55 protein-coding genes, 2 tRNA genes and 2 pseudogenes (1 of these 59 running past the window's edge) are annotated in these 56,261 nt (G+C 66.0%); 31 read left to right on the top strand and 28 right to left on the bottom strand.

The features are described from left to right. The 4 genes from NU1_RS22250 to NU1_RS22235 form a co-directional block, all read left to right on the top strand. Positions 1–1,047: the 3' portion of a glycoside hydrolase family 13 protein gene (locus tag NU1_RS22250; RefSeq protein ID WP_084521712.1), read on the top strand. 591 nt of this gene lie to the left of the window's left edge; only the last 1,047 of its 1,638 coding nucleotides appear in the window; its start codon lies beyond the left edge, outside the window; its stop codon occupies positions 1,045–1,047. 77 nt (positions 1,048–1,124) lie between these two features. Continuing rightward, positions 1,125–1,403 (top strand): aa3-type cytochrome oxidase subunit CtaJ, encoded by a 279-nt coding sequence (gene ctaJ, locus NU1_RS22245; RefSeq protein WP_067523754.1) that lies wholly within the window; start codon positions 1,125–1,127, stop codon positions 1,401–1,403. Continuing rightward, the gene (locus NU1_RS22240) at positions 1,390–1,857 is read left to right on the top strand and encodes a DUF5130 domain-containing protein (RefSeq protein WP_067523753.1); all 468 of its coding nucleotides are present in this window, start codon (positions 1,390–1,392) and stop codon (positions 1,855–1,857) included. The genes ctaJ and NU1_RS22240 overlap by 14 nt, the downstream gene beginning before the upstream one ends. Positions 1,858–2,174: 317 nt before the next feature. After that, positions 2,175–2,735, top strand: coding sequence for a helix-turn-helix domain-containing protein (locus NU1_RS22235; protein WP_084521711.1), 561 nt, complete (start codon positions 2,175–2,177; stop codon positions 2,733–2,735). A 382-nt stretch (positions 2,736–3,117) separates the two neighbouring features. On the opposite strand, the gene NU1_RS22230 is transcribed toward NU1_RS22235, so the two are convergent. Then, positions 3,118–3,711 (bottom strand): ClpP family protease, encoded by a 594-nt coding sequence (locus NU1_RS22230; RefSeq protein WP_067523752.1) that lies wholly within the window; start codon positions 3,709–3,711, stop codon positions 3,118–3,120. Next, positions 3,708–4,310: a ClpP family protease gene (locus NU1_RS22225; protein ID WP_067523751.1), complete on the bottom strand. Its 603-nt coding sequence runs from the start codon at positions 4,308–4,310 to the stop codon at positions 3,708–3,710. Before NU1_RS22225 ends, NU1_RS22230 begins: the two co-directional genes overlap by 4 nt. A gap of 235 nt (positions 4,311–4,545) precedes the next feature. Here NU1_RS22225 and NU1_RS22220 point away from each other — a divergent pair, with 235 nt between their 5' ends. Continuing rightward, positions 4,546–5,091 carry a carboxymuconolactone decarboxylase family protein gene (locus tag NU1_RS22220; protein WP_067523750.1) on the top strand — a complete coding sequence of 182 codons (546 nt, stop codon included), beginning with the start codon at positions 4,546–4,548 and terminating at the stop codon, positions 5,089–5,091. Positions 5,092–5,334: 243 nt separating this feature from the next. On the opposite strand, the gene pepN is transcribed toward NU1_RS22220, so the two are convergent. Then, positions 5,335–7,923: an aminopeptidase N gene (pepN, locus tag NU1_RS22215; protein ID WP_067523794.1), complete on the bottom strand. Its 2,589-nt coding sequence runs from the start codon at positions 7,921–7,923 to the stop codon at positions 5,335–5,337. 125 nt (positions 7,924–8,048) lie between these two features. Between pepN and NU1_RS22210 the strand changes: the two are divergent. Further along, positions 8,049–8,879: pseudogene (locus NU1_RS22210) on the top strand (phosphoribosylaminoimidazolesuccinocarboxamide synthase); the annotation flags it as partial. Between the two features lie 439 nt (positions 8,880–9,318). On the opposite strand, the gene NU1_RS22205 reads toward NU1_RS22210, so the two are convergent. Further along, positions 9,319–10,002 carry an NAD(P)H oxidoreductase gene (locus tag NU1_RS22205; RefSeq protein ID WP_067523748.1) on the bottom strand — a complete coding sequence of 228 codons (684 nt, stop codon included), beginning with the start codon at positions 10,000–10,002 and terminating at the stop codon, positions 9,319–9,321. Between the two features lie 118 nt (positions 10,003–10,120). Here NU1_RS22205 and NU1_RS22200 point away from each other — a divergent pair, with 118 nt between their 5' ends. Then, positions 10,121–11,047 carry an AraC family transcriptional regulator gene (locus tag NU1_RS22200; RefSeq protein ID WP_212762045.1) on the top strand — a complete coding sequence of 309 codons (927 nt, stop codon included), beginning with the start codon at positions 10,121–10,123 and terminating at the stop codon, positions 11,045–11,047. Positions 11,048–11,059: 12 nt separating this feature from the next. On the opposite strand, the gene NU1_RS22195 is transcribed toward NU1_RS22200, so the two are convergent. Together NU1_RS22195 and NU1_RS22190 are read right to left on the bottom strand one after the other, a co-directional pair. Next, positions 11,060–11,461, bottom strand: coding sequence for a YciI family protein (locus NU1_RS22195; protein ID WP_170264324.1), 402 nt, complete (start codon positions 11,459–11,461; stop codon positions 11,060–11,062). 26 nt (positions 11,462–11,487) lie between these two features. Next, the gene (locus NU1_RS22190; protein WP_067523746.1) at positions 11,488–12,708 is read right to left on the bottom strand and encodes an NAD(P)/FAD-dependent oxidoreductase; all 1,221 of its coding nucleotides are present in this window, start codon (positions 12,706–12,708) and stop codon (positions 11,488–11,490) included. 170 nt (positions 12,709–12,878) lie between these two features. On the opposite strand from NU1_RS22190, the gene NU1_RS22185 reads away from it, so the two are divergent. Next, a complete protein-coding gene (locus NU1_RS22185) occupies positions 12,879–13,514 on the top strand; it encodes a mycothiol-dependent nitroreductase Rv2466c family protein (protein WP_157552806.1) in 636 nt (211 codons plus the stop codon). Between the two features lie 157 nt (positions 13,515–13,671). Here the strand turns inward: NU1_RS22185 and NU1_RS22180 are convergent, their stop codons facing one another. Beyond that, positions 13,672–14,733, bottom strand: coding sequence for a M48 family metallopeptidase (locus NU1_RS22180; protein WP_084521710.1), 1,062 nt, complete (start codon positions 14,731–14,733; stop codon positions 13,672–13,674). Between the two features lie 450 nt (positions 14,734–15,183). On the opposite strand from NU1_RS22180, the gene NU1_RS22175 reads away from it, so the two are divergent. From NU1_RS22175 to NU1_RS22155, 6 genes and pseudogenes are all read left to right on the top strand, one after another. After that, entirely contained in the window at positions 15,184–15,657 is a 474-nt protein-coding gene (locus tag NU1_RS22175) for a ribose-5-phosphate isomerase (RefSeq protein ID WP_067523745.1), read from the top strand. Between the two features lie 78 nt (positions 15,658–15,735). Further along, positions 15,736–16,548, top strand: a complete 813-nt coding sequence (locus NU1_RS22170) for an Fpg/Nei family DNA glycosylase (protein WP_067523744.1) — start codon at positions 15,736–15,738, stop codon at positions 16,546–16,548. A 417-nt stretch (positions 16,549–16,965) separates the two neighbouring features. Continuing rightward, a complete protein-coding gene (locus NU1_RS22165; RefSeq protein WP_157552803.1) occupies positions 16,966–17,181 on the top strand; it encodes a hypothetical protein in 216 nt (71 codons plus the stop codon). Next, positions 17,182–17,607 carry a PIN domain-containing protein gene (locus NU1_RS22160; RefSeq protein WP_067523742.1) on the top strand — a complete coding sequence of 142 codons (426 nt, stop codon included), beginning with the start codon at positions 17,182–17,184 and terminating at the stop codon, positions 17,605–17,607. Positions 17,608–17,649: 42 nt separating this feature from the next. Further along, positions 17,650–17,778 (top strand): annotated as a pseudogene (locus tag NU1_RS40545) (Fpg/Nei family DNA glycosylase); the annotation flags it as partial. Positions 17,779–17,850: 72 nt separating this feature from the next. After that, the gene (locus tag NU1_RS22155; RefSeq protein ID WP_067523741.1) at positions 17,851–18,450 is read left to right on the top strand and encodes a hypothetical protein; all 600 of its coding nucleotides are present in this window, start codon (positions 17,851–17,853) and stop codon (positions 18,448–18,450) included. Positions 18,451–18,479: 29 nt separating this feature from the next. Here NU1_RS22155 and NU1_RS22150 read toward each other — a convergent pair whose 3' ends face one another. Beyond that, positions 18,480–18,923, bottom strand: a complete 444-nt coding sequence (locus NU1_RS22150; protein ID WP_157552800.1) for a hypothetical protein — start codon at positions 18,921–18,923, stop codon at positions 18,480–18,482. A gap of 249 nt (positions 18,924–19,172) precedes the next feature. Then, entirely contained in the window at positions 19,173–20,171 is a 999-nt protein-coding gene (locus NU1_RS22145; protein ID WP_067523791.1) for a GGDEF domain-containing protein, read from the bottom strand. A gap of 735 nt (positions 20,172–20,906) precedes the next feature. Between NU1_RS22145 and NU1_RS22140 the strand changes: the two genes are divergently transcribed. Continuing rightward, a tRNA-Gly gene (locus tag NU1_RS22140) sits at positions 20,907–20,977 on the top strand. Positions 20,978–20,998: 21 nt separating this feature from the next. Continuing rightward, a tRNA-Pro gene (locus tag NU1_RS22135) sits at positions 20,999–21,075 on the top strand. 48 nt (positions 21,076–21,123) lie between these two features. On the opposite strand, the gene NU1_RS22130 is transcribed toward NU1_RS22135, so the two are convergent. Together NU1_RS22130 and NU1_RS22125 are read right to left on the bottom strand one after the other, a co-directional pair. Then, entirely contained in the window at positions 21,124–21,687 is a 564-nt protein-coding gene (locus NU1_RS22130) for a hypothetical protein (protein ID WP_157552797.1), read from the bottom strand. Between the two features lie 250 nt (positions 21,688–21,937). Continuing rightward, complete coding sequence (locus tag NU1_RS22125) at positions 21,938–22,336, bottom strand: hypothetical protein (protein ID WP_067523738.1); 399 nt, start codon at positions 22,334–22,336, stop codon at positions 21,938–21,940. A gap of 160 nt (positions 22,337–22,496) precedes the next feature. Here NU1_RS22125 and NU1_RS22115 point away from each other — a divergent pair, with 160 nt between their 5' ends. After that, a complete protein-coding gene (locus tag NU1_RS22115; protein ID WP_503826550.1) occupies positions 22,497–23,096 on the top strand; it encodes an NsdA family TPR-like regulatory protein in 600 nt (199 codons plus the stop codon). An 8-nt stretch (positions 23,097–23,104) separates the two neighbouring features. After that, positions 23,105–23,587 (top strand): hypothetical protein, encoded by a 483-nt coding sequence (locus NU1_RS22110; RefSeq protein WP_067523790.1) that lies wholly within the window; start codon positions 23,105–23,107, stop codon positions 23,585–23,587. A 232-nt stretch (positions 23,588–23,819) separates the two neighbouring features. Here NU1_RS22110 and NU1_RS41655 read toward each other — a convergent pair whose 3' ends face one another. The 5 genes from NU1_RS41655 to NU1_RS41650 form a co-directional block, all read right to left on the bottom strand. Beyond that, entirely contained in the window at positions 23,820–24,386 is a 567-nt protein-coding gene (locus NU1_RS41655; protein ID WP_157552792.1) for a DUF2510 domain-containing protein, read from the bottom strand. Between the two features lie 156 nt (positions 24,387–24,542). After that, the gene (locus NU1_RS22100; protein WP_067523735.1) at positions 24,543–24,986 is read right to left on the bottom strand and encodes a hypothetical protein; all 444 of its coding nucleotides are present in this window, start codon (positions 24,984–24,986) and stop codon (positions 24,543–24,545) included. A gap of 9 nt (positions 24,987–24,995) precedes the next feature. Then, positions 24,996–25,265, bottom strand: a complete 270-nt coding sequence (locus tag NU1_RS22095; protein WP_157552789.1) for a hypothetical protein — start codon at positions 25,263–25,265, stop codon at positions 24,996–24,998. 132 nt (positions 25,266–25,397) lie between these two features. After that, entirely contained in the window at positions 25,398–25,742 is a 345-nt protein-coding gene (locus tag NU1_RS22090; protein ID WP_067523733.1) for a hypothetical protein, read from the bottom strand. A 211-nt stretch (positions 25,743–25,953) separates the two neighbouring features. Further along, positions 25,954–26,112, bottom strand: coding sequence for a hypothetical protein (locus tag NU1_RS41650; RefSeq protein WP_157552786.1), 159 nt, complete (start codon positions 26,110–26,112; stop codon positions 25,954–25,956). Positions 26,113–26,287: 175 nt separating this feature from the next. Between NU1_RS41650 and NU1_RS22080 the strand changes: the two genes are divergently transcribed. Together NU1_RS22080 and NU1_RS22075 are read left to right on the top strand one after the other, a co-directional pair. Beyond that, entirely contained in the window at positions 26,288–27,655 is a 1,368-nt protein-coding gene (locus tag NU1_RS22080) for an NsdA family TPR-like regulatory protein (RefSeq protein ID WP_157552783.1), read from the top strand. Continuing rightward, entirely contained in the window at positions 27,637–28,341 is a 705-nt protein-coding gene (locus NU1_RS22075) for a RibD family protein (protein WP_067523730.1), read from the top strand. The genes NU1_RS22080 and NU1_RS22075 overlap by 19 nt, the downstream gene beginning before the upstream one ends. Before the next feature lie 221 nt (positions 28,342–28,562). On the opposite strand, the gene NU1_RS22070 is transcribed toward NU1_RS22075, so the two are convergent. Beyond that, on the bottom strand, positions 28,563–29,450 hold the full coding sequence (locus NU1_RS22070) for an alpha/beta fold hydrolase (protein ID WP_067523729.1): 888 nt from the start codon (positions 29,448–29,450) through the stop codon (positions 28,563–28,565). A 131-nt stretch (positions 29,451–29,581) separates the two neighbouring features. Beyond that, the gene (locus NU1_RS22065; protein ID WP_067523789.1) at positions 29,582–30,067 is read right to left on the bottom strand and encodes a carboxymuconolactone decarboxylase family protein; all 486 of its coding nucleotides are present in this window, start codon (positions 30,065–30,067) and stop codon (positions 29,582–29,584) included. A 173-nt stretch (positions 30,068–30,240) separates the two neighbouring features. Between NU1_RS22065 and NU1_RS22060 the strand changes: the two genes are divergently transcribed. Next, positions 30,241–31,131, top strand: a complete 891-nt coding sequence (locus tag NU1_RS22060) for an RNA polymerase sigma-70 factor (RefSeq protein WP_067523728.1) — start codon at positions 30,241–30,243, stop codon at positions 31,129–31,131. Positions 31,132–31,250: 119 nt separating this feature from the next. Here NU1_RS22060 and NU1_RS22055 read toward each other — a convergent pair whose 3' ends face one another. Then, a complete protein-coding gene (locus tag NU1_RS22055; RefSeq protein ID WP_067523727.1) occupies positions 31,251–32,024 on the bottom strand; it encodes a DUF8020 domain-containing protein in 774 nt (257 codons plus the stop codon). Between the two features lie 166 nt (positions 32,025–32,190). Between NU1_RS22055 and NU1_RS22050 the strand changes: the two genes are divergently transcribed. Then, complete coding sequence (locus tag NU1_RS22050) at positions 32,191–32,670, top strand: NUDIX hydrolase (protein ID WP_067523726.1); 480 nt, start codon at positions 32,191–32,193, stop codon at positions 32,668–32,670. Between the two features lie 124 nt (positions 32,671–32,794). Here NU1_RS22050 and NU1_RS22045 read toward each other — a convergent pair whose 3' ends face one another. Beyond that, entirely contained in the window at positions 32,795–33,493 is a 699-nt protein-coding gene (locus tag NU1_RS22045; RefSeq protein ID WP_067523725.1) for an NAD(P)-dependent oxidoreductase, read from the bottom strand. A 112-nt stretch (positions 33,494–33,605) separates the two neighbouring features. Here NU1_RS22045 and NU1_RS22040 point away from each other — a divergent pair, with 112 nt between their 5' ends. After that, positions 33,606–34,325: a TetR/AcrR family transcriptional regulator gene (locus NU1_RS22040; protein ID WP_067523724.1), complete on the top strand. Its 720-nt coding sequence runs from the start codon at positions 33,606–33,608 to the stop codon at positions 34,323–34,325. Positions 34,326–34,456: 131 nt separating this feature from the next. Here the strand turns inward: NU1_RS22040 and NU1_RS22035 are convergent, their stop codons facing one another. After that, on the bottom strand, positions 34,457–37,183 hold the full coding sequence (locus tag NU1_RS22035; RefSeq protein ID WP_067523723.1) for a polynucleotide kinase-phosphatase: 2,727 nt from the start codon (positions 37,181–37,183) through the stop codon (positions 34,457–34,459). Further along, positions 37,183–38,961, bottom strand: a complete 1,779-nt coding sequence (locus NU1_RS22030) for a 3' terminal RNA ribose 2'-O-methyltransferase Hen1 (protein WP_067523722.1) — start codon at positions 38,959–38,961, stop codon at positions 37,183–37,185. The genes NU1_RS22035 and NU1_RS22030 overlap by 1 nt, the downstream gene beginning before the upstream one ends. Before the next feature lie 161 nt (positions 38,962–39,122). Between NU1_RS22030 and NU1_RS22025 the strand changes: the two genes are divergently transcribed. From NU1_RS22025 to clpX, 5 genes are all read left to right on the top strand, one after another. Then, on the top strand, positions 39,123–39,695 hold the full coding sequence (locus NU1_RS22025; protein ID WP_067523721.1) for an FKBP-type peptidyl-prolyl cis-trans isomerase: 573 nt from the start codon (positions 39,123–39,125) through the stop codon (positions 39,693–39,695). Between the two features lie 230 nt (positions 39,696–39,925). Further along, a complete protein-coding gene (gene tig / locus NU1_RS22020; RefSeq protein ID WP_067523788.1) occupies positions 39,926–41,332 on the top strand; it encodes a trigger factor in 1,407 nt (468 codons plus the stop codon). Positions 41,333–41,531: 199 nt separating this feature from the next. Beyond that, positions 41,532–42,119 carry an ATP-dependent Clp protease proteolytic subunit gene (locus NU1_RS22015; RefSeq protein ID WP_067523720.1) on the top strand — a complete coding sequence of 196 codons (588 nt, stop codon included), beginning with the start codon at positions 41,532–41,534 and terminating at the stop codon, positions 42,117–42,119. Between the two features lie 37 nt (positions 42,120–42,156). Beyond that, complete coding sequence (locus NU1_RS22010) at positions 42,157–42,831, top strand: ATP-dependent Clp protease proteolytic subunit (RefSeq protein WP_067523719.1); 675 nt, start codon at positions 42,157–42,159, stop codon at positions 42,829–42,831. A 283-nt stretch (positions 42,832–43,114) separates the two neighbouring features. Further along, the gene (gene clpX / locus NU1_RS22005) at positions 43,115–44,395 is read left to right on the top strand and encodes an ATP-dependent Clp protease ATP-binding subunit ClpX (protein ID WP_067523718.1); all 1,281 of its coding nucleotides are present in this window, start codon (positions 43,115–43,117) and stop codon (positions 44,393–44,395) included. A 160-nt stretch (positions 44,396–44,555) separates the two neighbouring features. Here the strand turns inward: clpX and NU1_RS22000 are convergent, their stop codons facing one another. The 6 genes from NU1_RS22000 to NU1_RS21975 form a co-directional block, all read right to left on the bottom strand. Then, a complete protein-coding gene (locus NU1_RS22000) occupies positions 44,556–45,131 on the bottom strand; it encodes a carboxymuconolactone decarboxylase family protein (RefSeq protein ID WP_067523717.1) in 576 nt (191 codons plus the stop codon). Positions 45,132–45,227: 96 nt separating this feature from the next. Continuing rightward, positions 45,228–45,854 (bottom strand): dihydrofolate reductase family protein, encoded by a 627-nt coding sequence (locus NU1_RS21995; RefSeq protein ID WP_067523716.1) that lies wholly within the window; start codon positions 45,852–45,854, stop codon positions 45,228–45,230. A gap of 291 nt (positions 45,855–46,145) precedes the next feature. Further along, positions 46,146–46,712, bottom strand: coding sequence for a hypothetical protein (locus NU1_RS21990; protein ID WP_067523715.1), 567 nt, complete (start codon positions 46,710–46,712; stop codon positions 46,146–46,148). An 86-nt stretch (positions 46,713–46,798) separates the two neighbouring features. After that, a complete protein-coding gene (locus NU1_RS21985; RefSeq protein WP_067523714.1) occupies positions 46,799–47,173 on the bottom strand; it encodes a nuclear transport factor 2 family protein in 375 nt (124 codons plus the stop codon). Positions 47,174–47,234: 61 nt separating this feature from the next. Next, complete coding sequence (gene fdhD / locus NU1_RS21980) at positions 47,235–48,104, bottom strand: formate dehydrogenase accessory sulfurtransferase FdhD (RefSeq protein WP_067523713.1); 870 nt, start codon at positions 48,102–48,104, stop codon at positions 47,235–47,237. Continuing rightward, positions 48,101–50,422, bottom strand: coding sequence for an FdhF/YdeP family oxidoreductase (locus NU1_RS21975; protein ID WP_067523712.1), 2,322 nt, complete (start codon positions 50,420–50,422; stop codon positions 48,101–48,103). Before NU1_RS21975 ends, fdhD begins: the two co-directional genes overlap by 4 nt. 992 nt (positions 50,423–51,414) lie before the next feature. Between NU1_RS21975 and NU1_RS41645 the strand changes: the two genes are divergently transcribed. The 3 genes from NU1_RS41645 to NU1_RS41640 all read left to right on the top strand — a co-directional run. Further along, positions 51,415–51,915, top strand: a complete 501-nt coding sequence (locus NU1_RS41645; RefSeq protein WP_157552780.1) for a hypothetical protein — start codon at positions 51,415–51,417, stop codon at positions 51,913–51,915. Next, positions 51,912–54,251, top strand: coding sequence for a hypothetical protein (locus tag NU1_RS21965; protein WP_067523710.1), 2,340 nt, complete (start codon positions 51,912–51,914; stop codon positions 54,249–54,251). The genes NU1_RS41645 and NU1_RS21965 overlap by 4 nt, the downstream gene beginning before the upstream one ends. Continuing rightward, positions 54,248–56,261, top strand: a 2,014-nt coding sequence (locus NU1_RS41640; RefSeq protein ID WP_157552777.1) for a serine/threonine-protein kinase, incomplete at its 3' end; no start/stop codon positions are given. The genes NU1_RS21965 and NU1_RS41640, both read left to right, overlap by 4 nt.

The following is a 56,261-nucleotide window of genomic DNA, read 5'->3' as shown; positions in this document are numbered from 1 at the left end:
CCCGAGCAGCCGGATCTGAACTGGGAGAACCCGGAGGTCGCCGCGGACTTCGAGCAGACCATGCGGTTCTGGCTGGATCGCGGGGTCGACGGTTTTCGTATCGATGTCGCGCACGGCATGGCCAAACCCGAAGGCCTGCCTGATATGTCGAATGTCGACACCCGCATGCTGGTGCACGACGACAGCGATCCGCGCTTCAATAATCCGGCCGTCCACGAGATCCACCGTCGCTTGCGCAAGGTGATGGACGAGTATCCGCACGCGGTATCCATCGGCGAGGTATGGGTGAACGACAACATCCGCTTCGGCGAGTACGTCCGCCCGGACGAACTACATCTGGCCTTCAATTTCCGCCTGGCCGAGACGCCCTTCGCGGCGGACGAGATCCGAGCCGCAGTGGATAATTCCCTCGCCGCGGTGGTCGGGGTCGAGGCGACGCCCACCTGGACACTGTCCAATCACGATATCGAGCGCGAGGTGACGCGCTACGGCGGCGGCGGGCTCGGGCAGGCTCGGGCGCGGGCCATGATGATGTTCGAATTGGCCTTGCCGGGCGCGGTATTCGTCTACAACGGCGCGGAACTGGGTCTGCCGAATGTCGATGATCTACCCGAGGCGGTGCTGCGGGACCCGGCCTGGGAACGTTCCGGTCACACCGTTCGGGGACGCGATGGTTGCCGGGTACCGCTGCCGTGGGAGGACACCGCACCGCCCTTCGGGTTCAGTACCGGTCGGCCGTGGCTACCGTTGCCGCCGCGTTGGGCCGGGTTGACGGTGGAGAGTCAACTGGAGCGGCTCGACTCCATGCTGTCGCTGTATCGAATGGCGATCGAATTACGGGCCGGGCGCCCGGAATTCGCTGGTCCGGGGCTGGAATGGTACGGCAGTCCGCCGGGCTGTCTGGCTTTCCGGCGCGATGGCGGCCTGGTGTGTGTGCTCAATGGCACGGACGCACCGATCACCCTGCCCGCTGGGGAGGTGTTGCTGGCGAGCGCTCCGATTTCTGCCAGAAAACTTCCAGCAAATTCGACTGTATGGCTGGTGTAACCGGTTGCGCGACGACACGTCCGCGTACAGGCTCACCGGTCGGCGGTGACGCTTCGAGCATCGACTACCGTTGATCCGTGAGCATTCTCCAGACAGTGCTGATCTACGTCGGCATCCCGTTGGCGATCTATCTGGTGATCGCTGGTTTGTCGTTCCTCAGCAAGCCGCTTCCCGGCCAGAAGCCGAAGCACTTCGCGCTCGGTGACAAGTGGACCCAGCCGCCGGTGCTGTGGAGCGCGACCGACGAGGTGACCGGCAGTGGTCACCACGATATTGCTGAGGCGCATGGCAACCATGCGGCAATCGAATCCGCCGAGGCGGACCTGATCGGAGGCCGGGCAAGTGGCAAGTTCTAATTGGCCTGCGGTGAACGAGGCCGATCTACCGCACGGCTATGCGGTGACCGTGAGCGGACGCGTCTCCGGCGTGCATGAGGCCGGTGCCGTATTCCAGGAGGTGCCGTTCAGCGATCACGAGCGGCTGCTGATGGATAACGCCCTCACTGATGCGACGCGCAGCACCAAGGTGCGATTCAATATCTTCATCGGTGACCTCGGTGCCGATTCCGCCGCCGGTGCCGACGAGCTCTTCCCGAGCACGCCCGAGGCCGTGCGTTCGGTGCTCATCGCCGTCGACCCGAATACCAACTCCGTCGAGGTGCGCTCCGGGCGCGCTGTCGCCGACCGCGCCAACGACCGGGTCTGCCAGCTGGGCGCCACCGCCGCGCTGAGCTCGTTCCGGCAGGGCGACCTCATCGACGGCCTGGTCTCCGCCATCCGCGTGATGGCCGCCGCTATCGGCCGCGTGTAGTTTCCACCGGCGCCGCGTCCGCCGCGGCGCCGGGAGTACTCGGCGCCCCCTTTCGGGTCCGCAGCGCCTTCGAATTCACAGCCGGTGCGGGGACCGCAGGGCGCGACGTTTCTCGGGCTGCCGGTACTCGTCCGCGCCCGCCGCGTGCTCCGCCGGACCCGCCACCGCGCGGCGTCCGGTCCGCGCCCGCGACCGTGGCGTGCGCCGGTCCGGGATCGATCATGTCGACGCAGATGACGACGCCCAAATCCGGCGTCGCTGTTCGCCGAGAGCAGATGAGTGGGCACGGTAAGGCGGTCCGGTCGTACGCTCCGATTATGAGCGAGCATCCGAGCGCCGAGATTTCGCAAGCCGACCTACCCCGACTGCGCGCGATCCCCGGCGGCCGCGATGGCCGGTCGCGGCGATCCGAGCGACAGTCCGCACCGGACCTGGTGCCATCGGCTCCGCGCGAACTGCGGCCGGTGCTCCCGGGTGACCGGCAGCCACCAGTTGCGCGCGAACCGCGGCCGCTGACTCCGGGTGACCGGCAGCCACCGGCTTCGCGCGGACGCCGGCCACAGCTTGTGCGCGAACCCCTCTGGCGTGAGGCGCTCGGCCAACGCCTGCGCGAGCTGCGACAGGAACAGCGCGAGACCCTGGTCGAAACCGCTGGGCGAGCCGGGGTTTCCCCGCAGTACCTCTCCGAGGTCGAGCGTGGCCGCAAGGAGCCGTCCAGCGAGATGATCGCCGCGATGGCGGGAGCTCTCGGTACCTCGCTCGGCGGACTCATCCAGCAGGTCGCCGATGATCTGGTCCGCCACCGGCCCGCCGGTTTCACGCGCGCGGTCGCCCCGCAGGCGAGCAACCCGTACCCGGGCCTGCTCCTCGCGGCCTAGCCGCCACAGACCTGCGCGAGGCACTCGATAGCCAAGTCTTGCTTCTCGCGGCCCAGTGCGGTGTCCGCCAAAGGGGCGCGGCGTACTCACGTCCGCCATTGGCTGCGGCGTACTCACGTCCGTCATTGGCCTCGGGCGTACTCATCCGTCATTCCGGCGTGCTTTGGCCGGAATCCACCTGGAGCCGTCGCCGCGAAGTGGATGGATCCCGGCCAAAAGCGTGCCGGATGACGATGTGACCGTGCTCGTACCCTCGACGTAGTGGCGGGCCGCCGATACCGCCATTCCGGTGTGGTTTCGCCGGTGCCCGTTCCCCCGGCGTAGGTGCCGCGCGGTGTGGACCGTGGCCGAAACCACCCCGGAGTGCGGCGGGCCGGCTCGATCAGACGGGTCGCGCTTCCAGGACGCGGTCGACAATGCCGTAGTCGATGGCCGCCCGGGCAGTGAAGACGCGGTCGCGGTCGGTGTCGTGGCGGAGGGTTTCCACGGATTGGCCGGTGTGTTTGGACAGGATGGATTCGATTTCGGCGCGCATGCGGACCAGTTCGTCGGCCTGCAGGATGAGGTCGGGGATGGTGCCCCGGCCCTGGGCGGCGGGCTGGTGCAGGACCATGCGGGCGTGCGGGAGCACGGAGCGTCGGCCCGACGCGCCGCCTGCCAGTAGGACCGCGCCGACCGCGATGGCCTGGCCGACACAGGTGGTGGCGACGGGCGACTGCAGGTGCTGCATGGTGTCGTAGATGGCGAGCATGGCGGTCAGATCGCCGCCCTCGCAATTGATGTAGAGGTTGATCTCCTGGCCGGCGCTGTCGGCGTCCAGGTGCAGCAGCTGGGCGATGAGGGCATTGGCCACACCGGAATCGATGGGGGTGCCGAGGTAGACAATGCGCTCGGTGAGCAGATGCGAGTAGACATCCATGATGCGCTCACCGTGCGGATGCTGGGCGATGACATTCGGAATCGTGTAGCTGGTCATGAGATTCCCACCTTCTGTCGCTGCGGAACGACCTGCCAGAACGAGTCGACGATGCCGTCGATGAAGCCGTACTCACGCGCCTGTTCGGCGGTGAACCAGCGGTCGTGCAGGGAGTCGTCGAAGATCTGGTCGTACGGCTGCCCGGTGTCCTCGGAAATGAGCCCGAGCACGGTCTGTACGGTGTGCCGCAGATCGTCGGCCTGCACCTCGACCTCCACCGCACTGCCGCCGATTCCAGCCGAGCCCTGATGCATGAGAATCCGCGCGTGCGGCAGGGCGTACCGGCGGCCACGGCTGCCCGCCGACAGCAGGAACTGTCCTGCGCTGCAGGCCAATCCGAGTGCGAGCGTCGACACCTCGCACGGCACCAGGCGCATGACATCGCGAATGGCGAGCATGGCCGGAACCGAGCCGCCGGGGGAGTGGATCCACAGCGAGATCCCCGCCTCCGCGTCCTCGGCCGCGAGTTGCAGCATCTGTGTCATCAGCAGCGTCCCATTGTCGTCGTCGAGTGCCCCGTCGAGCACCAGAACCCTTCTACTGAAGAGTTGTTCGCGGGTGCGCCAGTTGAACATCGGCGTCTTGTCATCGTGTGCCATACGACCACGCTGCCTGAGCGGCACCCGGAAAATCTCGCCGCGCTGCTGTGAGCAGATCTGCTCACAGCAGCGCTGTGACGTCGGGTTTCTCCGACCGTTCGCGATCGCGAAAAAAAATTTCGCGGATCGGGAATGATCCAGAAGTCTCTAACCTTCTATAGATCGATGGCCGGTTAGAACGGATCGGCATTGGGCGCTCGCGCTCCAAACATTCACTACAAGAAGAGGTTTCATCATGTCCCGTCTGCCCCTGATCCAGCCCGACACCGCCACCGGCAAGGCCGCCGACCTGCTCGCCGGGGTACAGAAGGCCCTGGGTGTCACCCCGAACATGACCAAGGCCATGGTGAACAGCCCGGCCGTACTCGAGGCCTACCTCGGGTTCTCCGGCGCCCTGGCCGGCGGCGCGCTGTCGGCTCCCACCCGGGAGCGCATCGCACTGGTGGTGGCCGAGGAAAACGGTTGCGACTACTGCCTTTCCGCGCACTCCTACATCGGCGCCAATATCGCCAAGCTCGATGCCGACGAGATCGAGGCCAACCGCCACGGCCGGTCCTCGGACCCGAAGGCCGAGGCCGTACTGACCTTCGCCACCGCGGTGGTCCGCGCCCGGGGCGGTGTCGAGGAGTCCGATCTGAAGGCCGCCCGCGCGGCGGGTCTGACCGATGGCGAGATTGTCGAGACCATCGCCGGTGTCGCGCTGAATGTGTTCACCAATTACCTGAACAAGGCCGTCGATACCGATATCGACTGGCCGGTGGTGCGCCACCACCAGCACTGAGAGTTCCGAATCCGTCGGCCCGGGCCGACTCGAACAATCGGTGCGGTGCAACGCGCTCTGCCGGGGCAGGCCCTCGTCATTCCGGCGGGCTCTTGTCCGGAATCACTACTGCTCAGGGAAGTGTGGATCCCGGCCGGAAGCACGCCGGGGCAACGGGTTCGAATAGCCGAGAAGCGGCCTGGATGTGGAATCCAGGCCGCTTCAGCGGTTTTCAGGCGCGGGGGCGGTGCGCGCCGCTCGGTGCTACTGCGCGTCGAAGGCGCGGGCGCGCAGCGAGCGCTCGATACCCGCCTTGCCCTCGACCACCAGGCGGCGCAGGGCGGGCGGGTGGTCGCCGCTGAGGAACTTGTCGGCCGCGGCGACGGCCTCGTTGGAGATTTCCCAGTGCGGGTAGAGGCCGATCACTACGGTCTGGGCCACTTCGCTGGAGCGGCGGTCCCAGACTGGGCCGATTTCGGCGAAGTAGCGTTCCACATAGGAGGACAGCAGGGCGCCCTGACCGACGGGGGCGAAGCCGCCGACAATGGCGCGGGCGGTGATATTGGGGAGCGAATCGTCGCTCATCACCTTGTCCCAGGCCGATTCCTTGACGGGAGCCTGGGGGCGGGCGGTGGCGGCAGCGGCGGCCTGGCGACGGCCCGCGGCGGTGGGGTCGCGGTCCAATTCGGCGTCGATGACCGGGGATTCGAGGCCGTCGGCGTCGATTTCACCGGCGGCCGCCAAAGCCTGGATGAGTCGCCAGCGCAGGTCGGTATCGACCGTGAGGCCGGACAGGCCGACGGTGGCCGGGTCGCCGTCGAGGACCTCGCGCAGCACCTCGGTGTGGCGGGCCGAGAGCAGCGCGCCGGTGAGGGCATTGACAAAGGCCAGCTGGTAGTCCGAGCCCGGCTCGGCCTCGCGGGCGAGTTCCAGCAGGCGGTCGGCGAATACGGGCCAACCGGCTTCGGCCGCCCACGTCGGGTCGGCGTAGCTGCCGAGTGCGGTGTGCGCCTGCATGAGAAGTCGCTGCACCACCCCGATTTCGGCTTCGGTGCCGATACCGCGCTGCACCAGGGCCACGAAGTCGCGGGCCCTCATCTCGGCCTGCCGGGTCATTTCCCAGGCCGCCGACCAGCACAGGGTGCGGGGGAGCGATTCAGCGATATCGGCAATGCGATCGGTCACCGTGGCAAGGGATTCCGGATCCAGGCGCAGTGAGCAGTAGGTGAGGTCGTCGTCATTGACCAGCACCAGCTTGCCGCGCTCCACTCCGATCAGCTCCGCCACGTCGGTGCGCTCGGCCGGGTCGAGATCGAGTTCGATGCGCTTGGTGCGCACCAGCTTTCCATCCTGCTCGTCGTAGACGCCGACGGCGATGCGGTGCATACGCCGCTCACCCGCACCTGGCGTCGCGCCCTCCTGGACAACCGTGAACGAGGTGAATTTGCCGTCGGCGACCTCGAATTCCGGTCGCAGGATATTGAGGCCGGTGGTCTTGAGCCACTGCGCGCCCCAATCGGACAGGTCGCGACCGGAAGCCTTCTCCAGCGCACCCACCAGGTCATCGAAAGTGGCGTTGCCGTACGCGTGTTCGGCGAAGTAGTCGCGCAGACCCGCCAGGAACGGTTCCCGGCCCACGTACGCCACCAGCTGCTTGAGCACCGAAGCGCCCTTGGCGTAGGTGATTCCGTCGAAGTTCACCTCGACGGCATGCAGGTCCGGGATATCGGCGGCGATCGGGTGGGTGGACGGCAGCTGGTCCTGCCGGTACGCCCAGGACTTCTCCACATTCGCGAAAGTGGTCCAGGCACTGGTGTATTCGGTGGCATCGGCCTGGCACATGACCGAGGCGAAGGTGGCGAACGACTCGTTCAACCACAGATCGTCCCACCACCGCATGGTGACCAGATCGCCGAACCACATATGCGCCATCTCGTGCAGTACGGTCTCGCAGCGGCGCTCATAGGAGGCACGGGTCACCTTGGAGCGGAACACATAATCCTCGAGGAAGGTGACCGCGCCCGCGTTCTCCATGGCACCGGCATTGAATTCCGGCACGAACAGCTGGTCGTACTTGCCGAACGCGTACGGCACCCCGAAGTTCTCGTGGTAGAAGCCGAAACCCTGCTTGGTCTCGGTGAAAAGCCGTTCGGCGTCCATGAATTCGGCCAGCGAGGCGCGGCAGTAGATGCCCAGTGGAATCGAGCCGTGCCTATCGCTGTAGGTGTCGGTCCACTTGGCGTACGGACCGGCGATCAGCGCCACCAGGTAGGTGCTCATACGCGGGGTCGTCGCGAAGGTGTGCCGCAGCACCGTGCCGACCCGGTGGGTATCGGTGATCGCGCCATTGGAGATGACCTCCCAATCCTGCGGCGCGGTGACGACCATATCGTAGGTGGCCTTGAGGTCGGGCTGGTCGAAGCAGGCGAACATTCGCTTGGCATCGGCGGTTTCGAACTGCGAGTACAGGTAGACCTTGTCGTCGGTGGGATCGACGAAACGGTGCAGGCCCTCGCCGGTGTGCGAGTACTCGCAATCGGCCTCGACAATGAGCTCGTTGCGTTCGGCCAGGCCGGTCAGCGTCAGACCCTTGGATTCGTCGTAATCGCTCACATCCACGGCGGTGCCGTTGAGCACCGCCGACCGCACCCCGGCGGCGACGATATCGACAAACGTCTGCGCGCCCGGCGTGGCAGTGAAGGTCACCGTCGATCGCGAGAAGAACCTCTCGCTGACGGCCGCGTCGGAACCGGTGGGCTGCCCCGTCAGGTCGAGTTCGACGCGATAATTCTCCACCCGGATCGTCGCGGCGCGTTCGATCGCCTGTTCCCGGGTGAGATTCGGTGCGGACAAGGGGACTCCTTCGTCGTTCGCCAGGACTGTGCCGTTGCCCAGAATGCCACCTCGGTAGGGTGTTGGGCGGCCCACCTGGACATCCGACGGGTTCTTGGCGCACATTTCCCACCCAGTACGAGGAGGAGTTCGTGAAGCACATCCACGCCGGTAAGGTGCGCGATCTCTACGAGGACGGCGATTCGCTGATCCTGGTCGCGTCCGATCGGGTTTCGGTCTACGACGTGGTGTTGCCCACTGCCATCCCCGAAAAGGGCGCGATGCTCACGCAGCTGTCGAACTGGTGGTTCCAGCTTTTCGACAATGTGCCCAACCACATCTTGTCCACCACCGATGTCCCGGCGGAATTCGCCGGGCGCGGGGTACGGGTGAAGCCGCTGAAGATGGTGAAGGTCGAGTGCATCGCGCGCGGCTACCTGACCGGCTCCGGACTGGCCGAATACCGCCGCACCGGGACCGTCTCCGGCGTACCGCTGCCCGAGGGCCTGGTCGACGGCGACAAGCTGCCCGAACCCATCTTCACCCCCACCACCAAGGCCGATGTCGGGCACGACGAATCCATCACCTTCGACGATGTGGTGAATCAGGAGGGCAGGGAGATCGCCGAGAAACTGCGCGAGCTCACCCTCTCGGTGTACTCGCGCGGGGCCGAGCATGCCGCCGCCCGCGGCGTGATCATCGCCGACACCAAGATCGAATTCGGCTGGGACGGCGATATCCTCACCCTCGGCGACGAAGTCCTCACACCGGACTCCTCCCGCTTCTGGCCCGCCGCCGACTACGCCCCGGGCCGCCCCCAACCCTCCTTCGACAAGCAGTACGTCCGCGACTGGTCCACCTCCACCGGCTGGAACAAGGAATACCCCGGCCCGGAAATCCCCGCCGATATCGTCGAGGTGACTCGCGAGAAGTACGCCCAGGCCTACGAACTCATCACCGGCGAATCCTGGGGGTAACCCAACTCTCGGGGGCTCTCAGGGGCTTCGCCCCCGAACCCCAGGGACCTTGCCGCGGGCGCGACCAAGGGGCTTTGCCCTCGAACCCCCGAGAGGCCTTGCTGCGGGCGACCAAGGGCTTCGCCCTCGAACCGTCAGGGATCTTGCCGCAGGCGCGACCACTCGAAGCTCGCGACGCCTTTGAACCGGCATCGAGCGTCCGCAGCGTGTCGGTCTTGTGGCGCGCGGGGCTGTGGCGGAGAGGGGGCGTGGCGGTTTCGGTCTTGCGGCGCGCCGGGCCGTCGCCGAGGGGGCCGTGGCAGTTTCGACCCTGCCTCGCGCTGGGGCCTTCGCGGAGTAGCGGTGACCGGGAACTGGTGGCGGAGGTTACTCGGCCGATGCCGCCATCAGTTCCTGGTGATCGCTTGTCCATCTGGGATGTCCGCCCGGCGGGTGTGGTTCAGGCTGCCACCCGGTCGGCGGCGAGGAACTCTTCCACGAATTCGGCTGCGCGGCGGTCGAATTCGGCGTACTGGGCGGTGCGTTGAGCACCCGCTGCGGCCTCGTCGAGGTAGAAGTTGCCTGCGGGGTCGAGGCGCTGGCGCCGTTCTTCGGCGTTGGGAAGCAGACCGACCGAGGAGTGGGCGAAGCCGCTGTAGTATGCGAGACCGGTGTTGAGTTGGGCTTCGAGGGTGGCCTGCATATCGGGGAGGGCCGCGTCGTCGGCCGCGATGCCGCCGAGACCCAGCCAGAGGATGCGCTTTCCGGCGAGACGGGGCTTGCTGCGGCCGTAGGCGAAGCCGTAGTTCCACACGCGGTCGATCCAGCCCTTGAGGATGGCGGGGACGCTCATCCAGTAGACGGGGAACACCGTGACGACCACATCGGCGGCGAGGATGCGTCGCATGTGCTCCTGCGTCTCGGCGGAGTAGGGCTTGTCGCGGTTTCCCCATTCCGGTTGGTCTTCCACCGTCATGCGTGGATCGAAGCCCTCGGCCTGGAGATCGAGCAGGTCGATGCGGTATCCGGCCGCTTCCAGCTGCGCGGTGGCGCGGCGGGCGGTATGCGCGGTGAGCGAATCGGAGCGGTGATGGGCGATGACGACGAGGGCGGTCCGACCGGTGGTTTCACTACCGTTGTGCAAGGAATTCTCCTGACCAGTGCTGGTGGCTGTTGGCGATATGTCCAGTACACCGGTGAATGTGTAGACGATCCATGGGTGAAACGCTTCGATGGATAGGAGTTCGTCTACGATATCGGGTATGGATCCGGTGAGTTCGCTTCTGAATGGCATCCGCGCCGAGGGCTCGGCGGTCAGTCATGCCGTGTTGAAAGCGCCGTGGACTATTCGCTTCGCCGATCGCGCGCCACTGACCATGGTCACGGTGCTGCGCGGTGGTGGCACGCTGGTGCTGTCCGACGGCACCGAAATGGTTGTCGCGCGGGGTGATACCGCGATCGTGCGCGGCCCGGAACCCTTTCACCTGGCCGACCGCTCCGATTCGCTGGACCGTCCGCATATCGAATACGAAATCGCCTGTTTCGCAACCGATCCCGAGTGCGAGGCCGAGGAGATATCCGGAATCCATTGGGGCGCTGAGTCCACCGACGCCACCGCCCTCATTGTCGGCGCGTACCAAGCCTCGGGCCGTCGCCACGATCGCCTGCTGCGCGCCCTGCCCCCGGTACTCGTTATTCACGAGGACATCGACACCTGCGATTGGCTGGAGAAGGCGGCCGTCGACTGCGCCTCCCACCTCGCCGGTTCGCAGGCGCTCATGGACCGGCTCCTCGACTGGGCGCTGGTCTGCACCCTGCGCACCTGGTTCGCCAGCGCGGGTTCCAGTGCTCCGACCTGGTACCGCGGCCTCGCCGATCCCGTAGTCGCCCCCGCGCTGCAAGCCATCCACGGCAGCCCCTCCCGGAGCTGGACCGTGGCCTCCCTCGCCGCCGAAGCGGGAGTATCGCGAGCCCTGTTCGCCAAGCGCTTCGCCGAACTCATGGGCCGCCCACCCCTGGGCTACCTCACCGAATACCGTATGGACGAGGCCGAAGACCTCCTGGCCGACTCCGAACTCAGCGTCGCGCAGGTCGCCAAGGCCGTCGGCTATGCCGACCCCTTCGGCTTCAGCGCCGCCTTCAAACGCTATCGAGGCATGAGCCCCACCGCTTTTCGTGCCGCGGCATGAGTTCCGTCCGCATCACTGGTCGGCGGCGGGGGCGCTCATGATCGCGCGCACCTCGATGTACTCGCCGAGCGGTTTTCCGCCGGGGCCGGGTGCGGCCGAAGCCTGGGCGGCGATCTCCAGCGCTCGGTCCAGGCTCTCGACGTCGATAATGTAGAAACCCGCCAGGAACTCCTTGGTTGCGGGGAACGGGCCGTCGGTGACCATGGGGGCGGAGCGACCGTCGGAGCAGACGACGTGCGCCTGTTCGGGTCCTGCCAGGCCCCGGGCGTCGACCAATTCGCCCGCCGCGGTGAGTTCCTCGCCCAGGGCGCGCTGAAAATCGATGTGCGCCTGGATATCTTCCGCACTCCACTCGCCGATGGGGGTGTCGCCGTAGGCGGTGGGGCTGTAGGTCTTGATCAGCATGTACTTCATGATTCGAATCCCGGGTGCCCCTGCGGTCAGAGCGGAGCCGCGGGATCGGCCAGCTGGTCGGGATCGACCGCTGCTCCGCTCAGGATGAGCTGCTTGATCCGGTCGGTGACATCCCAGACATTGACATTCATGCCGGCCAGTACCCGATTGCCGCTGTCGAGCCAGAAGGCGACGAACTCCCGCTTGCCCAGATCGCCGCGCACCACCACCCGCGTGTCCTGGCGCGGCGACACAGCGCCCGTGTACTCCATGCCCAGGTCGTACTGATCGGTAAAGAAGTAGGGCAGCCGGTCGTAGACGGCCGGTTTACCCAGCATGGTCTTGGCCGCCACCTCCGGCTGATTCAACGCATTCGCCCAGTGCTCCACGCGAATTCGTCGCTCGATCACCGGATGCAGCTGATCGGCGATATCGCCGACCGCGACGATATCCGGATCGCTGGTGGCCAGGCTCTCATCCACCAGAACCCCGCCCTCGGTGGCGAGTCCGGCGTCGGCGGCCAATTCGATATTGGGCCGCGCGCCCACGGCCACCAGCACCGCATCGGCGTCGATCCGGGTATCGTCGTCCAGCCGGACCCCGGTGGCACTGCCGTCGGCGACGAGAATTTCCGCGACCCGCACCTCGCACCGCAGGTCCACGCCGTGCTCGCGATGCAGGTCGGCGAAGACCGCACCCATCTCCGGTCCCAGTGCCGACTTCAAGGGCACCGATTCCGCCTCCAGCACAACGACTTCCACTCCGGCGGCGCGGGCGGCGGCGGTCACCTCCAAGCCGATCCAGCCGCCACCGATCACCACCAGGCGGCGCGCCGAACCGAACATGGCGAGCAGCGCGTCGGAGTCCTCGATGTAGCGGAGGGTGTACACGCCTTCGGCATCGGAACCCGGTACCGGTAGTCGGCGCGGCCGAGATCCGGTGGCCAGGGCCAATTTGTCGTAGGACAGCGTCGTACCATCCGGCAGCGCAACGGTTTTGGTGGTCCGGTCGATGGAGGTGACGGTCGTGCCGAGCAGGACTTCGATATTATGGTCGCGATACCACTGCGCCGGATCCACCGTGAAGTCGGTGAGTGACTTCTTACCCAGTAGATGTTCCTTCGACAGCGGTGGCCGCTCGTACGGCAACTTCTCTTCGGCGCTGATCAACGTCACATGGCCGTCGAAGTCATTGCTCCGCAGGGCTTCCGCGAGCTTAGCCGCCGCAAGCCCGCCACCTGCGATTATGAACCTGGATGCTGTGGTCACTGCCGACACCTTCCTGGACGCGGATATTGCCGCTGCCGATGACCAGGCCGCTCTCACGACCCTAGCTCGCGTCGGCGTGGCATCGGAGGAAATATCGGCACAATCGCGAATTGTTGCCCTTGGCAGGACGGTCCCGCATCGGTCCGTGCCCCACCCTGAAAGGAACACTCGTGAGCAAGAAGGACACCGCCGACTTCTGGTTCGATCCGCTCTGCCCCTGGTGCTGGATTACCTCCCGCTGGATTCTGGAGGTCGAGCAGGTCCGCGATATCGAAGCCCGCTTCCATGTCATGAGCCTGTCGGTCCTCAATGAGGACCACGAGGACCTCCCCGAGCAGTACCGGGACCTCATGGCCAGCGGTTGGGGCCCCGTGCGCGTCGCCATCGCCGCCGCTCAGCAGCACGGCGACAAGGTGCTCGCCCCCCTCTACACCGCCATGGGCACCCGCATCCACGACCGTCGCACCGAATACGAGCGGGAGTCCACCACCGAATTCCTCGACGCCGTCATCGTCGACGCGCTCGCCGAGGTCGGCCTCCCCGCCGAACTCGCCGCGGCCGCCACCAGCACCGACTACGACGAGGCCCTGCGCGCCAGCCACCACGCGGGTATGGACAAGGTCGGCAAGGATGTCGGCACCCCCACCATCCACGTCAACGGCACAGCCTTCTTCGGCCCCGTCCTCTCCCGCACCCCCCGCGGCGAAGAAGCCGGAAAGCTCTGGGACGGAGTCGTAGCCCTGGCCTCCTACCCCCACTTCTTCGAACTGAAGCGCACCCGCACCGAAGACCCGGCCTTCGACTGAACCCAACTCGCGGGGGCTCTCAGGGGCTCCGCCCCTGAAACCCCGTGAGCCCTGGGAGCTCGCGGGGTTTCAGGCCAGTACCCCTGATCGCCAGAAATTGTCCTATCTCGCGGGGTTTCAGGGGTGAAACCCCTGAGAGTCCGAGAGTTGGGTCGATTCACTGGGGTGTCTGGCCGTAGGGGTTCTGCGGTGGCGGAGCCTGATAGCCGCTGGTGGTCGGGTGGGTGGGATAGCCGCCGGTCGTCGGCGCGACCGGGTAGCCGCCGGTGGGTGGTCCGCCGAAACCGCCGGGGGTTGGTGCGCCGACCATCGGGATGGGGCGCTGGGGCGGGTCGGGGCGCAGGAACATCTTTCCGTGGCGGCTGCGGTCGCGCAGCGCCCACATGCGCCAGGTCAGGACCGGATGGCTGGACATGGCATTGACGAGCCAGACGAAGAACCCCTTTTCCTGGGGCGCGCGGTCGGCCATTTCATCGAAACCGACCAGGGTGTTGAGGTACTTGCCCGCGGCGAGGGTCTGCATGGCGGCGGGGGCGCCGAGGTGTCTGTTGCAGTAGCCGTGGTTGTCGGCGGTGTACTCCTGGGAGCGGATCAGGGAGTTGCCGAGGATGGGCAGGAATGGCACCAGGAACATGCCCGCCTGCCGCCAGTAGGAGACGTGTCCGGCGGCGATATGCCCGACCTCGTGGCCGATAATGAAGGCCAGGCCATCGGGTTCGCGTGCCGCGCCGCCGATTTCGAACAGATCGCTGTAGACGACCACGAAGCGGCGGAAACCGTGCCCGGAGGCGAAGGCGTTGATCGCACCGTTGCCGAGCACCACGTAGGCATCGGGCACCCGCTCCATACCGAATCGGGCCGCGGCTTCCTGCACCATCCGATAGCCCTCGGGGAACTGGGTGGGCGACATCCGCACCCCATTGACCCGCATGGTCGCGTAGTTCATGCCACGGCCGACCCACAGCAGTATCGGTGCCGTCATGAGCAGCAGTACGAACTGGTTGATTTCGCCGACGACCGTCAGCAGGATCGCGAGCATGTAGGCGAAGGCGGTCATTGTCACCACGATCACCAGCAGCGGGATCTCCCAGCTGTGCCGCGCGGGCATACCGAATGGCGACAGGCCGCGGGTCTGCTGATGCGGCGGGACCTGCGGCGGTGCGTAGCCGTACTGCCCGGACCACCCGGGCGGACCGACCTTGGGATCCCATCCGGACATACCGGTGGCCGGATTCCACGCGACCGGCTGGCCCTGTGGTCGGCTCGGCTGCCCGCTGGGAAAGCCGACGGTCGGTGGGCCCGCGGGATAGCTCGCGGTCGGTTGTTGCCACAGCTGCCCGGTCGGGTATCCGGCGGCCTGCTGCCAGGGCTGGCTCGCACTCGGCTGCTCGGGGTGGAGACCGGACTGACTCGTGCTCGGCTGCCCAGGTTGCTCGCTCGGGTTATTCGCGGGCGGCTGCTCCGGCTGTGCGCTCGATTTGCTGGTCGTCGGCACCTCCGGCGGTTCCGGCGGTGGCTGCGATCGATCATCGGACGTCATGGCGGCCACTCTATTCAGTTGGGGGGCGGGCAAGCTCGTCCAGCGTGCTCGGTGTCGCTCACATCCCGGCTCACACCACCGGTCATCCCCGGGCGAGTCCACTCGCGACGGCCTGACAGAATCGCAGCCATGCGCGTATACCTGGGTGCCGACCATGCCGGCTTCGAACTGAAGAACCACGTCAAGGACCACCTGCAGGCGGCCGGACACGATGTCGTCGACTGCGGTGCGCTCGAATACGACGCCCTCGACGACTACCCGGCCTTCTGCATCGAGGCCGCCCGCCGCACCGTGGCCGACCCGGGCAGCCTGGGCCTGGTCTTCGGTGGTAGCGGCAATGGCGAGCAGATCGCCGCCAATAAGGTCCCCGGTGCGCGTTGCGCCCTGGCCTGGAGCGTGGAGACCGCCCAGCTGGCCCGTCAGCACAACAACGCTCAGCTGATCGGCATCGGCGGCCGTATGCACTCCACCGAGGAAGCACTCGCCATGGTCGACGCCTTCCTCAGCACCCCGTGGTCCGACGAGCCGCGCCACCAGCGCCGCATCGACATTCTGGCGGAGTACGAGAAGACCGGCGTGGCCCCGGAACTGCCCGCGAACTGATCTCGACCTGGCGCGCCCCTGCCGCATTATCGGCCGGGGCGCGTAATCGGTTGTCCGGCAATCCCTGAGAGAGGACCCGTGCCCGAGGGCCATACGCTGCATCGGTTGGCGAAGCTGCACCACAAGCAGTTCGCCGGGGGAGTGGTGCGGGTGTCGAGCCCGCAGGGCCGGTTCGCCGACGGGGCCGCGCTGGTCGACGGTCGAGTACTGGTGAAGGCCGAGGCAGTGGGGAAACACCTACTGCACCACTACGATTCGGGCCTGGTCGTGCATGTGCACCTCGGCCTGTACGGAAAATTCACCGAATCACCGGTACCGATGGCCGATCCGGTCGGTGAGGTTCGGATGCGGCTCATCGGCGCGGGCCGCAATGGCGAAGCCCACGGCACCGACCTGCGCGGCCCCACTGCCTGCGAAATCCTGGTCGAGCCCGAAGTCGCAGCCCTAGAACACCGCCTCGGCCCCGATCCACTGCGCCGTGATGCCGATCCGGACCGAGCGTGGCGCCGCATACATCGCTCCCAGCGCCCGATCGGCGCACTGCTGATGGACCAGAAGGTGCTCGCCGGAGTCGGCAACGTCTACCGTGCGGAAGTCCTTTTCCGCCACAACATCTCGCCCTACCGCCCGGGTGCGCAGCTCACTCGCGAAGAGTGGCAGGCCCTCTGGTTCGACCTCGTCGACCTCATGAAGGTGGGTGTGCGCCGTGGCGTGATGGTCGTGGTCCGGCGTGAACACGACCACGGCGCACCGTCGTACGCTGCCGATCGCCCCCGCACCTACGTGTACCGGCGCGCCGGCGACCCCTGCCGACTGTGCCGCACCCCGGTCCTGCATTCGGTCATGGAGGGCCGAAACCTGTTCTGGTGCCCAACCTGTCAGCAGACCTGAGGAATTCGTGCGGCTACGGTACGTGGGATAGCAGCGGCCGGGTGGGTCGCGGTGAGCGGGTTGTCGGGGGAGCGCAATGCAGATGCCACAGATGGTTCCGGCAGGTCCGGGCCCGGTGTTCGATGTTTTCGACATATTGAACGGTCTTGTCGACATGCGGACCTATCAGCGGCGATATCTGGTAGTCAGGGCTGTTCCCGAAGCTGACCCGTATGGCCACTCCTGCCCGTGCGATGGAGGGCCACTACGACGGTGATCTTGGTGGGCTCGTGACCTGTATCGAGTGGCTCGAGCAGAATTTCGGGTGGGGGCTGGTGAACATCTTCGCGCGCACAGTTGAAGGGCGATCGGCGTACGAAGCGGTTCTCTCGCGATGAGCTATGCCGGCTACCGTGAGTATCCCGGTATACTGCAAGTATGTCCGATATGACCACTATCAAGGTGCCCAAAGCTGTCCGGGATCGATTGCTGGAGGTTGCGACGTCGAACGGTATGACCCTTGGGCAGGCGCTCGATCATCTGCTCAGTACGGTGGGGGCGCGTCCGAAACCCACTGTCGGCGGTTACCGCAGTCAGCGTCCACTCTCGGCCGAGGGGATCGACCGGGAACTCGGTCAGGGCTTCGGGGCCTAGATGACGATAATTGTCGACACGAGCGCAATCCTCGCCTTGTTCGACGAGGCGTACGCCGAGCACAAACAACTGGCGCAAATCATCGCTGAAGCCGATGAGCGACTTGTGGTTTCGCCGATGGTTGTTGCCGAGGCGGATTGCATGCTCCATACCCGGCTCGGGTCCCGCGCGGCGCACGACTTCGCCTCCGACGTGGCCGGCGGCGCATATGACCTGGCGGCGTGGACATCCAACCATCACGCTGCGGCTCTGACCATCCTCGACCGTTATAGCCAGGACTACGTCGGGATCACGGATGCCTCGAATGTGGTTATCGCTGATCGAGAGCGTACCGACCGAATCATGACGCTCGACCAGCGCCATTTTCGGACGCTACGCCCGTTGTGGGGCTTCGATAGCTTCGTTCTCTTGCCATATGACTCCTAACCGAACCCAGGTCGGCAAGGGTGAACTGAATCAATAACGACCGGGGTCGGCAATGTCTACCGTGCGGAAGTCCTTTTCCGTCACAACATCTCGCCCTACCGCCCGGGCGCGCAGCTCACTCACGAAGAGTGGCAGGCCCTCTGGTTCGACCTCTCCGACCTCGCTGACGTGGCCGGGTGTTCTTCTTCCCCAGCACGGTAGCGACTGCTGTCGAGACCGGTTTCCGGCGAATACTCTGCCGGTATGCATGATCGGAAACCGTCGGTGGTAATCGACCTGGCTCGAGGAGTCAAGACCAAAGCGGCGGCCGCGATATTCGTGTCCGGCGGGTTCGGACTGCTCGCGGTCATGTCCGGGCTGACCGGCCAGGTATCCGGTGGCCGCGGTGTGGCGATCGCCGCCGTCGTGCTCGGGGGTCTGCTGCTGTCGATCGCGCTGATCGCACTGTTGCTCTGGAAGGTGATCACCCGCCCCCGTTCGCTGGTAATCGATCAGACCGGGGTGCGGTGGGGCGATCCCCGGGGCGGTCCGTGGGCGGTCGCCTGGCCGGAGCTGGCGGCGATCTCGGTGTCGCGCACTGTGAATCGGAGTCCGCGGAAGCTCGTAGCCTCGGCCATGGTGCGGCTGGACCTGTTTCCCGCAGACCCCGAATTCCGGCTGCGGCACCCGGAAATGGAGAGGCTGTGGGAGCTCCATCGGGTTCGGCGGGGATATCGGCTGCCGTTCGGGGACGTCCCCGATTCTCAGGACCTGGTTCCGCAACTCGACGAGGCGCTGCGAAGGTTCGCGGGTCCGCGCTACCGGGGTGTATGCGATGAAGGGTTCACCGTCGGGCTGATGTGACTACACCGGCCGGTTCCTTCGTCTGGCGGCTATCGCAGACAAGGGGTGGTGGTATCGGACGCATTCACAACCGTCGTCTGCACCGTCACGGCGGGTGCTTGGAAGAAGCCGCTGCCCGAAGCGAGATCTACCAGCTCTGAGCTGCCGAATGTGATCAAAGCATTTCCACCGCTCGTACCGTCGCCGGACAGCCTCAATGTGTGCTGGCCCGTCGTGGTGGGTGTCCAGTCGACCGAACTCATGTTGTAGTCCTGCCAGTCGATCGGAATCTGTACTCCGTTGTCGGTGAACGTGAGGCCGTCTGCGCCTGGCGAGGAGTGTGAGAGCCGCAGCCGGTACGTCTGGTTGACATGGCACGGCTCGCTCTTCAGCGCGCCGGTGTGAATCGCGGTCTGGGCTGCCTGAGCCGACGGTGCGGCAATCACCACTCCCGCCATAGTGGCAACGAAAGCCGCTGCAAGCATGGACTTCACAGAAATCTCCTCGAGTCGGACCGTGGCAGCCAATCTAACATTTGTGAAGTAATCACGTTTCATATTCGAGGTTGTCGTCAGCCGTGCTGCCTCGGCGTTGCCGCAGGTGAGATGGGTCCCGCACTCGGAGGTCCGCGACGACTCCGAACTATCGGTCGAGGTCTTCTGAGCGCGTAGGGCACAGCGCATTTCACCGTGTCCGCCGCGTACGGAGCTATCCTGCCGAGCTGAAAGCCTTGGCGGGCACCGTTATCCGGCGACCGCCGCATATCCCGCCCGCCGAGGGCCTGGTTCAGGCTCCTCGGCGTCGACCTCTGAGACCGCGAACTGGCGCTTGCCCGCGGTTTTCGCCGAGTACATTGCGCGGTCCGCGCTGCGGAGTAGATCGGAGAAATCGCATTCGCGTCCCGGCGGGCAGAAGGCGGTGCCCACACTCGCCGATACCGGTACCGGTCCGGTGGCCGACAGCACCGGCTCGCACAGCGCCGCCAACACGCGCATAGCCAACTCGCCGAGCGAATTTCGCCGCGCGGGCACCGCGACTACGAATTCGTCGCCTCCGTACCGGCAGATCACGGCGTCCGGGGGGCAGGTGCCGCGCAGCCGCTCGGCAATGGCGACCAATACCTCGTCGCCGACCGCGTGCCCGTATCCGTCATTGATCTGTTTGAAGTCGTCGAGATCGATGAGCAGCAGCCCCACACCGCGCGCCGGGTCCGCGGCCATCAACCGCACCCGGTCTTGCAGCAGCGACCGATTTGCGAGGTCGGTCAGCGCGTCGTGGGTGGCCTCGTGCCGCAGCCGATGCTGTAGCGCCGCGATCTCCTGCACCCGCACCGAGACCGCCTCGGTGAGATTGCGTTCCTGCTGGGCGAGGGCACGCTGCTGCAACTCCTCGGCATAACTGTCGATGGCCTGGCTGGCGACGAAGGCCCAGCGGGTGGCGAGCAGCGATCCGGGCTCACCGGGGGTGAGCCCGAGTAGTGCCCGACTGGCCGGGGCCAGCATGCGGGTCCGCTCGAACGGTGCCGCGGCCAGGCGAGAGCCGATGGCGCGCGCGGCGAGGACCGGAAACGGTTCGGAGGCGGCCAGCTCCAAGAGTTCGTCGATGACGTCGTTGAAGACCCGGGCCAAGCTGTCGGGGTGCAGGGTCGGAACAGTACCTGTTCCACTGCCCGTGTAGACCGCTCGAACCCAGTCTTTGGTGGTGGCCGCGACGATCGCGGCGGTCCGTGAATCGAGTCGCATGGGCACGGTTCGCTCACCCCGCGCTGACGCTATTGCGATCGAAACCGACGCTGCTGCGATCGACACTGACGCAGTCTGGATTGCCGTACGTGCCGCCGTACCGGCCGGTCACGTTCTTCGGATCGTGCTCACTGCTGCTACGCGGTTGGTCACACCACATACGGCGCATGCTCACCGCCCCCTTTCCAGATACCCCCGTCCGGACAAAAAGGATCCTAGCAAGCCACCCGGCATCGAAAACCCAAGTTCTAGAACGGGTTCGCGATCCCTAGCGAATGGCGATCGGATTAGTGATCGCTCACATACATCCTGGTGTTACAGACGAAATCCGCGCGTCCGATGTGATGCGCCGCACAGCTTCGGATCGCCTCCGCAGCCGCTATCGCGCCGCAACCGCGGACACTCCGCGCCGACCCGCAACCACTCCCGCGCGCCGCCCCGGTCGCTCCGATGGGGCAACCTCGCTCGTCCCCGCGGCGCTCGCGCGCAGTGGCCGACAGTTGCCTCCACACGGTGGCCGATGATCGCTTCGCGCTGTCGCTGACATTCGCGTCGCACTGTGACCGATGATCACTCCGTACCGTGCCCGATGGTCGCGTCGCACTGTGCCTGATGTCGCTTCGCGACATGCCGACACAGGCCCATGACGAGCCTGATTGGCATTCTGTGAGTGAGGTTCGGTACAGTCTCAGGCGCACACGACAACACGGTGGAGACACCGAGGTCGTAGGCGATGCGGGTGTAGTTCAATGGTAGAACCTCAGCCTTCCAAGCTGATGGTGCGGGTTCGATTCCCGTCACCCGCTCTAACCCCTACGGGGTCGTATCGGGGTGTAGCGCAGCTTGGTAGCGCATCCGCTTTGGGAGCGGAGGGTCGCAGGTTCAAATCCTGTCACCCCGACCATCTTTCTTCTTCTACCAGCCACTGCAGCCCAACGGTCGGTATCGAAACTCATTGAGTCCGCTGGCTTCCGCCTCGAGCGCTCCTTCCAGGAGCGTCTCTTCCAAACGTCGCCGGACCTCGAGCGGCCGGGCATTCCAGACGGAGCCGAACGGCCCAGTCGACTTCCTCGGATCTGCGGGGCAATTCGGTCACCCAGGTGCCAGTCTCCGCATGCCGACGCCACCGGCTCAGCGAGCAGGTCACCGATTCGCCGTCGCGCTCCACCTCGACCGCCATGTCCTGGAAGGGCCGCAGATGATCCGGTAACTGTGCACTCGGCAGGAACCGCACATCGGCGTGTAGCGCGAGCGTCCCGAGCTGATCGTGCTCCCAGGTATCGGTGTGTGATCGGTCGAGCAGCACAGCGCCGACCGGGACCAGGGCAATCCCCACGAGTACCGCAGCGATCAGGCACGTCAGCTTCGTGCGGCCTGTCTCGCCCCACCGGACACCTGCCAGAATCAGGCCGAAAGCCACGCACAACGCGATCAGGAGTCCGGCGGCCCACCAGTTTCCATTGAACTCGCGGGAGCCCACCTGGACCACGACTTCGTAGACATCTCGATCCGCCATGTACAGGTCCTCCCCTCGTGAGGTTGCCATGTACAAGAAGCACTTCCTCGGTCTCTCCGACAACGTTTCCTACATCGCTGAGCTGGATATCCGCTACACCCCTGCTCGCCGTCCAGCGCCGTACACGGACGGACAAGGTAGCCCCCGAAAGAGGTGAGTAGACCGTCGATCACGGATCGAGCGGCATGTGCGAAGGGCTCGCCCCACCAAAGTCTCCGATCGACGAGCCGGTGGGGCGGATCCCGTGCTTTCAGGATTGTTCGATTGCTGCGATCAACTTGGCGGCGGTCGGTCCGCTGATCTCGTAGCTCACGGTCGCTGGGGTAGCGGGCTCTCCGATGGTTGGGGAATCGGAGTTCCACTCGGCGACGAGTGACCTGAATTCGTTGTAGGGCAGTGGGACTGTGTCGCCCTCGAGATCGGCGCGTACGACGTTGACCGGTTCGTCGGCGGTGAGGCGGGGTTTGCCGACCCGCGGCCACCACAGCGGGGCCTGCTCGTCGGCGATCAGTGCCGCGAACACATCTTGTGTGGTCACCCATTCGCGGCCGTGCTCAGTGGCTATGCGGGCAGCGTCGCGGAGCAGCAGCACCAGCGCGGGGGCGGCTCCGTCGACCGTGACCCTGCATTCATGATGTTCGCTCGTCATGACGCGAGCCTATGCACCCAAGCCGCGGCCGACACACTGAACCGGGACCACGGCCGGACCTACCCGCATGACATGCGCCCCGAACACCTCCATCCCGTTGTAGAAACCGGTACCGCCCCGGCAGGTACAGAACGCTCTGTACTCGCCGTCTGGGTCGAGTATGGCGTCCACGCGTGCTCCATCGTCCTCGCACTGCCGCGGGGTAACCGCCCCGGCCGGGCCAGCACTCAGCATCACGGCCGCGAATACCGATACGACGAACACGAGCACGCGAATCATAGTGTGTAACATTGCGTTTCCTTCTATCGAGTCATCAGTCATCTATCCGTCCGATCGCGCATACGAATCGCTCGCCGTGACCGTACCGGCCGAGGGACCGCACTGGATCGGCTACTTCGACGCCGCCGAATTCGCCGGAACCACCGGTGGACGCCTGCTCGAAATGGCCCAGCGAAAGCCTGAATTCGCTGGACCGGCCGCCGAACACATCAGCCAGGCGATAGCACTGCGCAAGTCGAACCGGCTCCGCAGCACGGCGCTTGACCAACTTGGAATTGCCGAGGCCCGCATCATCGAGGGGGAAGTCAAGGAAGCCTGCCGCCTCGGCCACTTGGCCCTGACCACAGTCGAACGGACTGCGTCCGACCGTGTCCGCGTCAAACTGGCTGAGATGTACAACCGGACCAAATCTCTGGCCGACGTCCCTGCCGTCGCAGAATTCCGGGACAGAGTGCGCCCCTTGGTCGTCGCCCCGGTATAGAAGTGGCCATGACTCGTATCGGCGTCACCGGACACATGAACATCACTACCGACACGGTTCCGCTCGTCTACAACGAGATTCGTCGCGTACTCGCCGAGAATGGCGACCCGGCGAACGTTGTGGGCATCAGCTGCATCGCCCGTGGTGCCGACTCGGTGTTCGCTCGAGCAGTACTGGATTCGGGTGGTCGCTTGGAAGTCGTTCTGCCCTCCCGGAACTACCGCGAGCGCAAGGTCAAGCCTGACCATGCGCCTAAGTTCGATGAGCTGATCGCCCGTGCCGACACAGTGCGAGTGATGGACTTCGACGACGCGGGCAGGGATGCCTACGAGGCCGCGAACGAGGCAGTGGTCGGCACGTGCGACCGGCTGGTTGCCGTGTGGGATTCTCAGCCCAGCGAGAAGGGCGGCACGGGCACGGTCGTCGACCTCGCACGTGAGAAGGGCGTGCCTGTCGTGATCATCTGGCCTGACGGCGCGGCTCGCAGCTGATCGATTCCGGCTCAGCCTGCAATTCGGCCTACAACTAGCATCTTTCTATTGCTCTGACCTGTGTCGAACCGTGAAGTTATTCCACTTTGGGAGCGGAGTGTCGAATTCCCGTTCCTCGGCGCCGAGTACCGGTCACCGGCAATCGACTGGATCGAGGCATACGATCTGTGACCCGAACACAAGAGCGCCCCGGCAACCGCCGGGGCGCTCTTTGTCGTTTTCGGTGTGTGATTTACCCGCCTGTGGTGAGGTTGACGACGCAGGTATCGACCGCCTGCACGATCTCGTCACCAGGCGAGATATTCAGCGGTGCCGCAGACGCTTTCGGGAACGTCGTGTTATTCCGCGCGCCACCTGTGGATGCGTATACGGTGCCGCCCTGGATAACCCACACATCCGAACGCTCTTCCATCTGCCCATCGGTGCCGAAAATCGAGGCGCCGAAGTAGGTGAGTCCGCCGCTCGTGATCACCGTGCCGTTGCGCAGCTCGTACCCGGCATTGCTGAGTCCGACCGCAACGGAGTCGACCACAGGCTGTGCCGCTGCCTCGCACCGCGGATCGGAGGGCCCGAACGGCTGGCCGCCGACCGCCCCCGTCGTCGAGGGCGCGGTCGTTGCGGGCTCGTTCGGTGTCGCCGCCGCTGATGTGGTCGACGGCGCGGCGGCTGAGTCCTCGTCGTCTCCACAACCGACCACGGCGACGAGGGTCACGAGCAGAACAGCGACGCCGAGAATCCACGCGTTCAACTTGCGGCGCTTCTGGGCAGGATCAACCGCGGGTGGATTGGGATCGGACAAGGTAGCCCCCTAAAGAGGTGAGTGGACCGTCGATCACGGATCGACCGGCAACCACGCAGGGTTAACGGAAACCGGCCGGATGGCACGAAATGTCATGGCACAGAGTTCGCCCCGCTGAGTCCTCAGTTCGAGGCTCAGCGGGGCGAATTCGTGTTGTCAGGATCGTTCGATCATCGCTTTGAACTCGTCGGCCATCGCCCCGCTGATCTCGTAGGTGACCGACGCCGCGCTCGCGGGGCCGACGCCGGGGGGTGTCGGCCCAGGTACCCACTCGGTGACGTAGTCCCTGAATTCCGGATAGGACAGCGGCACGGTTTCGCCCTGCAGCTCGGATGTGAGCATGTTGCCTTCGGCATCCTTGCCGATGCTGCCCTTCCAGTCACGGGTGATGCGCGGTTTGTCAACGCGCGGCCACCAGAGCGGCGGATATCCATACTTGTCATCGCTTGCGATCAGCGCCGCGTACACGTCGGCATCCGAGAGGACGTTGCGGCCGTGCTCGGCGGCGATGCGCGCCGCCGCCCGGAGTAGGGGCACCAGCGAGGGTGCGGCCCCGTCGATCGTCACCCGGCATTCGAAATGCTCGCTGCGCTCGCTCATGTCGTGAGCCTAGGCGCTGACTTCGAGGCCGACGCAGGTAATCGCCATCGGAGCCCCTGCGACGGTCGCGAGGTGTGGCCCGAACACCTGCAGATCTTTGTAGATCGGGTCATCCCTGCATATGCATACAGCCTGGCTCTGATCCTCTGGGTCCAGGGTGAAGTCCACCCAACCATTCGGTGTGTTCTCGCAATCCGCAGGGCTGACGGCGGCGGCGGGTCCTGTGCTGAGCATGATGCCCGAGAACACCGCCGCGACGAACGCGAGAACGCGAATCATATTGTGTAGCATCGTATTTCCTTCTATCGAGTTGCTATTCATCTATTCGACCGGCCCGGTGTCCGGGCGGACGTCATCGCCCGAGGACGCGTTGGGTTGCGCGGCTCGGTGGATCGGGTGTTGTTGCTGCGGTTAGGGGTCGAGTCCCAGAAGTTCGCGATAGGGGCGGCGCGGCTGGTGGTGGCCGTCGAGGGAGTAGATGTCGGCGCGCGACTGCGCGATGGCCTCGATACCGATCAAGTGCGTCATGGTGGGAACGACGATCGCGATGGCCTCGGAATCGTTGTGCACCAATAGAAGTTGGCTGTATGCGGAATCGTTGGGGCCGATCAGCAGTATCGAGACAGTGGGCCGGAGCCATCGACACGGCGGATACCGCCAGCCCCGATCACCAATGAACACGTCGACCGCTTTCACGTCGAGTTCGACGTCGTCGCTGTAGGCGGTGCGGACCAGGCCGAGCGCGACCCGGCTCATCGGACTCGTCCGGAGTCCGGGACGACCTTGCCCTGTTCGACGAGGGTGTTCCATGCGACCGATTTCGTGACGCAGTTCTCGCGGTCGCACTCGGCGTGCACCTGCCACGCGCGGTGTGGATTCACCTGTGCCCAAACGGGATTGAGACAGCTAAGCATTGCCTCGATGTTCCCGGCGTCAGCTTCTTCCGGAATGGTTACGAGGTCCACGCTCACCACCCCCGCAGTGGGACGAAGGTGCGCTGCTCGGCTGCTAGCCGCGCCTGGATCTCGGCGACGGTCGGTCCTTGGCGGCGGTGCGGTGTGTGGCGGGTGGCTATGGCGGCAACTAGTACTAGCGCTGTCGTGGTGATTACGAGGATGATTTCCATGTCGGGTGTCTCCAGCTCCCTGGAACGGTTTTGGAGTGCACCCGACGCCAGGATGAGGGGCGTGGACCTAACGTCGGGTGCCTACTCAACTGTTCTGCCGGGCGGCTTTCGAAAGAAGTGACCCAGCGTGTACCGCGCGGGTACTCTCGAGGCACCGACGGGCACAGGGGAACCGATGAGCATTTGCGCGCGGTGGACGGGCGTCGAAGCAAAGGCTTTCAGGGAAGCGACTCGGCTGAAGCAAGAAGCATTCGCCGAGTATGTTGGCGTCGCGCATGACACAGTAAAGAAGTGGGAGCGCCGACTCGGCGATATTCGTCTGAGTAGCGATTACGCCGCGCGAATGGATGAGAAGCTTGACGCGGCGGATTCGGCGGTAACGCAACGCTTCTGGTCGCTCTTGCAGAGACCGACTAGCGTGAGCGTCGACGTCCTTGGGCTCCAACCCCTGCGACCAACAAAGGATTCGGAGGCGGACGACTACATCGTCGTCTCAGCTCGGACACTCACAGGAGAGGTCACGTTGGTGGCGGTGCCACGTCGAAACTTCGTGCTCGGAATCGGTGCCGGAGCGGTCGGCGCAGCGATGTCCGGAGTGTCGGGACCGTCGTTGGCGGACAAGGCATTGGCAGGCATATACGCCAACGCTGCAATCGACCATGTCGGACATTTCGACAAGCTGCGCATGTCGCTGATCGAATCCGACAATGTCTACGGCTCCGCACAGACTTTGCCCCATGTCCTCAGCGCCTTGAATCTGCTCGAACAGCTCAAGCGTGGTGGGGTGGGAGACGCGCAAGGCATCCTTCGGATGCGCGCGATGTTCGCCGAAACTGCGGCATGGCAATACCAAGACCAGCGGGACTTCGTGAACGCTGAGCACTGGGTAGCGAAAGCGCTGCAATGGTCCCACCAGCTCGCCGACGACTACTACATCGGATTGTCGCTGGTGCGCATGAGCCAATTGGCATGCGATCAGGGCGATGCGAACGAGGCCGAGGAGTTGGCCAACGCCGCTCGGCGCAGTGCGCCAGACGATTCGCTGTTCTCTGCGGCCGCGCTAACCTTCCGTGCCCACGCTTTGGCGCTGGCTGGCCATTCCCATCGCAGCGCGCAGACCTACGACGCCGCGCGCAAGATCGTGGCACGAGCTGACCCCGACCCAAAGTGGGGCATGTTCCTCGACGACTCCTACATCGACGCCTACCAAGCGCACACCTACGCCGAAACCGGTGAGTACCGGCGTGCCACAACCCAGTTCGCTGACGCCATGGCCCACATGCAACCGGACTACCCGCGTGACAAGGGTGTCTATCTCGCCCGCACCGCGGTCGCTCACATGGCCGCAGGCGATATTGAACAAGCGGCCTCCGCCGGACTGCAATCTCTCGAAATCGGCATCGGCACAAGGTCGGCGCGCATCCTGTACGCGGTCCGGCGACTGTCAGGCATGATCGATGCTGCCAGCACACAGATAGGCGTCGCCGAATTTCACGATGCCTTCGCGACCTGGGAGGCCGAGAGTTGCCCCGACCGTATGTAGTTCTCTCCGTCGCCGTCAGCCTCGACGGCTACATCGATGACACCATCCCCGAACGCCTGTACCTCTCGAACGATCAGGATTTCGACGGCGTCGACCAACTGCGTGCCGAATGCGACGCCATCCTCATCGGGGCCGAGACCGTGCGCCGGGACAATCCGCGGCTGTGGTTGCGCAGCGAGGAACGACGTCGAGCGCGCGTCGCGGCCGGAAAGGCCTCGAATCTGCTCAAGGTGACGGTAACCAGGTCGGGTGATATCGACCCGGAAGCCCGGATGTTCCACCACTACATCGAGGGCGGTAAACCACTGGTGTACACCACCATCGAGGGAGCCGAGAAGATCGGCGACGGCCTCAGCGCGGTTGCTGAAGTTGTGGGGATCGCCGACCCCGACTTCTGGGGCACGATGCTCGACGACCTCGGCGGGCGCGGTGTCCAGAAACTGATCGTCGAGGGCGGCACACAGATCCACACAGCCTTTCTGGAAGCCGGACTAGCGGATGAGCTTCGCTACGCAATCGCGCCGCTCCTCATTGGCCAGAGCGCGGCACCACGATTCGTCAACCCTGCGGAGTTCCCAGGCGGTTCACGACGCCGACTGGAGTTCGTCGACGCTACTGTGCTCGATGACGTTGTCGTGCTGCGCTACTGCCCCAAGAGGACAAGCGCTACTCCCGCCGGTTCATAGGCCGCGGTCTACCCGGCTGCAAACCTCGACTCGATTTTGTGTTTGTAGCCTGCAATTCAGCCTACAACTGGCACGTTTTATGGCTCTGACCTGCGTGTCACCATAAATATATTCCGCTTTGGGAGCGGAGTGTCGAAGGTTGAAATTCGTTCAATCCGAACACACTTCAGTCTTTCTGGCGCTGGTCAAGGTGCATATCGCGGAGACCGATCCCGGAACCCCTACGCCCCCGAACCACCAGTGCGGGTGACGATCTCGGCAATGCGCTCCACGGTCTGCTGTGCGCTGTCCTCCGGAAAGAAATGCTTGCCCGGCACGACATCCGGACCGGGTAGCCCGGCGGCGTCGGCGGCTATTCGACCATGCCTTTCGAGGGTGAGGACCGGGTCGTCGCGGGCCCAGACAACCTGCACCGGATACTCTTTCGCGGCCAGCACCTGGCGGTATCGCGCGGTCTTCTCCGGGGTGGTCTCGAAGGAGTGCATGATCTGGAGGAATGCGCGTCCGCCGTCCACGCGTGTCAATAGCATGCGGTGGAGGTCGATTTCGGCGGCGGTGGTCGCAGTTCCGGGCGCGAGTCCTATCCATCGCATCAGAATCCGGAATATCGGGCCGCGCCCGCCGGCCAACCAGAGGCGATCCAGGCCCGGGATCGCGAACGGCGCCATCGACCATGGTTTGTGGAATGTGTGCGCGTCCACGATGGTGTCGAGAACTGTCAGCGACGCGATCCGCTCCGGCATTCGCGCGGCGACCTCGAATCCGATGGGGCCGCCGATATCGTGCACCACCAGATGGAACCGCTCCAGGCCCAACGCGTCGACTGTCGCGGCCAGATGCCGCCCCAGACCGGTCCAGGTGTAGTCGAAATCCGTCGGCCGCGCCGACAGTCCGAGTCCCGGCAGGTCGGGGGCGATCCCACGCAGCCCCTGTGCCGCCAGCTCATTGAGCACTCGCCGCCACAGATAGCTCGACACCGGAACCCCGTGTACCAGAACTACCGGGCGACCCGTGCCCTCGTCTCGCACGAACGTCCGCACCCCGCCGACGTCGAGGTAGCGGCCGGCGGCCTCATGTTCCCGGAGCAATTCCCCGATACTTGTCGCCATAGCGCCCAATCATGCTCTTCGCCCGGGTGCACAACCAGCCCGGCGATCGCGGCCGCCTCGTCCCGACAGACGGAGCGCACGGGCCGGCCCGAATCGAGTAATTCTGGGCCGGACCGGGATTCGGCTGCCGTTCAGCTCTTCATACTGGCGAACATGCCGGGCTCGTAGGAACCCGCCGGGGTGCGCACGGTGACATTGATCCGGTTGGCCGCGTTGATCATGGCCACCAGGGCGATCAGTGTGGCGATCTGGTCGTCGTCGTAGTGTTTGCGCACCTGGGCCCAGGTGTCGTCGGAGACACCGTGGTGGGCGTCGGCGAGCCGGGTGGCCTCCTCGGTGAGTGCCAGGGCGGCGCGTTCGGCCTCGGTGAATACGGTGGCTTCGCGCCAGGCCGCGACCAGGTTGAGGCGGACCGCGGATTCTCCGGCGGCCGCGGCGTCCTTGGTGTGCATATCTGTGCAGAAACCGCAGCCGTTGATCTGGCTGGCGCGGAGACTGACCAGCTCCTGGGTGGACTTCGGCAGCGGCGACTGGTCGATTACCGAGCTGACATTGACCATTCGCTTGGCGAACTTGGCACCGACCTCGGTGCTCATCAGGTTGAAGCGGGCATCCATGACGTCGTCCTCCTCGTGGTGTTTCGTTCGGACGAACATGAGACACCGCCGACTCGAACCCTGTGACAGCGCCGATCATGTGACGTGTGCCACCGATCGCGGGTGTCACAAAACCGGGGGAACCGGTGTCTGGTGCGTGACACAGTCGAAAGGGAACAGATTGGAGCGCACCCATGAGCGAGCGCATGGACTCCGCGACCGAGACGTTCGTCGCCCACCGCAATCTGCTGTTCACCGTCGCCTACGAGATGCTCGGCTCGGCCGCCGACGCGGAGGACGTGCTGCAGGAGACGTGGCTGCGCTGGGTGGATGTCGATCTCGACACGGTGCGAGACCGGCGCGCGTATCTGGTCCGGATCACCACCCGCCAGTCGCTCACCCGGTTGCGCACGCTCGGCCGCCGCAGAGAGTCCTACGTCGGCCCCTGGTTGCCCGAGCCGTTGCTGACCTCGCCCGATGTGGCCGAGGATGTCGAGCTGGCCGACAGCGTATCGATGGCCATGCTGCTGGTGATGGAGACACTCACCCCGACCGAGCGCGCGGTCTTCGTACTGCGCGAGGTATTCGACGTGGGCTATGACGAGATTGCCGAAGCGGTCGACAAGACCCCGGCCGCGGTTCGCCAGATCGCCCACCGTGCGCGCGGACACGTCGCCGCGCGTCGACCTCGCGGAGTCGTTTCCCAGGCCGAATCCCGAGGTGCGCTCGCCGCGTTCCAGCGCGCGGTCGAGACCGGTGATCTGCAGGGCCTACTCGATATGCTCGCGCCGGATGTCGTCCTGCTGGGCGACGGTGGCGGGGTCGTGCAGGCCATCCTACGACCCGTCCAGGGGGCCGGCCGGGTGGCTCGCCTGCTGACCATCGGGCTGCGCAAGTTCAGTGGCGAGGTGTCGATCGAGCCGGTGCAGGTCAATGGTTGCCCTGCGCTGGTCGTTCGGATCGATGGGAAGATCGACGATGTCGTGGCGGTGCGCATCGACGACGGTTTGATTACCGGGCTCTACATCGTGCGCAATCCGGAGAAACTGTCGCGGATCGAGCGGGAGACCGCCGTGAGTCGCTGAGTCCGCACTCGCCGTCGGGACTTCCGGAACCGGTCTGGGACAAGGCTTTCGGCACCCACCGCGCTGGCGGGGGCCATCGCTTTTTCGGAGAGCTGTTCTCTTCCGGCGGCCCTGGGGCGCTACCTCGGCTGTGCTTGCTCCGGAGCCGCCGCCTGGGGTTTATCCGCCCACCTGGTGGTGCCGTCCGCGGCCTGCACGGTGGTCAGGTAGTCGATGCCGGAGGCGATCAGGGTCGGACCGCCGACAATGATGGTGCCCAGAATGCCGCCGACGCTTGCCCCGGTCATGAGGCCGCCGATACAGCCCGCGACGATGGTGGCCACACAGCCGATGGTGGCGCCGATCGCGGTGCCCACGAAGCCGCCGATGGAGGTGGCGAGGCCGAAATGGGTAATGAACTCATTGAGGGCGCGCTGGTTTTCCGACTGTGAGGCAATCGGTTTCACGGCCAGCGGCTCGGTGATATCCAATCCGGCGGGTTTCTCCGGCGTGAGCTGTAGGACGCTACCGTCCTTCTCCACGGTGGGCGCGACCGGAATCTCGTAACCGGCGAAGCGGAAGTCGAGCGGGAGGGTCAGGGCCACACGCCCCTGCGCATCCACCACATCGACGACGTCCACCACGTCGGCGATATCGGCGGCGGAACCGTCCGATCGGACCAGGAGACCGTCACGTTCGGTCAGGCGTTCCACACCGCCGTCGGTCAGTTCGGTATCGAGGGCCTTGGATAGTTCGAAGGTGCCGCCCTGGAGCGTGGTGACGACCATCTTGTCGACGAGCTTGGTCGAGTAGGTGAGGTTCGGCGTCTCCGGCTGGGCGTGCGCGGACGCCGCTCCGAGGACCAGCGCGCCGATCACCAGGGTGGCTGCCGCGGGGGTGCTGCGGAACTCCATGCGGTATTCCAATCCGTCATCAGGTGCCTGCGATCAATCGCGGAAAGCCTAGTGGAACTGCAAGAGCACCAGACCGTTTCACTCCGAGACGTCTGGTTTGTCGCGATGCGGAGATGATGCTGTCATGATGCCCACCGGTCTGTTTCGCCGGTGGCAGACTGCAGGAATGACGACCAGGTTCAGTGCGGGGGTCCTGTTGTTCCGCCGCTCACCCGACCTCGAGGTATTCATCGGGCATATGGGCGGCCCGCTGTGGTCCCGCAAGGATCGCAGTGCGTGGTCGATCCCCAAGGGCGAATACGACCCCGCCACCGAGGACGCACCCGATGCGGCTCGCCGCGAATTCACCGAGGAGGTCGGTCTGCCGGTCCCGGAGGGGGAGTGGGTGCCGCTGGGGGCTGTCGAATACGGCAGCGGCCGCGGGCGGAAACAGGTGTCCGTCTGGGCGGTGGAGGCGGATCTCGATCCGGCACAGGTGAATCCGGGGATGTTCGAAATGGAATGGCCGCCGCGCTCGGGACGCTACGCCACATTTCCGGAGATCGACCGGGCGGAGTGGTTTACGCCCGAGGACGCGCTCGAGCGGTTGGTGGCCGGTCAGCGGACATTCCTGGATCGGTTGGCCGAGTGGGTGGCCGGGAACTGACGCGGTCGCGCGACCGCCACCGATAGTTGGCGCGAACGGTGTTTCGTGCACTATCTCGCTCGGATGTGCGAGATCTGCTCGAACAGAACGGATAGTGCACGAAAATGCCACTTCAGCGACCCGCTCAGTATCCGATCGTGAAGCGCCGCTGTACGAATTGTGGAAGTTCGGCCTCGTCGATCAGGGCGACCGCTGCGTCCTCGAAGGAGATGTGGCTGTTGCCATCGGCATCCATCACGGGCTGATCGGTCCCGAGGCGGAACCGGCCGGTGCGTTCGCCGGGTGCGATGAGTTCGGCCGGGCTGAAGTAGGTCCAGCGCCGGTTCGATGTGCGCAGCACATTGAGCGCCTCGCGGTGGCCGCGCACGGCGAGTGCGTAATCGGCGGGTAGGCCGAGCTCGGCCAGTAATTCGCCGAGCCGCTCATGGTCAGCGGCCACCCGGCCCGGCTCGGACTCCAGGCTGCCCGCACCGCCGACCACGATCAATCGCGTCCGCGGATGGGTGTTCAGCGCCTCCAGCAGTGATCGCGCGGCCGTGGCGTAGACGGTGGGGTCGGCGATCGACCGTGCCACCGTATCGTCGAAATCCTGTGCGGCATTGCCGGGTTGATAGCAGCTGACGAGCACGTCGAGGCCGGGGAGCTGGGCCGCGACCGCAGCGCTGTCGAAGACGTCGAGCCCGACCCAGGTCAGCTTCGGGTGGGTGACCGTCGCGCGGGTGGCATCCCGAGTGAATGCCGTGACGTGGTGGCCACGCGATAGGGCCTCGGTGACCACGTGCTGCCCGATATTGCCGGTAGCGCCGATGACTCCGATGAACATGACTTCTCCTGGAGTTGAAGAAACTGGAGCCGGGACGGCCCTGTGAGAAAAGTATACGGCGTGCAGTTTTTGTGCAATGTCTAGTTTTCTCACACGGATGTAGGGTGATGGAATGGCCCTTGCGACACCGACCCGGCGCGAGCGACGTCGCACCGAGACGACAGCGGAGATCAAGGACGTCGCGCTGCGGCTCATGGCCGCGGGCGGACCGGGTGCGATCACGCTGCGGGCGATTGCCCGCGAGATGGGGATGACGGCCAATGCCGTGTACAGCTATTTCGCGACGCGCGACGATCTCGTGACGGCGCTGATCCAGGATGTGTACGGGGAGCTCGCCGATGTGGTGATCGCGGCGCGGGAGGCGCGCGATGCCGAGGACGTGGCTGCTCGAATCATGGCTTGGGCCTGTGCTTTTCGTCAGTGGGCCCTGGCCAATCCGGAAGGGTTTCGGCTCATCTACGGCGATCCCGTGCCGGGCTACGCGGCTCCCGAAGGTGGTGCCGCGCCCGAGGCCGAACATCGGGTGTGTGCGGGGTTGACCGAGTTGGCCGCCGGTGCCTGGCCTACAGCGGAACCGCTGTACGCGGACTACCGGTTCGAATGGTCGGACTTCGATTCGAGTCTGGTGGCGGAGACCCAGGCGGAATTCCCAGGGCTACCGCCCGCCGTTATCGCTGTCGCCCTGCGGATTTGGGGACACCTGCACGGTCTGGTGTCCCTGGAGATTCGCGGGAACCTGGGTGCGCAGACCACCAACCCCGAAAAGCTCTACCGCAATGAGGTTTACGCCCTTATTCGCTCCTTCGGGCTCGCCCTGCCGAAGGATAACTGAGGTAGCACGCGTAATGCGGGCGCGGTCACGATGTCGCCGGGATCATGGGATTCAGTGCCGACACCGTGCCTGGGGCTTGGGCCGCGGCCCACCGAGGTGATCTCGGTGGGCCGCGCACCTCGTGTGTGGTGTTACAGACGCGGATCCACCGGTTCGGTCTCCAGTGCCAACACCGCGAACACCGCCTCGTGAACGCGCCACAGCGGCTCCTCGGCGACGAAGCGATAGAGCGACTCCAAGCCCAGGGCGTATTCCCGCAGCGCCAGTGAGCGCTTCCGGCCCAGGCCGCGCTGCCGCAGCCGCTGCAGATTCTCCGGGCGCAGGTACTCCGGGCCGTAGATGATCCGCAGGTATTCCGGCCCACGGCATTTCACGCCCGGCTGCACCGGTCGTTCGCTGCGGGTGCCGGTCCCGAGGGTGAAGGAGTCCAGTGGCTTCACCACCATGCCCTCACCACCGACCGAGGTGAGTTCGGTCCACCATGCGGTGGCTGCCGCCTCGCTGGCGAGCCCGTCGCCGGTCGTGCTCACCGCGCCGGAGGTGGCCGTCGCCGCGATGGCCGCGGCGTCCGCGCTGTCGGAGGCCGTCGCCGAGTCGATGGCGGCGTTCTCGTCGGTCGCGGGGTTCACGCCGTTGGTAGCCGACGCCCCGGTGGCGTCGGTGAGGTCCACGATCATGCGGCGGGTGGGCGTGAACAGTTCCGGGTCGGCGGCGATCAGTCGATCGATCCGAGCCAAGTGCCAGTTGTGTTCGCGCACGGCGTAATTCACGCCACTCGCGGCCAGGATCTGGAACGGTGCGAGGCGGACGCCGTCGAGGCCGTCGACCGGCCAGCAGTAGCGGCCGTATGCCGTGGTGAACGCCTCTGCGTCGGTTCGCCGAGCGGTTGTACGTTCAGCGAGGTGGCCCACCTCCAGTCCGCGTGCGGTCGCCGCCGCGAGTACTCCCTCGGCCGCACCGAGGGAGGCGCGCGCCGCCGCACCCACGGCCGCGTACTGCGACCGCAGCAGCCCCATGGCCTTGGCCGACCACGGCAGCAGCTCGGCGTCCAGGAGTAGCCAGTCGGTGCCCAATTCCTCGAACAGTCCGGCCTTTTCGGCCGCCACCCGGACCCGCGCGACGAGCGTTTCCGTCTGAGCGGCGTCGTCGAAGAACGGCCGCCCGGTGCGGGTGTACACCGCACCGGTACTGCCGTCCTCGATACCGAACCGGTCCCTTGCGGCTTCAACCGTCCGCGCCACCACGACGACGGCCCGCGAACCCATGTGCTTCTCCTCGCACACCACGGTCCGTACGCCCTCGGAGCGGTAGTACTCGAACGCCTGCGCTGGATGTTCCAGGTATCCGTCCAAAGTCGAAGTGGCACAGGGTGACATGGTCGGCGGCAGGTACACCAGCCAGCGGGGGTCGATGGCGAACCGGCTCATGACTTCCAGGGCCGCGGCCGCCGCATCCTCCTGGACGCCGACGCGACCGAGGTGCCGGGTCTCGACCACGCGGCGACCGATCACATCATCTAGATCCAGTACGCCCGGATCCCGATGTACCGCACCGTCGGCACCCACGATGTCCGGTGCTTCCAGTGGGCGCGTCGGCTCGAACCAGACCTGTTCCGCGGCAACCGAAACCGTTTCCTTCTCCGGATAGCGCAGCGCGCTCAGCCGGCCGCCGAACACCACTCCGGTATCCAGGCACAGCGTGTTGTTCACCCACTGCAGGTGGGTGACCGGCGTGTGCCCGTACAGCACGGTGGCGCGACCGCGATAGTCGGTCGCCCACGGGTAGCGCACCGGGAAGCCGTATTCATCGGTCTCACCGGTGGTTTCGCCGTACATGGCGAACGAGCGCACCCGGCCCGACGCACGACCGTGGAACTCCTCCTTCAGGCCCGCGTGCGCCACCACCAGGTTGCCGCCGTCGAGGACGTAGTGGCTCACCAGACTTCGGCACCACTCCAGGGCGGTCTTGCGGAATACCGGGTCCTCGGCCTCCAGTTGTTCGAGTGATTCGGCCAGGCCGTGCGCGATCTTGACCTTGCGGCCGTCGAGTGCCCGCACCAGCTTGAATTCGTGGTTTCCGGTGACGCACAGGGCATTCGCGGACGCCACCATGCCCATGACGAGTCGCAGGACACCCGGGGTATCGGGACCGCGATCGACCAGATCGCCGACGAAAACGGCGGTACGCCCGTCCGGGTGCCGCGCGTCCACCGCGCGCCCCAGTTCGTCGCGGAGCAGCTCGTAGCCGAGCTGCCCGAGCAGCGTCTCCAGTTCGGAGCGGCAGCCGTGCACATCGCCGATCACATCGAAGGGCCCGGTCAGCTCGCGCTTATCGTTCCACAGCCGTTCGTTCACGATGGTCGCGGCGTCGATCTCCTCGACCCCGCGCAGTACGTGCACCTTGCGGAAGCCCTCGCGCTCCAACTGCCGCAGACCGCGCCGCAGCTCCCGCTGCTGGCGCACCACCACGTGCGAGCCCAACTCCGCGCGATCGGGGCGCAGTGCGTTGCGTTCCAGGCACACTCGATCCGGTACATCCAGCACGATCGCCACCGGCAGCACATCGTGCGCCCGCGCCAGTTCGATCAGCTCGCGACGAGCGGTGGGCTGCACATTGGTGGCGTCGACCACCGTGCGCAGGCCCAAGCGCAACCGGGTCCCGGCAATGTGGTGCAGCAGCGCGAACGCCTCGGGCGTCGCCGCCTGATCGTTCTCGTCATCGCTCACAATGCCGCGACACACATCCGAGGATACGATCGCCGTCGACCGGAAGTGCTTGTGCGCGAACGTCGACTTCCCCGATCCGGTACTGCCGATCAAAACGACCAGCGCGAGCTCCGGAATGGACAGCTCAGCCATTACGCGGCCCCCTTCTCATCGCCGTCGTTGGTTACCAGCGCGGTGCCCTTGGTGAACACCGCCATTTGCGTCGATGCGCCCAATGCCTCGTCCTCGACGCCGATCGGCTCGAATCGCACCTCATACCCGTACTTCTCACAGATGCCGCGAGCCCAGGCCGCGAATTCGCACCGGCTCCATTCGAATCGGTGGTCGGAGTGCCGGAACTTCCCCGCGGGCAAGGTCTCGTAGAGCGCGTTGTACTCACTGTTCGGCGTCGTCACGACCACCGCACCGGGAGCCGCCGACCCGAATACCGCGTGCGCGAGCGCGCCGAGCCGAGGTGCGTCCACATGCTCGATCACCTCCATGAGCACCGCCGCGTCATATCCGCGCAGCGCGGCATCGGTATACGTCAACGCACCCTGCCGCAAGCTCACCCGCCGCGCCTGCCACTCCGGCACGCGCGCGAGCCGCCGCTTGGCGATCTGCAGCGACCGCATCGCGACATCCACACCCACGATCTCGGTGAATGCCTTGTCCGCCAACAGCTCCCGCAACAGCGCGCCCTCACCGCAACCGAGATCGAGCACCCGATGCGCGCCGACCTCGTGCAATGCCCGGATGACGGCCGCACGCCGAGTGACAGCCAGCGACGGCATACTCCCGCCCGCGGCGGCGTTGTCCGCACCCGCACCCGCGATCGTGGGCGCGGTTGTCGCCGCTACTGCACGCGAACCCGTGCCGTCCACCGCCACGGTCCCTGCCCCCGTCGTTCCGGCACGCTTTTGGCCGGAATCCACTGCGATCGGCTGAGCCACCCCTGGTGCGGATCCCGGCCAAAAACACGCCGGGATGACGGAGCGATAGCGCGCCGAAGGGCTCGCGAGGTCATCCGCCGTCGTCGCATCGACCGCACTAGCGGATTCGGCTGTGGAAGGCGCAGTCTCCGAAGGGGCTTCGCGCCCTCCCGCGCTGTCCGTCGTCCCGGAGTCCGCGAGGTCGTCGCCGACCTCCTCCACTGCCCCGAGTGCTTCCGCCTCCAGGTCATCCACTTCCGCCAACCGCGCCAACGCCACCCGCACCAGCGACTGCCGCCGCGCCAGATACCGCCGGGTAATCCAGGCCCGCTCCGGATGCGACGCCAACCACCCCTCGCCGAACCGCAGCAGCTTGTCGATCTCGGCCTCGTCGAGCCAGTAGTGCTTACTCCCGTCCAGCACCGGCAGCAGGACGTACAGATGGGTCAGCGCGTCGGCCAGCCGCAGCTCGCCCGCCAACTCCAACCGCACATAATGCGAATCACCCCAGTCGGGGAACGCCGGGTCGAGCGGGAGCGGGGTCGCCGTCACGGTCCAGCCCAGCGGCGCGAACATGCGCCGCACCGTTTCCGGGCCACCCTTGCAGGCCACCGCGGGCAGTTCGATCCGCAAGGGCAGCGCGGTCGCGGCCAGTTCGGGACGCTGTGCACACCGGCCGTGCAGCGCCGACCCGAATACCTTCGCGATCGTCACCGCCAACAGCGACGATGCCGCGTACGGCCGGTCGTTCACGTACTGGCCGAGGCTGAACTCCGGTGTGCCGCGCGACTTTCCGCGCACCAGCCGGACCGGATCGACCTCCAGCAGCAGTGCGGCCGTACAGCGCCGATCGTCGGTCTCGGGGTACATCACATGCGCTGTTCCGTACGACTGCTCGAAAGCCTGAACCCGCCCGGGGTTCTTGTGCAGCAGGTATCCCAAATCGCCAGCCGCCCAGGCGGCATCGTCGGGTCGCGTACAGGTAATGGTCAACAGCACCTGGCGATGGTCCCGTACCCCCCTGACTGCCTGCAATCGAAATAGCGGGCAGGCCGGGCGCGATCCGCCGCCGCGATCGGTCACCCGGCCCCCTCGTGTAGGTTCGGCGCGGACATCGCCGCCGCACGATGGCGGCCGACACTCGGTGAAGAGGAGCGTGCATGCGCGTGGTGGGCAAGATCGGTTCGATCGGCGTGGTCGCGGCCGCGGTGCTGGCGCTGGCCGCGTGCGGCAGTGACGACAAGGCCAGCGATCCGACGACTCCGGTCCCGGTAACCCCCAAGACCTCGGCCCTCACCACGCAGACGGAATCCAAGGGCCGTGAGTGCACCGCCGACGATATCGGCGTGGCCGGCGGGTTCGGCGAGAATCCGACGATCACCATTCCGGACGACTGCGATCCGCCCACCGAGCTCATCGTCAAGGACCTCGTGGTCGGCACCGGCCCGGCCGCGGCGGCGGGGCAGCAGCTGACCATGAACTACTCGCTCGTCACCTGGTCGGATCAGCAGAAGCTGGACAGCTCCTTCGATCGTGGTGAGACCTTCCCGCTGAACCTCGGCGCGGGCGAGGTCATCCAGGGCTGGGATCAGGGTCTGGTCGGCGTCACCGAGGGCAGCCGTCGACTGCTCATCGTGCCGCCGAACCTCGGCTACGGTGCGAGCAGCCGCGGCGGTATGAAACCCAACGAGACGCTGGTTTTCGTGACCGACGCTGTCAAGGTCGGTAGCTAGCGCGACAGCTGACCCAACGGGCCCGGCGGGCGGCTGAGGTGCGACTACCCGCCGCCGCGCCGGGCGAATTCGTTATCGGGGGAATTCCCGCCGCGACCATCGGCGCAGCTATGCCCTGACCGGTTACCGACGCTGGAGAGCGTTCAACTAACCTGGTCCGGATGCCTGCGGGGGGACAACCGAGACGTCAAGCACGAACGACAACGAACCAACGAACAAGGAGCATGTCCGTGAAGAGCACCGTCGAGCAGCTGAGCCCGACCCGGGTCCGGATCAATGTCGAGGTGCCCTTCGAGGAGCTGAAGCCCGACTTCGACAAGGCGTACAAGGCACTCGCGCAGCAGATCCGCATCCCCGGCTTCCGTCCGGGCAAGGCCCCGGCCAAGCTCATCGAGGCCCGTGTCGGCCGTGGCGCGGTGCTGGAGCAGGTCGTCAACGATGTGCTGCCCAAGCGCTACAGCGAGGCCGTGCAGGCCTCCGAGGTGAAGGTCATCGGCCAGCCGGAGATCGAGATCACCAAGATCGAGGACGGCGACGAGCTGACCTTCACCGCCGAGGTCGATATCCGCCCCGAGGTGACCCTCCCGGACTTCTCCAGCCTCGCCGTAACCGTCGACCCGATCGCGATCGACGATGCCGATGTCGAGAAGCAGCTGGATTCGCTGCGTCAGCGCTTCGGCACCCTGAAGTCGGTCGACCGCGCCATCGAGAGCGGCGACTTCGTCTCCATCGACCTGTCGGCCACCGTCGACGGCCAGGAAGTCGAAGAGGCCTCCACCACCGGTCTGTCGCACGAGGTCGGCTCCGGCCAGCTCATCGAGGGTCTGGACGAGACCCTTATCGGCCTGAAGGCGGAGGAGTCCAAGGACTTCACCTCCAAGCTGGTCGCCGGTGACCACGCCGGCAAGGACGCCGTCATCACCGTGACCGTGCAGTCGGTCAAGGAGCGCGAGCTGCCCGACGCCGATGACGAATTCGCCCAGATGGCAAGCGAGTTCGACACCATCGACGAGTTGAAGGCCGACCTGACCAAGCGGGTCGAGCAGGCCAAGAAGGTCGAGCAGGCCGGTGAGATCCGCGACAAGGTGCTCGACGCCCTGCTCGAGGCCACCGACATCCCGCTGCCGGAGAAGGTCGTCCAGGCCGAGATCGACGCCGTCGTGCACGACGCCGTGCACGGGTTCGACCACGACGAGGCCAAGCTGGCCGAGGCCCTGGCGGAGCAGGGTTCCTCGCGCGAGGAGTTCGACGCCGACACCAAGCAGGCCGCCGAGAAGTCGGTCAAGACCCAGCTGCTGCTCGACGCCGTCGCCGAGGCCGAGAACACCCAGGTCGGCCAGGACGAGCTGACCGAGCGGATCATCTTCCAGGCGCAGCGCTACGGCATGTCGCCGGATCAGTTCATCCAGCAGGTGCAGCAGGCCGGTCAGCTCGGCGCGATCTTCGCCGATGTGCGTCGCGGCAAGTCCCTGGCGGGTGTGGTCGTGGCGGCCACCGTCACCGACACCGCGGGCACGGTCATCGACACCACCGAGATGTTCGGTAACCCGGCCGCCGAGGCCGAGGAGATCTCCGCCGAGGAACTGGCCGAGGTCGCCGACGCCACCGAGGGCGAAGACGCCGAGGCCAAGGCCTGATACATCGCCGTGCTGAGGCCGAGTAACTCGCGAAGCCGAGCACCACGTAGTTTTGCGCTGTGAGCGAAGCAGGGCGGTACCGGGAGTTCGGTGCCGCCCTGCTTCGTTAGGGTTTGTGTCAGCGAATCAGAAGGGCTTGGTGGGACCAGGCCGGTGAGAGAGGCAGGTATCCGTGACGATCAATCAGGCAGGGGTGCAGATGACATCCGCGACTACTGGTCTCAACCTCAGTGACTCGGTATACGAGCGTCTGCTGCAGAACCGAATCATCTTCCTCGGCAGCCAGGTAGACGACGACATCGCGAATAAGCTCTGCGCGCAGATCCTCCTGCTGTCGGCCGAGGACCCGACCAAGGACATCTCGCTGTACATCAACTCGCCGGGTGGGTCCGTCACCGCGGGCATGGCGATCTACGACACCATGCAGTTCGCCGATTGCGATATCCGCACGGTTGCCATGGGTCTGGCGGCCTCCATGGGGCAGTTCCTGCTCGCCGCGGGCACCCCGGGCAAGCGCCACGCGCTGCCGCACGCGCGGATCATGATGCACCAGCCGTCCGCCGGTCTCGGTGGTTCCGCCGCCGATATCGCCATTCAGGCCGAGCAGTTCGCCTACACCAAGCGCGAATTGAACGAACTGCAGGCGATGCACACCGGTAAGTCCATCGAGCAGGTGACCGCCGATGCCGACCGCGACCGCTGGTTCACGCCGCCGGACGCGGTGGAGTACGGCTTCATCGATTCGGTGATCACGCACGCCCGCCAAGCGAATGGCACCGGCAACTAGGTCCGCAGCCCACCCACCCAGACTTTTGGAGACATCAATGAACATGATCGATCCGCGGGCCGCGGGCATCACTTTCGCCGCCGCTGGTTCCCAGATGCCGCAGTCGCGCTACATCCTGCCGTCGTTCGTGGAGCACTCGAGCTTCGGCGTCAAGGAATCCAACCCGTACAACAAGCTGTTCGAGGAGCGCATCATCTTCCTCGGCGCGACGGTGGACGACACCTCCGCGAACGACATCATGGCGCAGCTGCTGGTGCTGGAATCCCTTGATCCCGACCGCGACATCACCATGTACATCAATTCGCCCGGTGGCTCGTTCACCGCGCTCATGGCGATCTACGACACCATGCAGTACGTGCGCGCCGATGTCGCGACCGTCTGCCTGGGCCAGGCCGCCTCGGCCGCCGCGGTACTGCTGGCCGCCGGCGCGCCGGGCAAGCGCGCCTGCCTCCCCAATGCCCGCGTCCTGATCCACCAGCCGTCCACCTCGGGCGGTATCCAGGGTCAGGTGTCGGATCTGGAGATCCAGGCCGCCGAGATCGAGCGGATGCGTCGCCTCATGGAGACCACCCTCGCGTTCCACACCGGTAAGGACGCCGACACGATCCGCAAGGACACCGATCGCGACAAAATCCTCACCGCCGCGGAGGCGAAGGAGTACGGAATCATCGATACCGTCTTCGAGTACCGCAAGCTCAGCAGCCAGAAGTAGTAGTGCACGGGTGGCGGGGCGGGGACAGCTCCGCCACCCGGCAGGGTGAGTCCACGCACATGTCCGGCGAGAAACGTGCCCAAGTTATCGACCTCGGTCGCGAATAACGGGTACGGTCACTACAGGGACCTTTGCTCGTGGTTGTCGGCTCTGCCGAACGGCCGCACCCGTCGCAGGAATTCGATTACCTTCCTCGGGGCGCGGCATACGCTGGATAGGTGGCAGGCTCGCCGGCAGCCGAGACAGACGGTTGCACGCGGACAAGGAAGTAGGGACCCAGGAGATGGCGCGCATCGGTGATGGCGGCGATCTGCTCAAGTGCTCGTTCTGCGGAAAGAGCCAGAAGCAGGTCAAAAAGCTCATTGCGGGACCGGGGGTGTACATCTGTGACGAGTGCATCGATCTGTGCAACGAGATAATCGAGGAAGAACTCGCCGAATCGAGCGAGGTCAAACTCGATGAGCTGCCGAAGCCCGCGGAAATCCGCGACTTCCTCGAGCAGTACGTGATCGGGCAGGACACAGCTAAGCGCACTCTCGCTGTCGCGGTTTACAACCACTACAAGCGAATTCAGGCCGGAGACAAGGGCCGCGACTCCCGAGGCGAATCGGTTGAGTTGTCCAAGTCCAATATTTTGATGCTCGGACCGACCGGTTGCGGCAAGACATATCTGGCGCAGACGCTCGCCAAGATGCTGAACGTACCGTTCGCCATCGCCGATGCCACCGCACTGACCGAAGCCGGTTACGTCGGTGAGGATGTCGAGAACATCCTGCTGAAGCTGATCCAGGCCGCTGATTACGACGTCAAGCGCGCCGAGACCGGCATCATCTACATCGACGAGGTCGACAAGATCGCCCGTAAGTCGGAGAACCCGTCCATTACCCGGGACGTCTCCGGTGAGGGTGTGCAGCAGGCGCTGCTGAAGATTCTGGAAGGTACCCAGGCCTCGGTGCCCCCGCAGGGCGGTCGCAAGCATCCGCACCAGGAATTCATCCAGATCGACACCACGAATGTGCTGTTCATCGTGGCGGGTGCGTTCGCTGGTCTGGAGCGGATCGTCCAGGATCGAGTCGGCAAGCGCGGCATCGGTTTCGGCGCGGAGGTTCGCTCCAAGGCCGAGATCGACACCGCCGATCACTTCGCCGAGGTGATGCCGGAGGATCTGATCAAGTTCGGGCTCATCCCGGAATTCATCGGTCGCCTCCCGGTCGTCGCGTCGGTCACCAACCTGGACAAGGAATCCCTCGTCCGGATCCTGGGCGAGCCGAAGAACGCCCTCGTCAAGCAGTATGTGCGACTGTTCGAAATGGACGGTGTGGACCTGGAATTCACCCAGGACGCGCTGGAAGCCGTTGCGGATCAGGCGATTCTGCGTGGTACGGGCGCTCGTGGTCTGCGGGCCATCATGGAGGAAGTCCTGCTTCCGGTCATGTACGACATTCCCAGCCGCGACGATGTCGCCAAGGTGGTCGTCAATGCCGATACCGTGAACGACAATGTGCTGCCGACCATCGTGCCGCGCAAGCGTCAGCCACCGGAGCGTCGCGAGAAGTCGGCGTAGCCAACTCTCGGGATTCTCACCGGGCACTGCCCCTGAACCCCAACTACGCCGAAAGCGGGCCCCGTGAGAACTTCTCGCGGGGTCCGCTTTCTGTCGGTGGGGGTTGCCGTCGAACGAAATCGGGGCCGCTCGCCGTATCCCGGCGGCGGCCCCGGCACACTCAGTCCTGCGCCCAGGGCACGCGGCAGGAGTCCTTGCTGAAGCCCTGATCGGTAATGCCGAGGGCGTGGTACTCGCGGGCCCGCGAATTCTCCAGGCCGATCTGGTAGGTCAACTCCATAACGCCCTGGGTGCCGAAGCGCTTCTTCAGGTCGGTGACCTGCTCATCGGTGACCGTCATCGGGGTGGCGGTCATGGCTTCGGCGTAGGCGATGGCCGCGCGCTCATCGTCGGAGTAGTGCGGGGAGGTTTCGAAATCGTCGATGTTCCGCAGCTTTTCGGTATTCAGGCCGGACAGCCTGGAGAGCATGTTGCCGAAATCGATGCACCAGGAGCAGCCGACGGTGCGCGCCGTTCGGTAGACGGCGATCTCGCGGATATTCGCGGGCAGTACCGTGGACGCCCGCTCGACCATGGTCTCGTGTACGCCCGCGGCCCGCATGAGCTTCGGGTGATTGGCGAGGACGGCGAACGGTTCCGGTACCTCGCCGAAGCGACGCTTGCTGTACCAGTAGGCGATCCGAGTCAACAGCCCGGCCTGCTGTGGGCTGACGGCGGGAATTCGAGTGCTGACCATGGCGACTCCTTCGCTGGCGAGTGACTGCTATCCCTTGGACGAGACAGCGGCTCGCAACGTGACGGGCTGGCCTGGTGACCCGGGTCACGGCCTTGCTCAGGCGCTGGAACCTTCGTCGGAGTAGTCGCCGTAGACGGGAGCGCCCTGCTTGCGGTACGTGCCGATAATGACACCCGCCGGGGTGGTCCGGGATTCAGTGAGGGCGAGGCCGGTGGGCTGTGCGCCTTCCACGAAGAGTCGTTTACCGGAGCCGAGGATGACCGGGAAGGTCAGGATGTTCAGGGTGTCGACCAGGCCGTTGGCGAGCAGCGTATGGACGAGATCGCCGCTGCCGTGCACCTGCAGTTCGTGGCCCGGGCGCGCTTTGAGTTCGGTGACCTCCTTGACGAGATCGCCGTGCAGCAGCTCCGAGCCGAACCAGTCGGCCTGGTCGAGGGTGCGGGTGGCCACGTATTTGGGCAGGGAATTGAGCTTGTGTGCGATGGGATCGGCCGGGTCGTCGTGTTCCGGCCAGTATCCGGCGAAGATCTCGTAGGTCCGTCGGCCGAGGAGGAAGGCGTCCACCCGGTCGAAAACCGAGATCATGAATTCGCCGAAGGCATCGTCGCCGAAGGGTACCGACCAGCCGCCGTGGGTGAACCCGCCGCCCGGATCCTCCTCCGGCCCGCCGGGCGCCTGATACACGCCATCGAGGGTAATGAAGGTCGTTACCGAGAGCTCCATGGTGATCTCCTATTGCCGTCCCGCCCGCCTGATGCGAGCACGTCACCTGCTGCTGTCGAGGCAAGTGTCGCGAACCCATCGGTTCGGTTGGGGCAGTTCGGAATCGGTGACGATCGAGGAGTCGATCGCGCCCTGGTCGGGAATCGTCATTGATTCCCCGTGGTTCGCCGTTGAACCTTTATCCCTACTTCGGAAATCGACCCTTGCGCTACACCTGTTACGACGGTGCGGCGGCGGAGAATTCATCGCGGGACGACGAAGGTTTTCGTGACGCGGATCGGCAGCGGGAAACTAGCGCGGCGGGCGGGATCCGAGACCGCGGGAACCCCGGGTGTTGCGGCGGGGGAATCTCAGCGTGAACGGCGCGGGTTCGGGGACCGGACGCCGTTCCCGCGGGGCCACGAGTATGCAGGCCAGACCGAGTGCGGGCAGCGCGACGAGGCTGATGGCATTGAGCACCGAACTGAGCGCACTCATCCCGTCCGGCCAGTGGGTCACGTGATACAGCAGGTGGGGGAGGCCGAAGACCAGCCAGGCCAGGCCCGCGACCCGGGCGATCAGACTGTCCAGGTAGTACAGCGCCACCATGGTGACCGCGGCGAGAGCGAGGAAGAACGCGCCCACATCGGCGGCGAGATGATGGTTGTACGGGCCGTCGACGCGGACCCAGTGCAGGCCGAAGCCCGGAAAACTGTTGTACCAGGACTCCGGCGCGATCACGGCCCACAGGCCTGTCACCAGACCGGTGAGCGTCAGAATGCCCAGCATGATCTGCAGGGCGAGCCACCGTCCGCGGTTCACATCCAGGCGCATGCGGACGTGCAACCCGTCGCCGGTGCCACGCAACGAGATTCGCATCGGGCGGCCCTCCCGTCCCTTACCGAATCAATAGGTGTTGTGTCACCGTAATTCGGCGGACGGGAGGGGGCAATAGTGCGCAGGTCTCAGCTTTGTTCCATGACCAGGTCGTCCGGACCCCAGTACGCCTTCATGGCGACGATCTTGCCCGCATCGTCGAATTCCATGATGTCGATGGGCGACAGCGTCATCCGCTGGTCGCCGAACTCGGTGACGAGGGTGAAGGATACGGCGGCGTGCTTGCCCGCGACCTTCACGGTGTGCAGTTCGGTATTGCGCTCGGCGACGTTCTCCAGCGCGGCGTAGAGCTCGCGGATGGCGGCGTGGCCGGTGCGCACCTCGCTGCCGATCGGGTCCTCGACGGTGGCATTGTCGGCGTAGAGGGCCACGATATCGTCGGTGGGTCCGGTGGCGACCAGCTTCACATACTGTTCGACCACGTCACGGGGCTGCGCTGCCATGAAATCTCCCAAAGAATTGAAACGCGTTCTAGATCGAAGCCTACAGCGTTGGGGCGGTGGATCACACCGTGCGACTCGGTGAGTGGCCATTGCGGTCGGAGTTCTCCAGGCCGTGCGAGTCCATCAGGACGCGGTGGGTGCCGGAGTAGATGTTCATGGAGTCACCGCGCAGGAATCCGATCAGGGTGAGGCCGGTTTCGTCGGCCAGATCCACGGCCAGCGAACTCGGGGCCGATACCGCGCCCAGGACCGGGATTCCGGCCATAGCGGCCTTCTGTACCAGTTCGAAGGACGCGCGACCGCTGACCATGAGTACCAGATCGTGTGCGGGCACGCGGTTTTCGCGCAGCGCCCAGCCAATGACCTTGTCTACGGCATTGTGTCGCCCGACATCCTCGCGGACCGCGAGTGCGGTGCCGTCGGCGGTGAAGAGTCCGGCCGCGTGCAGACCGCCGGTGGCATCGAAAACCTCTTGCCGGGACCGTAGTTCGCCGGGCAGCGCCGACAGTACCGATGTCTCGACGGTCAATCCCTCGGTCGGAATCGGGTACCGGATGCGGGTGCGGACCTCGTCCAGGGCCGTTTTGCCACAGAGCCCGCAGGCGCTGTTGGTGAGGAAATTGCGCGGCTTCACCTCGACCGGTTCGCGCAGCTGCACATCGAGGAGGTTGTAGGTGTTCTGACCGTTCGCATCGGTTCCCGCGCAATAGCGCGCGATGGCGATGTCCTCGGCCCTCGTGATCACGCCCTCGCTGAAGAGGAAGCCGTGGATCAGGTCGATATCCGCGCCGGGGGTGCGCATGGTGACCGCGAGCGACCGGCCGCCGGTACGGATCTCCAGGGGCTCCTCGACGGCCAGGGTATCGGGGCGCCGCACGACCCCCTTGGGGGAGATGCGCAGGGTTTTCCGGCGCGCGGTGACCCGGCTCATGAGTGGTGGATGTGGCGCTCCAGGCGGATGGTGACCGCCTTGGAGACCGGGGTATTCGACCGCAGCGCAACATGATCGAGTGGGACGAGCGGATTGGTTTCCGGATAGTAGGCGGCGGCATTACCGCGCGGGGTGGAGTACCCGACCAGGCGGAAACCCTCGACCCGGCGTTCCTGTGGTGCGGCCTCGGGGCGAGCGCTGTCGGTCCACTCCGAGATCAGATCGACGAGTTCGTCCTCCACGAAACCGAGGGCGGCGATGTCCTCCGGATGTACCAGCACCACCCGGCGGCCGTTGTGGATACCTCGGTAGCGGTCGTCGAGGCCGTAGATGGTGGTGTTGTACTGGTCGTGGCTGCGCAGGGTCTGCAGGATGAGTCGGCCCTCCGGCACCGGGAGCCAATGCAATTCGTTCGCGGCGAAATTGGCCTTGCCGGTGGTGGTGCGGAATTCGCGGGCGTCGCGCGGCGGGTGTGGCAGTTGGAAGCCGTCGCGGCCGCGGACCTTGGTGTTGTAGTCGGCGCAGCCGGGCACCACCTTGGCGATGGCATCGCGGATTGTGTCGTAGTCGCGCCGAAAGTTCGCCCACGGCACCGGATGTTCGGGACCGAACAGAGCCTGCGCGAGTTCGCAGACAATCGCGACCTCGCTGCGCAGGTGCTCGCTCACCGGCTTCAGGCGGCCGGTGGACAGATGCACCATGGACATCGAATCCTCGACCGAAACCTGTTGGCGCGCACCGCCCTGTTCATCCGCATCGGTGCGGCCGAGGGTGGGCAGGATGAGGGCGGTCCGGCCGTGTACCACATGGCTGCGGTTCAGCTTGGTCGAGACCTGCACGGTCAGCTCGCAAGTGCGCAGTGCCGCCTCGGTGACCTCGGTATCGGGGGTGGCGGAGACGAAATTGCCGCCCATACCGAAGAACACCTTCGCCCGGCCGTCGCGCATGGCGCGAATGGCATCGACGGTATCGAAGCCGTGTTCGCGCGGGCTGGTGATGCCGAACTCGCGGTCGAGGGCGGCGAGGAAGGATTCCGGCATCTTCTCCCAGATGCCCATGGTGCGGTCGCCCTGCACATTCGAGTGCCCGCGGACCGGGCAGACGCCCGCGCCGGGCTTCCCGATCATGCCGCGCAGGAGCAGCAGATTGGTGGCTTCCTCAATGGTGGCGACGCCGTGCAACTGCTGGGTCAGGCCCATGGCCCAGCAGATAATGGTGGCCTCGGATTCGGCCAGCAGGCGTGCGGTGCGATCGAGGTCTGTGCGGGTCAGGCCGGTCGCTTCCTCGACCACGCCGAGATCGACCGCGCGGACCTGTTTTTCGTAGTCGTCGAAGCCAGCGGTGTGGGCGTCCACGAAGGCGCGGTCGACCACCGTGCCGGGCTTGCGGTCCTCGGCCTCGAACAGGAGTTTGCCCAGACCCTGGAACAGGGCCATATCGCCGCCGAGACGAATCTGCAGGAAGTCGTCGGCGATACTGATGCCGCCGGTGAGGCCCTTCAGCGTCTGCGGGTCGCTGAAACCGATCAGGCCGGTTTCCGGGAGCGGGTTCACCGCGATCACCTTGGCCCCGTGGGCCTTTGCCTCGCCGAGTGCGGACAGCATGCGCGGATGGTTGGTGCCGGGATTCTGTCCGGCCACGATAATCAGGTCGGCCTTGGCGAAATCGTCGATCGAGACCGAGCCCTTGCCGATACCGATGGAGGCCGTCAGTGCCGCGCCGGAGGACTCGTGGCACATATTCGAGCAGTCCGGAAGATTATTGGTGCCGTAGCTACGGACGAGAAGTTGGTAGAGGAAGGCCGTCTCGTTGGCGGTGCGGCCGGAGGTGTAGAAGAGCGCCTGATCGGGTGAGTCCAGGTTGCGCAGATTGTCGGCGATGAGGCGGTAGGCGTCGTCCCAGGCAATGGGCGAGTAGTGGGTGTCGCCGGGGCGCACGACCATCGGATGGGTGATGCGGCCCTGCTGGCCGAGCCAGTATCCGGATTTGTCGGCGAGGTCTTCGAGGGAGTGCTCGGCGAAGAATTCCGGGGTGACGGTGCGCAGTGTCGCCTCCTCGGCGACCGCTTTCGCGCCGTTCTCGCAGAATTCGGCGGGGCGGCGTTTGCCGGTCGGCTCCGGCCAGGCGCAGCCGGGGCAGTCGAAGCCGTGCCGTTGATTGAGGCGGGCGAGGGTGCGGGCGGTGCGGACCACACCCATTTCCTCGACGGCACGCTCCAATGCCACCGTCACCGCCTTCACGCCCGCCGCCTGCGTTTTCGGCGCGGAGACGGTCAGGGCGGCCTCATCGATGTCCTTCTTCGGCGCGGGACGATGCATAACGACCATTCTGCTCCGCCTGAGACGGCCGCGGCCACCGGGGGCGGCGGTGTTTCCGGTGGGCCATGAACGTTCCGGCCCCGCCGCGCGATATATGAGCGGGGAATCGCGTAGTCGGCTACCCGGGTTCGGTCGTCCCGGCGCGCCTAGCGTTATTGCCACTGCATAACGCCTGGGTGACACGGCTCCACGGGCGGGCAGCTGGACTTACCATCGAACGAGCGAGGTCACGTCCGATGAAGACATCCGCACACGTCGGTTCGCGTGCCGACGCATCGCGTCGGCGGGCGAAATATCCATGTGCCGAGCGGAATCGGCGCAGGGCGGCCCGGTTGGGGGCGATTGTCGCCGCGGCGGCGGTGATCGGTGGGTCGGTATTCGTGGCCCGGGCGAATCCCGTGGTGGCGCCGACGATTCCGGTGGTATCCGTGCCCCGCGCTCCGGTGTCTACGGTCGAAACTCTTTACGTGCCAGTCGGTTTGTCGCAGCGCAACGCGGTCGGCGAGATGGGTGCGGGACCGCGAGTTCCGGTACGGCTGCCTGCCGGGCCCATCGCACCGGTTGCCACCACGTCGGCGCCGCCGGGAGATATACCGGATGGTGGGGGGACCCGGGACGGCGTTGGGACACCCGAGGGGGGATCACAGCAGAATCCGGATCCGCAGCCGTGTGCGGTGTGGTGTCCGGAGCCTGAGCCTGAACCGCAGCCGAACCCGAATCCGAACCCGAACCCGAACCCGAACCCGAACCCGGAGCCTGAACCGCAGCCGAACCCGAACCCGAACCCGAATCCGGAACCTGAGCCGAATCCGAACCCGAATCCGGAACCTGAGCCGAACCCGAATCCCGAGCCGAACCCGGAACCGGAGCCCAATCCGGAGCCGGAACCTGAGCCGAACCCGAATCCCGAGCCGAACCCGGAACCTGAGCCCAATCCGGAACCTGAGCCGAACCCGAACCCGGAGCCGAAGCCCGAGCCGAATCGGGTGCCGGTGCCAAATCGGGAACCGATTTCGCCCGGCCGCACTGACGGCGCGGTAACTCCACCGGCGCAGCCGGATCCGGCGACGCCACCGGCTGAGAATCCCGCGCCGGGTTCGCCGAATATCTACCCGGATCCGACCGTCTACTCGGGGCTCGAGGTGAATCCGCCCGCGGTGTCGGCCGGTGGCGCGGTCAAGGTGACCGGGCGCGGCTGCGATCCCGGTGCGACGGTGCGGTTGTCGATCGGGTCCGGACAGGTGGGCGATACCACCGCGGGTCCCGACGGTGCCTTCGACGCCGAACTGTCCACCGGTACCACCGATATCGGCCACCATCGGGTCACCGCGGCCTGCGGGACCACCCTCGCCGGACCGTTGGACATCGTCCTCGTCAGCCGGGTCGGCGGCGGCACCTCCACCGCCACGGTACTGCTGTTCTTCCTGCTCATCGGTGGCTGGTTCTTCGGCCACCGACTGGTATCCCATCTGCCCGACCGGAGGTCTCGATGAGTGGCCGTCGTACCCTGCTCGGCTCGTTGCTCACCGCCCTGTTGCTGGCGCTCGCCCTGTGCGGCGGTGGTCCGGTCTCGGCCGCCGACGGTGTCACCGCCACCGCCACCCTCGATGGGAAGCCCCTGACCGGGGCGAACGCCAGCAACCCGATTCGCCTGGACCCCAGCGAGGTCGCTCAGATCACCATCGAATTGTCCAATGGCACAGGTAGTCCCATCACCCTCCGGCGTGTGGACCTCACCGGTCACGTCCTGGGGCTGAACTTCTTCTCGTATTCGACCGCCGTCGAAATGACCATTGCCGCAGGCGAAACCGAGAAACTGTCCTACCGTCTCGACCCCGCCGGACTCGACGGGCAAGCGACCGGTCTGATCGGCGCGGATCTCACCGTAATCGGCTCCGATGGCAAGCCGGTAGCCGCGGTCGCCACCACCGTCGACGTCCGCGGCTCCCTCCTGTCGGTATACGGCCTCTTCGGCATGGTGCTCACCGTCCTCACCGCACTGGCCATCGCCGATGCCGCCTTGACCGTTGCTCGCCACCGCCTTTCGGTGAACCGCTGGCAGCGCGGCCTACGACTGCTGGCTCCCGGTATCGGCATCGGCCTGATGATCGGTTTCACCGCCTCCGCGGCACGGTGGTGGGTCCCCGCCACCGGCCTCTGGCTGGCTCTCGCCGGTGCCACCGCCACCGTCTTCTTCCTGGCGGGGTACTTCTCGCCGACCCCGGATCAGGGCGACGGCCTGGACCTGGACGCCGCCGACCTCGCCGCCGCCCGGGAATTGGACGCCCACGGATACGGCGCGCTCGCACCGGTGGGCAGCGGATCGGACGGATCCCGTTCGCCCACACCGGGAAGTGGCGGGCTGGAGCCGCGCGGATTCCGTGCGCCCGAACCGGGCAGTGGCGGGCGGGATCTGTACGATTCCCGCTCACCCCAACCCGTGCACGGGGTGGGTGCGCACGACCCCGGTGCTTCCGGGCAGCGCGGTTATCGCGCCCCCGGGACGGGCTTCGCCGAACCCGATCGGCGTACCGCACCGCCCACGCCCGCAGTCGGTGCGGCCACCCCGTTCGGTCCGGCCGTGTACGGCGGAGCCGAGGTCGGCGCAGCCGAACCGCAGCGGCCGCCCGGGCCGGGCTGGCACGACCCGTCCGAAAGCCCCACCGTCCGGGTTACCCCGCCCCACCGTCCGGTTGAATCGAATAGTCGTGCCATACCGAGGTCGCGCGGTCACCGTGGGTCGGACGCGCGCAGCTTCGGCGCGCCCGAGCGGGACGGGGACACCCTGCGCGATATCGGCGGAACGCTGCCGGACCTCACCGGACTCGACCGCGCTGCGGCCCACCATTCCGGTCCGCCCGCAGTGCAGCGGCCCGGTGCTCCACAATCGCGCTCGATGCCGAACCGTCGTGCGGCCGAAAGTACCGAAACCACCGGCCAACCAGCATCCGACGCCCGTTCGAACCCGGAGCGGCGTGCAGCTGACAATGCCGAGACCATCGGCCACGTGGGGCTTGATGCGACGCAACGGCAGAAGTACTCGGCGCCGGATCGGCGGGAAGTCGAAAACGCTGCGCCCCTCGACCATTCGGGGCCAGGTGTTTCTCCGGACTCGGATCGGCGTGTGGATGACGGTGAGACCATCGGTCGTGGGGGGTCGGGCGCTCGGGCGGGCTGGAAGTACTCGGGGTCGGACCAGGCTGGTGTCGAAGGTGATGTGGGCCTCGGCTATTCGGAGTCTGGTGTCCGTCCGGTGTCGGATCGGCCTGTGGATGACGCTGAGACCATCGATCGTCGCGGGTCCGGTGCGCGGGTGGGCTGGGAGTACTCGGGGTCGGACCGGGCTGACGTCGAAGGTGATGTGGTACTGGGCTATTCGGGGTCCGGTGTTTCTCCGGTGTCGGATCGGCGTGGGGTGGATGACGCTGAGACGATCGGTCGTGCGGGATCCGGTGCTCGGGAATGGCGGACGCGTTCGGCAGCGGACCCGCGTGCGGGCGAGGACGCCGAGACCATGGGCTATGTGGAGCCGGTTGTGTCGACATCGGGGAAAGACACGATTTCGGACAAGCATGAAGTCGATACGGAGACGGTCCAATTCGGGCTGGCGGGCGATCGGCGAGGTGGCGGCTCGGACCGGCCGGGGCACGACGTGTCGGATGCTCGGCGGCGCGATGTGCCCGATCCTTATGGGCGCGAGTCCGATCCTTATGGGCGCGATGAGTCGGAGACCTCGGGGCGGAGTGTGCCCGCGCCGGATGGGTTCAGTGCGCCGGATTCGTCGGGGCGTGGGGTGCCGAAGTATCCCGGTGGGGGCGCGGGGAGATGAGTGTTCCGGATCTGAACAGTGCTGATACCGAGCGGGTTCGGGCCGCGCTGCCCGGGTATGTGATCGATGGGCAGGTGGGGCGCGGGGGTTGCGGGGTGGTGTTGTCGGGGACTCATCGGGGGTTGCACCGGCCGGTCGCTATCAAGCAGATACCGCCGCAGTTCGCACACGATATGCAGGTGCGGCGGCGGTTCGTGGACGAGGCGCGATTGATGGCGACCATCGACCATCCGCATGTGGTGCCGGTGTACGACTACATCGAACACCAGGACCTGTGCCTGCTGGTAATGGAGTACCTGCCCGGCGGGACCGTCGAAAGCCGTTTCACCACCGAGGGTTTCGCTGCGACGGCGGCGGTCGCCATCGCGCTGTCCTGTGCGGCGGGACTGGAGGCGGCGCATCGGCACGGCATTCTGCACCGCGATGTGAAGCCGTCCAACCTCATGTTCTCCGGCGCGGGCGCGCTCAAGCTCACCGACTTCGGTATCGCCAAGATCGTCGGCGGTGATGACACGCTCGTGACGCGCGCCGGGGAGATAATCGGGACCCCGTCCTATATTGCCCCCGAACAGATACGCGGACAACAACTTTCCCCCGCCACCGACGTCTACGCCCTGGCCACCATGCTGTACCAGTTGCTGTCCGGCGTTCTCCCCTTCCCGCCCGGTGAAGACCACCTCGCCATGCTCTTCGCGCACGCATACGGCGAACCGGTACCCCTGCGCCAGGTGGCCCCCGGCGTCCCCGAACGCATAGCCGACGTAGTCATGCGCGGTCTCGCCTCCGACCCCGCCGAGCGCTTCGACACCGCCGAAACCTTCGGCGTCGCGCTGGCCCAACCCGCCGCCCTGTGCTGGGGCACGGATTGGCTCACCCCCGTGGGCATTCCGGTTATCGGCGCGGACACCATCGTGGCCGCCGCGACCGGCGGTGGCCGATCGACCCTCGCCGGATATCCCGGCCCACAAACCAGCGCATACCCGGGCGATCGCCCCACCGCGCGCCCAGGACCCTCGTCGTACCCGGGTTCTGGATCTACGTCGTACCCAGGTTCTGGACCTTCGCCGTACCGAGGGTCAGGGCCTTCGTCGTACCCACAGCCGGGGTCTACGTTCTCGGGTTCTGGACCTTCGTCGTACGGGGGTTCTGAACCTTTGGCGTACCCGGGAGCCGGGCCGTCGGCGTACCCGGTAGCCGGGCCGCCGCCGCAGTTTGAATCGGCTCGGACACAGCACGCGCCGCAGCCGCGAGGGGGTACGGGTCCGAACGCCCAGGCGGGAGACGGGCCGTTCCCGCGCGACGGTGCTGGACCGGCGGCGTTGCCGGGCGGCGATCCGAATACGCGGTCCGGGCGAGATTCGGCAGCACACTCCGGCAGCGGTCCCGCCGGATACGGTGCGAGAGATATGTCAGGGGACCCCGTCGATCCCTACGCGATCACCGTGCGTCCCGGCCACCCCGGTTATCCCGGTTCGCGTGGGACCGGCCCACGCCCGGTCGACCAGTTCAATGCCACCCCGCCACCTCGCGCTACCGGTCAGCGCGGGGACCCCCAGCCCTCGGACATCGGTCCCCAGTTCGGCACGGCCCCGCCGCCACGCGCCTCCGATGTGCGCGGGGGCACGCCGTTGCCAGGCCCCGGTCCCCAGTTCGGTGGGGCCTCGACACCGCGTGCTGCCCACCAGCTCGGTGCGGAGTCGCCACCGCGTGCCGACGGCCAGTTCAATGTGACTCCACCCCCACGTGGCGCCACCCAGTTCGGTGCGATGCCGCCACCTCGCTCCTTCGATTCCGGCGGTAGCCCGGGGCGGCGGGATTCCGCCGCTTCCAATGAGCGCATCGTGCGACCGGGGTCGGTACCCGAAGCCGATGGCCGACAAGAGTCTTCGATGACGCGACAGCCCGGTGATTCGGGGCCGCGACCGTCATGGGTTGGGTCGGTGCCGCCACCGTCCAGTGCACCGGAAACCCTTGTGAATCCGCGTCAGCGGCCACCTTCGCGGCCACCGT

The sequence above is a fragment of the Nocardia uniformis NBRC 13702 genome, from assembly GCF_001613345.1.
Lineage (GTDB): Bacteria > Actinomycetota > Actinomycetes > Mycobacteriales > Mycobacteriaceae > Nocardia > Nocardia uniformis.
Note: the sequence above shows the minus strand (reverse complement) of the source record. Positions and strands in the feature narration are given on the sequence as shown.

Coding starts and splice junctions, on each gene's coding strand:
- NU1_RS22235 (WP_084521711.1), top strand. CDS start 2,175: ATGAGCGAGCATCCGAGCGCCGAGATTTCGCAAGCCGACCTACCCCGA.
- NU1_RS22230 (WP_067523752.1), bottom strand. CDS start 3,711: ATGACCAGCTACACGATTCCGAATGTCATCGCCCAGCATCCGCACGGT.
- NU1_RS22225 (WP_067523751.1), bottom strand. CDS start 4,310: ATGGCACACGATGACAAGACGCCGATGTTCAACTGGCGCACCCGCGAA.
- NU1_RS22220 (WP_067523750.1), top strand. CDS start 4,546: ATGTCCCGTCTGCCCCTGATCCAGCCCGACACCGCCACCGGCAAGGCC.
- NU1_RS22200 (WP_212762045.1), top strand. CDS start 10,121: ATGGATCCGGTGAGTTCGCTTCTGAATGGCATCCGCGCCGAGGGCTCG.
- NU1_RS22195 (WP_170264324.1), bottom strand. CDS start 11,461: ATGAAGTACATGCTGATCAAGACCTACAGCCCCACCGCCTACGGCGAC.
- NU1_RS22180 (WP_084521710.1), bottom strand. CDS start 14,733: ATGTCCGGATGGGATCCCAAGGTCGGTCCGCCCGGGTGGTCCGGGCAG.
- NU1_RS22175 (WP_067523745.1), top strand. CDS start 15,184: ATGCGCGTATACCTGGGTGCCGACCATGCCGGCTTCGAACTGAAGAAC.
- NU1_RS22165 (WP_157552803.1), top strand. CDS start 16,966: ATGTCCGATATGACCACTATCAAGGTGCCCAAAGCTGTCCGGGATCGA.
- NU1_RS22160 (WP_067523742.1), top strand. CDS start 17,182: ATGACGATAATTGTCGACACGAGCGCAATCCTCGCCTTGTTCGACGAG.
- NU1_RS22155 (WP_067523741.1), top strand. CDS start 17,851: ATGCATGATCGGAAACCGTCGGTGGTAATCGACCTGGCTCGAGGAGTC.
- NU1_RS22145 (WP_067523791.1), bottom strand. CDS start 20,171: ATGCGACTCGATTCACGGACCGCCGCGATCGTCGCGGCCACCACCAAA.
- NU1_RS22130 (WP_157552797.1), bottom strand. CDS start 21,687: ATGGCGGATCGAGATGTCTACGAAGTCGTGGTCCAGGTGGGCTCCCGC.
- NU1_RS22125 (WP_067523738.1), bottom strand. CDS start 22,336: ATGACGAGCGAACATCATGAATGCAGGGTCACGGTCGACGGAGCCGCC.
- NU1_RS22115 (WP_503826550.1), top strand. CDS start 22,497: ATGGCGTCCACGCGTGCTCCATCGTCCTCGCACTGCCGCGGGGTAACC.
- NU1_RS22110 (WP_067523790.1), top strand. CDS start 23,105: ATGACTCGTATCGGCGTCACCGGACACATGAACATCACTACCGACACG.
- NU1_RS22100 (WP_067523735.1), bottom strand. CDS start 24,986: ATGAGCGAGCGCAGCGAGCATTTCGAATGCCGGGTGACGATCGACGGG.
- NU1_RS22095 (WP_157552789.1), bottom strand. CDS start 25,265: ATGATTCGCGTTCTCGCGTTCGTCGCGGCGGTGTTCTCGGGCATCATG.
- NU1_RS22090 (WP_067523733.1), bottom strand. CDS start 25,742: ATGAGCCGGGTCGCGCTCGGCCTGGTCCGCACCGCCTACAGCGACGAC.
- NU1_RS41650 (WP_157552786.1), bottom strand. CDS start 26,112: ATGGAAATCATCCTCGTAATCACCACGACAGCGCTAGTACTAGTTGCC.
- NU1_RS22080 (WP_157552783.1), top strand. CDS start 26,288: ATGAGCATTTGCGCGCGGTGGACGGGCGTCGAAGCAAAGGCTTTCAGG.
- NU1_RS22070 (WP_067523729.1), bottom strand. CDS start 29,450: ATGGCGACAAGTATCGGGGAATTGCTCCGGGAACATGAGGCCGCCGGC.
- NU1_RS22065 (WP_067523789.1), bottom strand. CDS start 30,067: ATGGATGCCCGCTTCAACCTGATGAGCACCGAGGTCGGTGCCAAGTTC.
- NU1_RS22060 (WP_067523728.1), top strand. CDS start 30,241: ATGAGCGAGCGCATGGACTCCGCGACCGAGACGTTCGTCGCCCACCGC.
- NU1_RS22055 (WP_067523727.1), bottom strand. CDS start 32,024: ATGGAGTTCCGCAGCACCCCCGCGGCAGCCACCCTGGTGATCGGCGCG.
- NU1_RS22050 (WP_067523726.1), top strand. CDS start 32,191: ATGACGACCAGGTTCAGTGCGGGGGTCCTGTTGTTCCGCCGCTCACCC.
- NU1_RS22045 (WP_067523725.1), bottom strand. CDS start 33,493: ATGTTCATCGGAGTCATCGGCGCTACCGGCAATATCGGGCAGCACGTG.
- NU1_RS22040 (WP_067523724.1), top strand. CDS start 33,606: ATGGCCCTTGCGACACCGACCCGGCGCGAGCGACGTCGCACCGAGACG.
- NU1_RS22035 (WP_067523723.1), bottom strand. CDS start 37,183: ATGGCTGAGCTGTCCATTCCGGAGCTCGCGCTGGTCGTTTTGATCGGC.
- NU1_RS22025 (WP_067523721.1), top strand. CDS start 39,123: ATGCGCGTGGTGGGCAAGATCGGTTCGATCGGCGTGGTCGCGGCCGCG.
- NU1_RS22015 (WP_067523720.1), top strand. CDS start 41,532: ATGACATCCGCGACTACTGGTCTCAACCTCAGTGACTCGGTATACGAG.
- NU1_RS22010 (WP_067523719.1), top strand. CDS start 42,157: ATGAACATGATCGATCCGCGGGCCGCGGGCATCACTTTCGCCGCCGCT.
- clpX (WP_067523718.1), top strand. CDS start 43,115: ATGGCGCGCATCGGTGATGGCGGCGATCTGCTCAAGTGCTCGTTCTGC.
- NU1_RS22000 (WP_067523717.1), bottom strand. CDS start 45,131: ATGGTCAGCACTCGAATTCCCGCCGTCAGCCCACAGCAGGCCGGGCTG.
- NU1_RS21995 (WP_067523716.1), bottom strand. CDS start 45,854: ATGGAGCTCTCGGTAACGACCTTCATTACCCTCGATGGCGTGTATCAG.
- NU1_RS21990 (WP_067523715.1), bottom strand. CDS start 46,712: ATGCGAATCTCGTTGCGTGGCACCGGCGACGGGTTGCACGTCCGCATG.
- NU1_RS21985 (WP_067523714.1), bottom strand. CDS start 47,173: ATGGCAGCGCAGCCCCGTGACGTGGTCGAACAGTATGTGAAGCTGGTC.
- fdhD (WP_067523713.1), bottom strand. CDS start 48,104: ATGAGCCGGGTCACCGCGCGCCGGAAAACCCTGCGCATCTCCCCCAAG.
- NU1_RS21975 (WP_067523712.1), bottom strand. CDS start 50,422: ATGCATCGTCCCGCGCCGAAGAAGGACATCGATGAGGCCGCCCTGACC.
- NU1_RS21965 (WP_067523710.1), top strand. CDS start 51,912: ATGAGTGGCCGTCGTACCCTGCTCGGCTCGTTGCTCACCGCCCTGTTG.